Here is a 57,671-nt window from a genome sequence, read left to right as displayed (position 1 = left end):
GAATGCGCGGTGTGTCGGACGACGCCCCGCCAATCCGAAAAATGCCAAAACCTACATTACCCGACGACGGTTCAATAACAGCAACTCGTACAACGAACTCACCCGAATCGCGATATGTGTGCGCGCCCAGCGGCCCACGACTCCAACGGCTGTCAAGATTGCCGCGCTGTACCTGCTCGGGCGCCGTGAATTGATAACTGTCGCCATAATCCCAAAACACACACTTGTCATGATAACTTGGATCATAGGCCGCATCATCGCTCAGCGTATTTGTGTCGAAACCGGAAAGCGTCAGATCGAACTGGAAAGCCTCGGGCGCTGCCTGCAGGTTACTGCGGCGAGCGTTGATCTCCACGGAAACGCCCGGCGTTGGCTCCAAGTCCCAAACTGAATCACCTTCTGACATTCGGCCCCATGATGTTGTCATCACGCCATCAATGGACACGACACTGCCCATCGGAAATCCTTTAAAGCATACGGATGGCATTGGAATACTCCTATCTGTTTTTGGATTGTGCAAGAAAGCTAAAGGGTTCGGTCCCGCTTAGGGCACCGTGATCTCGTTTGAGCGACTTGCGGTATCGAGCCCCCCCTGCGAAGCCGTTACGGCAACGCTGAAGTTTGTGCCCTGCTCACCCGACTGGATGACATAGACGGGGGCGTCTGGGTCACTTGCATCCACCCCGGCTGAATACCGGATCACCGGCACTCCCAGGTCAGGGTCGTAGGCAAACAATGCTGGCGTGATGTTTAAAACATCACCCGGCACAGCAGCAGCGGGAACCTCCAGCTGCGGCGGTACAAGCGCGACAGGGCCTGCCTCTAGCTCCGCCGGAGAGACCCTGTAGGTCCCGGCGTAAGCTTCGCTGGCTTGCTCTACTTGAAAGGTGCGACCGTCATTGCCGTCGATGCGCAACGTGCCGTCGGCTTCAAGCACAATTTCGAACAAATCCGGAGCGGGTGGTGCGGCAGGGATGTTCACACTGTTCGAAACACTGTTCGTAGCAAGGGCACCTTGAACCGCCGTCGCGGTGATCACGACGGCTGCGCCCTGATCGCCAGCTTGTATGACGTAGAATGGGCTGATTGGGTCGCTTGCATCCACCCCGGCTGAATACCGGATCACCGGTTCTCCCAGGTCTGGGTCATAGGCAAACAACGCTGGCGTGATGGCCAAGGCATCACCCGGCAAAGCACTGTCAGGCACCACTAGCTGCGGTGGCACCAGCGCAACGGGGCCAGCCTCAAGCTCACTGGGCAACACCCTGTAGCTCCCCACATAGGCATCGCTCGCCTGCTCCACCTCAAAGGCACGACCGTCATTGCCGTCAATGCGCAACGTACCATCGGCTTCAAGCACAACCTCGAACCGATCCGGCGGGGGCGGCGCAGCGGGAATGCTCACACCATTCGACACACTGTCCGCGGCAAAGGTCCCTTGAACCGCCGTCGCAGTGATCGTGACAGCTTCGCCCTGATCCCCAGTTTGCACAACATAGACCGGGTTGGCCGGGTCACTTGCATCCACTCCAGCCGAGTATCGGATCACCGGCTCTCCCAGCTCCGGGTCGTAAGCAAACAGTGCAGGCGTGATGGCCAATGCTTCGCCTGGCGCCGCAGTCGCAGGCACCGCAAGCTGCGGCGGCACCAACACAACCGGGCCTGCTACAAGTGCTGCCGGAGAAACGCTGTAGCGCCCTGCATAGTCGCTCGCCTGCTCCACCTCAAAGGCACGACCGTCATTGCCGTCAATACGCAACGTGCCATCGGCTTCAAGCACAACCTCGAACGGGGACGGTGGGGGGCCAGTGACAGGTGGGCGCGACGACCGTTGGCGTCTGTGCCACGCTCACGCAATTGAATGGGGCGGCCATAATCCTCGGGCTGCAAGACGTAGGTTGTATCCACAGCACCGCTGATGCCCTTCCCGTCTCGTCGCCACCGGTAGGTGAGGTTGGGAGGAGCAATTCTATCATCGTGAGCCCAAAGCCCAGGTGCCACCATATAAAGCGCACCCGCTTCCTCGTCATAGGCAATTTGCGGACGCATAAGACGCGTGGGGCGGGTATCCAACACGTTGGATTGAGTTGTGTACTGACCAGCGTATTGCGCGGGCGCATCCACCTGTATGGTCATCCGATCCATGTTGACCGGCAATGGAACCATGTTGTCGATCTCGGACCTGATGGCCAAATCCTGTACCATCTGGCCATTGGCGGTGGCACGCAGACCGGATGTATTTGCCCCGGCACTCATCCGAACACTGCCTTCAACGGGTGGGAAATCGCACGTTCAAGCGCGTTCCAATCAAATGTCAAAATGTCAGGCATGGGCAAAGATTCCTCATGAGCTTAAAACATCGCGCCACCGGCCTGAGACCAATCCAACAGGGGCCACAGGCACGGCGAAATTCGCGTCAAACCAGAGAATTGCTCCAACACTTTTCAAGCCAGTAAATGCAGCGTTCGCTGCCTGCGAACGCCGCGTGTGGCCTGATAACCGACGCCATTTTATCGCCGTGGTTTGTGCTTAATTTTCAAAGAGAAACGTGGCATATAATGCGATCATTAGACTCGCGACTGCCAGAGGCAGACATGAAATTGCAAACCAATGGATAACAAATCGTGATACCTCCGGTCGCAGCCTTGCTTGGCTGGCCTTTGGTCGTTTGGGCAGCCACGCGCGGACGAGGACCTGCATTTGTCCTGATTTTCTGCGTGCTCGGCGGCTATCTGTTTTTACCGGAACAGGGCGGGATCGACCTTCCAGCTGCCGGTGCATTGGACAAACTTACAATACCGGTTTTGTGCGCTTTGCTGTTTTGCGCCTTGAGTAAATCCCGTCAGCCACAGGACATCACTGTACTGACCGGCTGGTTTCCAAAACAAATGCTGGTGATCAGTCTGATCAGTGTCTTTATCATCGGATCCATTCTCACGGTTCTAACGAATCCCGACGCCTTCTTTTCCAATGGGCAGTTTCGGCCAGGTCTGCGTATTTACGATGCCGGGGCCATCATTCTAGGGGCGATTTACACAATCCTGCCCTTGTTGCTCGCACGCAAGTTCCTCGCTCACCCGAGAATGCATCGAATGCTGCTCTTGGGATTTTGCATTGCAGGCCTGATTTACACACCACTGATCCTGTTCGAGCTTCGCATGTCGCCACAGCTCAACAACATGGTCTACGGCTTCTTTCCGCATTCCTGGCTGCAACACCTGCGTGGCGACGGATATCGCCCGGTGGTTTTCATGCATCACGGGCTTTACCTCAGCATCTTTCTTGTTGTCGCGGTGATCGCCACGTTCGGGCTCGCCCGTCTCAACACGGGAGCGGCGCGCGCCAAGTTTCTGGCGGCCGGATGTATGCTCTTTGTGATCCTGGTTTTCAGCAAGTCTCTCGGGGCTCTGGTCATTGCAGTTCTACTTGTTCCGCTCGTGCTTTTCTTACCGATGCGGCTACAACTACTAGCCGCGGCACTGATCGGGTTGATCGCGCTCAGCTATCCCATTGCACGCGGCGCCCATATCGTTCCGGTGGATTGGCTGCTGGCTCAGGCCACCGCCATTGATCCGGAACGGGCCGCATCGCTTGGGTTCCGTTTCCACTTCGAGGAATTGCTGCTGCAACGGGTCGAAGAACGGCGGCTCTTTGGTTGGGGTGGTTATGGACGCTGGATGTTGACCGACCAGGATACCGTAGCAGACGGTGAGTGGATCATCGTCATGGGTGAAAGTGGCTGGATCGGGTATCTTTCTAAATTTGGCCTGCTGGGCCTACCTGCTCTTTTAATCTGGTTCCGCGCACGGCGTGATGGCATCGGGATGGAAAGTGCCTTCATAGCACTGGCGTTGACCGCCGGGATGATCGATCTCATTCCCAATTCTGGCATGACGCCCGACAAATGGCTGTTGGCTGGCGCGCTTTGGGGACGTCTGGAAATGGGGCGTATCAGCGATACAGAGGAACAAACAAGCGAGGCTCCGCCCTTGCGTTTTGGGATGCGGCGCCCGGCAACGCAAGCTGACCCGGGACAACCTGCAGGCCCCGCCAGCATCTACACCCGTCAGCGCAAACGGGTGGAGCGGCGCACATGACCCAAACGATCGCCGCCATCATCATTGGGCGCAATGAAGGCGAACGGCTGGTCCGAGGTTTGGCTTCGGTGCAAGGGGTCGAGCGCGTGATCTATGTCGACAGCGGCTCGACGGACGGATCTCAAGAGGCTGCCAGCACGGTTGGCTCCGAAGTGGTCTCACTCGACATGTCGCGCCCCTTCACAGCCGCGCGTGCACGCAACGCCGGACTAGACCGTGTACGCAACAGTGGATCGCGACCGACCTTCGTTCAATTCATGGACGGCGATTGCGAGTTGCAGCCAGGATGGCTCGCATCCGCCACCGCTGCACTCAATGAGGATCCAAGCCTTGGCGTGGTTTTCGGCCGCCGCCGCGAACGCTTTCCCGACGCGACGATGTACAACCGGTTCTGCGACTGGGAATGGGATGTACCCGTGGGACAGGTGCGGTCTTGCGGCGGCGATGCGCTGATGCGCATGGATGCCCTCGATGCCGTTGAGGGCTACAATCCTGGCCTCATAGCCGGTGAAGAGCCGGAAATGTGCGTCCGTCTTCGGGCCGCTGGTTGGACAATACAACGCATTGATCACGAAATGACGTTACATGATGCGGCAATGACGCGGTTTGGCCAGTTCTGGTCACGCGCACGACGGGCTGGCCATGCTTGGGCCGAGGGCGCAGCCTTGCACGGTGCGCGCCCCGAGCGGCATTGCGTCCCGGAAACGCGTAAGGCTTTGATCTGGGGATTTGGTATACCGCTGTCGATCTTTGCTCTGGCCCTCGTGATCGGTCCAACTGGCCTGTTGTTTTTTTGCGTCTATCCCGCGCGCGCCATCCGCTTCGGGCTGCGCGAAGGCGGGACAACCGAGGCATGGGAGCGCGCCTTTCTGCTAAGCTCAGGGAAATTTCCCGAAGCATTGGGCGTGCTGGAATACCACACCCGACGCTTGATCCGCCGCCCCCGAGGCTTGATCGAGTACAAATGAGGCTCAATGGCGGTCGGCCAATAGTCACTGATCCAACATTGCGATTGAACCCAACAACGCCTTAGCCCCCTCATTACGATGATCAGAACTGCATGATTTCCAAACGAGGCGTCAAGAAAATGACAGCCATGTCTCCGCCGGCGTCGAGGCGGATCCAAACGCACCTTCGTCTCGCAAAAGGTCAGAGCCGAATTACAGACTGGGCAGAACGCGAACCTACCCCGGCCAAAGCGCCGCACGTTCCTTTTCTATCTCGGCCACTGCACGTGTTTTGCCGATCATCAAAGCGCGCATCTGATAGCGTCGGATGAAAGCACGCAATTCTTGATCGCCGTGGCGCTCCGCCCCGCGCAGCAACGCAGCCAGATAACCTTGGATAATTGCAAGTCCCCCAAGAACATAGGGCTTTTGGCGCATCTTGTTCACGGCTGACGCGGTTAGAAACAGGGGGCCCGTACCCATGTAATACTGCCCGAACCCATGTCGGCGTCGACCGGTAAAAATGCCTGCCTGGCTCGAGCCCATGGGGCGCAGGTGGTTAAAACGCAATTCGGGCACATCCCAACTGACCGCTTTCCAGCCCATCATCCGCGCCTTGTGGCAGTCGATCCCGTCCCACATCACCTCACGCACAAAACCGCCAAGGGCCTCGAATGCAGAAACGCGATAAAACTTGGTCATCCCGAGGGACATGTCATCCGATATGTTCTCGGACACCATGTTACCCTTTTCATCCTCGAAATAGGCCTTGCCGGAACAGGAGGCGATACGCGGATCTGCTTCCATTCGCTCCATGAGACCTTCGAAATACCCTTGGGGTAAATCCAGATCCAAATCCAGCTTGCAAAGGTAAGAGAAGTCGGGCGGATTGATCGTGTCGTAGCCGTAGTAAAATGCTTCTATTACCCCTGGGCCGACAGCACGCTGGCCACGATCGGGCTTTGGCACCACTCGAATCCAATCATGACGCGCAGCATAATCTGCGAGAATCTGCGGCGTCGCATCAGAAGATCCGTCGTCCACAATCACCCACAAGGTTGGCCTGACAGTCTGCGCCACCACGCTGTCCAGCGTGCGGCACATGTACTCCGCCTCATTTCGACATGGGGAAATCAACACGTAAGCGCGAGGATCAACCATGGTTCATCGGTCCCAAAATCATTTAATCTATGGCTGCGTTCTTGCCCGTTCATACCTGTCCCTGCAAGGGTTGCTGACTGGCAACGGGGGCTCTTTTTCGCCAGTGTGTCCTGCGAAATGTCTCAACAATGATAGCGCACTAAGATATAGGTGGGTCCGATAACGTCCATTTTTTAACAGAATAGCTTTTCCAGGGAACTCAGGACCGATGACCGCTTACTATAACATCGACCCCGACACACTTTTGATCGACAACGATACGGCAAAGGCCGCCGGCGCCGCCAAGGCAGAGATTTATCAGGCTGCAGAACCCTATCACCACGCCTGCATCGACAACTTCTTGCCGGAAGCACTTCTTGAGAACGTCCTCAACGAGCTCGAAACTCTCCCGGCACCAGAAGAAGGGTATAGCCGCGCACAGGAGAACCTGAAGTTCTCATATATTCCTGAGCGCCTGCCAGCTTACACAAAGAACCTGTTCTATGCGTTCAACTCGCGCCCATTCATCCTTTTTCTGGAACAGATGACTGGTATCAAGGGGCTTATCCCAGACCCGTATTTCATGGGTGCAGGTATTCACAAAACACTCAATGGTGGGCATCTGGACATCCATGCCGATTTCAACCTCCACGGACCGATGCAGGTAGAGCGGCGACTGAATGTGCTGATCTACCTCAACAGGGACTGGAAAGAGGAATACGGCGGCTCGTTCGAAGTTTGGGACAAGGAAATGACCCGCAAAATGAATAGCTTTGTGCCGAAATTCAATCGGATGGTCTGTTTCTCGACCGGGTCCGACACATTCCACGGCAATCCCGAACCCGTGAACCACCCCAAGGGCGAAGCGCGCCAATCCATTGCGTTGTATTACTACACCGCCACATGGGATGCGACACGCAAGGAGCACACCACGCTCTTCAAGCCTCGCCCCGGCTCCAAAGACAAAGCTGACAGGCTTGTTGCGCGCCGAGCACTGATGCAGGATATCCTGCCACCTATCGTGTATCGCAAACTGGCCGGACCGCTGAGCCGCATTGGATTCTAATTCCCTTCCTTGCCCGCAGACAGAAGACCTTGGGCTTTGAATAAACTGTTTAAGGTGACCCTATAGTTGGGACAAAACCTCTGCTGAGCAGGCACGGTCGCCCCCAATTGGCAGTTGGGTATATGATGGGTCTTGATTGGATTTGAACGCGCATGCATTCCTCGGATACCATTTCGTCTAGGCACCCAAGCACCGGGTTCATGCATTGGGGCACTTTCTGGCTGTTGGTCACAATCCTGGGGGCGATGGCCTTCTTTTGGGACGGAACGCGCGCGCTGCTGGCGGCGTGGCAACTGCCTGAATACAGCCACGGGCCACTGATCCCGATACTGTCTGGCCTGCTTTTCTTGCGCCAACTAAAGTCGATTCCAGAAAACTCGGGTGCGGTGCGTATCCGTTGGCCCGGCGTGGTGGTCATCCTCGCTGCCGTAGCCCTCGGCAGCTTGGGCAAGCTGGCCAATATCGATGACATTGTAGCTTACGCTCTGATTCTATGGGTTGGTGGTGTCCTTCTGATCAGCTTTGGCTGGACAACGGGCAAACATTTCTGGCCCCCTGTTGTGCACTTGGTCTACATGCTCCCACTGCCGGGCGTGCTCTATTACAAGATGACCACTTGGTTGCAGTTCATCTCTTCTGAGCTGGGGGTTTGGTTTTTAAAGCTGTTGTCCGTGCCCGTGTTTCTCGATGGCAATATTATCGATCTTGGCATTATGAAGCTACACGTGGCCGAGGCCTGTTCAGGCTTGAACTACCTGTTCCCAATCCTCAGCTTCTCCTACATCTTCGCCGTGCTTTACCGCGGATCGATGTGGCACAAGGCAGTGCTCCTGATTTCTGCGGCACCGATTACAGTGCTGATGAATTCGGTGCGCATAGCCTTGGCCGGCGTGGTCGTGAACGTTTACGGGCCAGATTGGTTGGACGGATTTACCCACTTCTTCGAAGGGTGGGTTATTTTTGCAATCTGTATTGTCCTGCTCTTCCTGCTCGCCAAGATGATGCTAATGTTCCAAAGGCAAAAAATGAGCCTGCCTCAGGCATTGGATCTGGACACAGACGGACTGCTGACCCAAGCAATGCGATTGCGGTTGGTGCAACCATCTGCGGCGCTGATTGCCTCCTCTTTGGCAGTATTGATGACAATAGCTGTCTTCCAGGTGCTTCCCCAACGCGGCGATTACACTGTGTCTCGTGACAGCTTTGTCTTGTTCCCCCGCAGCCTGGGGAAGTGGCAGCAAGTTGGTCCACAGCAGTTTCTCACACCGGACGTTGAGGCGGTTTTGCGTGCAGACGACTATCTGCAGGTTGATCTGGCTCACAAAGGGTCTTCCGGTCCCAGTATTGGTCTTTTCATGGCCTGGTACAACGATCAGTCCAAAGGTGGCGTACACAGCCCCGAGATTTGTCTACCCGGCGGCGGCTGGGAAATTGCTTGGCTGGAGCGCACCGATATTGCCGCCGAACTCAATAGTCCCACCCCTTTTGAGCTAAACAAGGCAATCATCCAGAAGGGCGAAATCAGAATGATGGCCTACTACTGGTTCGAACAAAAGGGGCGGCGCATCGCTTGGGATTTCGAAGCAAAATACTTGTTGATGGTGGATGGGATTCGTACCGGCCGCACGGACGGAGCCTTGGTCAGGCTGACAACTCCAATCAATCCTGGTGAAAGCGACGCAACCGCTGCTGCACGATTGAACGACTTGGTTGCCGATCTCACCCCGGCCCTACCGCGGTTCCTGCCGGTTGAATAGTCCCTGCGCACGTGTCTCACAGACCTTATGCGCACCATTCCATGGCATAACGACCGGCACCTGATCCCCGGTTGATCCAACCGGTGCATTCTTGCAGGATTCAAGTTGCCGTGAAGTTTTTTGAGGCCTCACAATGCTTAGATCTATTGTTGATTATGTTACGACACCTTCGAATTTCCTGATCCTGCTCATTGTTTTGGGTCTGTGCCTGATCGTCATGCGCTGGCGACGGTTGGGTTTGTTCAGCGGCGCGCTTGGTACGATCGGGCTTTTGATATTTGGTTACAGTTCCGCCGGGGAAGTGCTGATGGCGCCCCTAGTGACGCGTTTTCCGCCTGTTTCACTCGAAACGGTCCCTGCCCCCGATGGCATCGTGGTTGTAGGCAGCGGCATCAACGAAGTTCATGCCCAGCATACCGGCGCTTTGTTGGAATTGAAGGAAGACGGGGACGCTGTCCCGATCGTGGGATTGCTTGCACAACGCTACCCGCAGGCGCGTATCGTTGTCACCTCGGGCAGTCCTCTCCCTCCCCCATTGGGACCCGCCTACGGCATCCAACGTATTCTTCAAGAATTCGGTGTCGCCAAAGATAGGATCATCATCGACGCCACATCGACCAACACGGTTGAAAGGGTGCGCAATGCCATAGCCTTGATCGGCGAAGATAGGAAGAAAACGTGGTGGGTCATAACATCTGCCCACCGTATGCCCAGGGTAATCGGCGTCTTTCGAAAGATGGGCATGGAGCCTGTACCTTACCCCGTTGACTTCCGTTGGATCCCGCCATTTGACCCGCTCTATACTTACCATTTGACGGATGGGCTGCGGATGACAGACTTGGCGTCTAAGGAATGGAGAGGCCTCGCTCTCTACTGGTATCAAGGGCACACCGATACCTTTTTTCCATCACCCTGAGCATCATCTATCTTTTGCGACAAAAGTAACTTCTGCCTACCGAAGTGGTTCGCCGAAATCATCTCAGCACCGTATTCCTGTTCTAGTGCCTTTTGTTGTCGTTGGCTGTGACGCAGACACATGCAGCCAGTCCCTCCAACCGTCCAACGAAACTGCGTCTGATATACGGTTTTACTGCTTCGGACTTTTCAACCATAACGCTTAGACAAACGCAGGGGCATATGACTTCTCCGGCACGTACTTTCTCGAACACGAGTGCCAACGCAGCTGCTGCAGTTGATTTGCTCAACCTGTCGTTGACCGCTATCCAAACACGTTCTGAAATGACGATCATTGGTCGCAATATGTCTGCAGCGCGAAAAAAATCCCACCAGTCTGGGATTAGACTGCCCAGATTCCGCCCTCACGACAGAGTTTCTGGGCAAGCCTGCAGGACAGCTCACTAATCAAGGATCAGAGCACTTATCTTGGTCTCCGCCCCAGCATCTAGCTTTCTTGTGTGGCTTTACACCGATGTCCGCGGACTGGCAGCCTTTCTGATGTCATTGTCATTTTCAAAGCACTACTGATTAGGGTCAGGCTCCATTGATTTTGGCATTGTGGCATGATCCACCGGTCAAAAAACAGGCGGTGATATGGACGCCTTTGTCTGGCTGATCGATGGGCAGATGACGCATTTGGAGCTCTATTTCCCAAAGCGCAGGTATAAGCGACGCAATCGTATCGAGATCATGTTTGGCCGATTGAAAGACTGGCGACGGGTTGCAACTCGATACAACCGCTGTCCCAAGGCCTTCCTCTCCAAAATCGCCCTCGCAGCTGCCATCATCCGTTGGATGTGAGGCCCGAATTTAAGAACCATTCAGGCGGTAACGCCGACCAGGGAGAGATTCTAGCTCCAGGTCAGTGCCGAATCCATCGGCATCACGTTCCTGCCATTCTGTATCCCACAATGCTAATAATTTTCACGACGGACTATCTGACAACAAACTCAGCGTGAAGTGCTCCAGCCGCTTTTATGCTCTTTAGGATATCGATCATGTCTCGAGGAGCAACGCCAAGTGCGTTTAGGCCCGCTATCACCTCTGACAAGGATGTGCCCCCCGGAACTTCGGCAAGGCCGGGGCCATCTTCTTCTTGTAGATCCACGGTCGTCCGGGGGACGACGACAGTTTCGCCTTCTGCAAACGGGTTGGGCTGTACGGCCAGTGGCTGTTCCTGAACGCGCAATGTCAGGTTGCCTTGCGACACCGCAACACGGGAGATACGCACCTCGTCACCCATCACGATCGTTCCTGAGCGCTGGTCGACCACGACCCGAGCTCTGCGCTCCGGTTCAACCGCTATGTTTTCAATTCGCCCCAGTGCGTGCGCAACCGACCTCGCGCGGGTCTGACGAACGTCCAAGGCAACAGTGCCCGAATCCAGCATGGTTGCAACAGGTCGACTGAAGACGGCATTGATAGCATCCTCGATCCTCGCTGCTGTTGTGAAGTCAGGGTTGCGGAGGGCGAGCCGCATGTCTGTTAAGTTGCTGAGTTCAAATTCAATTTCCCGCTCAATGCGCGCTCCGGATGGAATGGTGCCTGATGTTGGCACACCTTGCGTAACACGCGCACCGTCTCCTTCGGCAACGGCGCCTCCCGCAATGATTGTGCCCTGGGCAACGGCGTAAATCTCGCCATCCGCGGCGTTCATCGGGGTCATGACCAACGTTCCACCCAGCAGGCTTTTTGCGTCGCCAATCGCCGATACTGTAATGTCGATCTGGCTGCCGCTGCGCGCAAATGGTGGCAAAGTTCCAGTCACGATGACCGCCGCAACATTCTTGGGGCGAAACTGCTCGCCAGTGACATTGACTCCCAGACGCTCAAGGATGTTCGTCATAATATCTTCGGTAAACGGCGCGTTTCTAAGGCCGTCTCCGGTTCCGTCCAGCCCAACAACAAGGCCGTATCCCACAAGATCATTGCCACGCACCCCATCGAAATCGACCAAATCCTTGATCCGAACAGGGCTTGCTGCTGCAACGCCTCCAACGAGCAATGCGATTATGCAGATGAGGGGCCTTATCATCTGATGAAGTTGACCAGTGACAGGTCGGATGTACGAGCGGTGATCGTGTACAAGCTTTGAAGCTGGAATTGGACTGCCTCCAATTGGGTTGCGGTTTCGTAGGGGTCGGCTTCCAGAAGTGCGCCTTTTGCGAGCTGTAGAGACGTATCGCGGGCTGCATTCCGAGCCGTGACCGTATCAATGCGTGCTTCGGCAGCCCCAACGCCGCTTTGGGTCGCTGTCAGTGCCTCTTTCGCCTCCAAAAGGCTTATGCCAGCTCTTACCAGCAGGTCACGCTGGTTTCCGGCTGATAGCCCCAAGCCGCTATCAGCCGCCACAGCTGCCAAAGCGACCCCCTTGAACAGGTCGCGAAACACTTGGTTATCCGCTTTCAAATCAACCGAAATTTGTTCATCTTCTGCCAATTGAAATGGCGCGATTGAGGCGTCGGAGCCGGTATATGCCGAGGCGCGAAAACCGGCTGGATCATCAAACCATTGGTCAACAGCTGTTTCGATGTCGGACACGGTTGTGTTGCCTGCAATAGCGGTCCGTAGATCGGCAAGGATCACGTCAGCACTGTTCAGCGCCGACTGGTCCGTTGCCGCGCCCGCAAAGATCGATCGTCCTGCGCTGGATGTGTTAAGAACCGACACGAGACTTCTCAACTCGTTTTCTGCATCAGTCGACATTTGCGCCAATACCGGTCCATTGGCGCTGGCTCCGACTGCAAGAAGCGCGGTGCTGAGCTGGCCAACCCCGAAATCCACGCGATCAAGCGCGCTTTGCACTGACGACGCAAATTGTGCGGCTTCTGTTCCCGCCACCTTGTAAGCCGCAAGACCGCGCAAATCGCTTTCTATATCCGACAAGTAGGCAACATTTCCAGCAAGGACCGACTTGGTGTCGCTGACTTGGCCACTTGCCAGTTCCTCAGTCAAGCGGGCCATATCCGCCTTGATGGATGCACCACGTCGTTGTAACAGAAATGTCTGCGCGAGGTCGCCCAATCCGTAGCTGTTCATTGTCAAATCCTCAGAATCATGTCGAACATTTCATCGACCGTTGAGATGACCCGTGCGTTTGCGGCATAGGCTTGCTCCAGGATCATCAGGTTTTGAATCTCCACATCTGTGTCGACGCCTGCCGCCAGCTCAACCTGCTGCAACTCGGCAAATTGAGCAGAGGCGAATGACATCTGTCGATCTGCTCTGAGCCGTTCAGTCCCGATTTGGGATGACATGCTGACCACGATGTCCTTCAAACTGAGCGGAGCCGACCCAAACTGAGTGGACGCTTGCGGTCGTGTCGTCTCCAGAACATCGGTTAGTGCGATCAAGAGTGTCGCATCACCGGCCTCGCCTGGTGTGGCTGCACCCAAACCGTCGCGCATGCGCCAGGTTTCGCCGCCCTGGTCGGGATCGACCAGCGCATTGAGAGAAAGGCGACTGGCCAAACCAATTGCGGCTGCAGGATCCATCGGGTTGTTCGCGTCAGTGAACAGCCCCGCATCACCGACCCCGAGCGTGGGATCAACGGTGCTGTCTTCGAAGCGTTCGATCAGATCGCGGGCAACTGCATCGATCTGCAACTGGGCTTTCGGGGCAATTTCGTCCCTTATTTCGAATTGTGCGCCCAACGTTCCACCATGCAAACGACCATTTGCTGAAGACGTGTTTACTGAGATCCCGTTGAGTGTCAGGCCCGACAGCGTTCCATCGTCTATGGACTCGTATGGTGTGACAAGGTTGGCTGGTTCAAAACCAACTTCAACGGCCTGACCTTCGAGCAGTATCGCTCCGCCGACAGAATATAGTGACACTGCGCCTCGGTCTCGCGGGATTGTCCGAACCGGGACCATTTCGCTTATCTCATCAATGAATTGCTGGCGCTGATCCTCTAGGGCTGGCAGATCGATGTCATTTACATTGCTTGCCACAATGCGGGCATTCAGCGTCTCAACGCCTTTGAGGGCGTCATTTAGTCGTTTGACCTGTGTGTTGATGCTGTGATCGGCTTGGGTGCGTGCATCTTGAATGCCTTGCGCCACCGAATTGATCGATTGGGCGAGGTCCTTGGCCGCGAAAGCCGCCGCCGTGAGACGTTCTGCGGCATCTGGCCTGCTACTCGCCGTGATCAAGCTTTGTTCGAAATCAGAAATGCGCGCAGCGAGCGACGCCGGATTGTCCGGTGTTCCAACCAAGTCTTCGATCCGCGTCAGTGCCGCCGCCGTCTCACTGCGATAGCCAGTCTCCGCTTCGGCGAGCCGTCGGTCGTTGATGATTTGCTGATCGACATGCCGCGTGATGCCGTTGATCCGCACGCCAACAGCACCGCCACCGCTGTCAGATGAAACCGAGAGCGTTCGACGCACATATCCCGCAGTGTTTGCGTTCGCAATGTTCCCCGATACGACTTCCGAGCCGCGGCTTACCGCCCGGATGCCCGACATGGCCGAGGAAAGTGCACTGGTCAGTGACATGTTGCCAACTCCCGCCTTCGTTCACTTAGGTTGTCGAAATTACCGTTTGATATTGGTGGTTTCCTGCAACATTTCGTCCACAGTCTGGATGACCTTGGCATTTGACGAATACGCCCGCTGTGTCTGGATCATGGCGGTCAACTCGCCAGCAACATCAACGGCGGATTCCTCGCGCGCATAAGAGACGATATCCCCGGTCGGCCCGTCACCTGCATCCCATAGGAAAAAGCTCCCGCTGTCGGGGGAGGGCAGATATGTCTGCTGATCCAGGGCCACCATGCCGTTCGGATTGGGAAGGTCGACCAGCGGGATTTGAAAGATTGTCCTGCTGATTCCGGTGTCAAAGAAGGCTGTCACAAAGCCGTTCGCATCTACTTCCACACTTGTCATATTACCCACCGGGGACCCGTCTTTTGAGATCGACAGCGGTGCAAAGCTGTCTGACAGCTGTGTGAGGCCATCACTTTCGCCCAATTGCCCAATATTGATTTCCAGGGGGCCACCCTCGGCATTGATGACGATATTGCCGGTGGCCGGATCATAGGCTCCGCCGCTTGTCGTTGTGACTGACGCCAATGTGCCGCCAGCAGTCCGGCTGTCATCAAACGTCAGAACGTATTCTCCGACCACTGCCCCGCCCAGGGCTGAGTCGGTCAATTGCATCGTCCATTCATTTGATGTGCCCGTGCCTGGAACCGTTGGTGTGAAACTCACGTTGATGGTTTCAGATGTGCCCAGGTTGTCGAAATACTCGATGGACAGGTACTGTGCTTCCCCCACCGAGCCTGCATCTGTATCGGTAGCAGGCAGATTTACCCCAAGCGACATCGCTGTTGTCGGTTCGCCCGAAAACTGGTTCACATTGATTTGCACAGGCTGAAGCCCATCCGATGTATCCCGTGGGAACGTTGGCACTGTCCCATCGGCGAGAGCCGGCCAGCCAAGCAGAACAAGCCCTGAATCAGACCGCAGATAGCCCTGCGCATCAGTGCGGAACGAGCCGGTTGTGGTCAGCAACATCTGGCTATTGCCGTTCGACACGTTCACATCGCTGCTTTGCGCGACAGGCAGCATACCCCGTCCGCGCACGGCAAGGTCTGTTGCATTCGACGTCGATACCAGAGACCCGCGCTGATCGATCAGCCGCGAAGTCGAGGCACGAACTCCCCCGGCGGAGTAGCTTCCACCGCTGGACGAAACGACAAGCGACTGAAAATCAGTCTGAACACGTTTGTACCCGTAGGTCGAAGAGTTCGCGATATTGTCTGAAATGGACGCAAGCCGCGTCGCGTTTGCCTGTAGCCCTGCAACACCTGCATTGAGCGAGGAAGAGATTGTCATGGACACGCCTTTCTGCTGTACCGACCGAATTTGGACAACAGATAGGCGGGCCGCCTTAACGCAGGGCTAACAGATAAAATCCAAGCTATTCCTGCCAATCACTCCCTCAGGAAAATCACCTCCAGCCGGTTGTTGCGAACGGCCATCGGGTTCTTGACGGCGGCCTCGCGGTCCGCGTGCCCGGTGACCCGCTCGATCCGCTCGCTTGGCACCCCTGTTTGTTTCAAAAGCCTACGCATGGCATCCGCCCGCGCCACGGACATCTTCCAGGTTGATCGTTCTGCAATGACAATAGGTTGCGCCTGCACATGCCCTTCAACTGAAATATCGTTTTCGACTGTCCGGGCGGCTTCCATGATCAGTCTGGACAGATCCCGCAACAAAGGCGTTGGGATATCGGTTCCTTCTTCGAACAGCGGGGTGTCCTCAAGCGCGAATATCTCGACCACCAGGCCCTCATCGGTCAGACGAGTCACGATGTGTCTGAGGTCATTGTCCATGACCTTCGTTTCGCCGCCTTTGCCCAGCAGTTGGGCCTCAAGTGACTCGAATGCTTCATCCTGTGCCGCTGTGAGGTCACCCTGATCACCTGATCCGGTGTCGCCACGTGCCTGCTTGGACTCAGTTGGACGCTTTGATGATGCGCCCGTACCGTTCTGAGGCAGCGTTACCTCGGAAAACACGCTGTCGCCGCCAAACGCACCATCCCCACCGCCGGAAATGCGGTTGATTGGAATCGTCGGCGAAAAGTAGTCCGCGATCCCCTTGCGTTGCTTTTCGGTTGTTGCATTCAGCAGCCACATCAACATGAAGAAGGCCATCATCGCGGTCACAAAGTCCGCATAGGCCACTTTCCAGGCGCCACCATGGTGACCACCGCCGCCTGACACCTTCTTTTTCTTGATGATGATTGGCCGCGCATTGGCTTGCGCGCTCATTTCCCACACCTCATTTTCACCCGATCCGAGGCGTATCACGCAGCATGTTACGGCTGGCTTAACACATAGAATTGTCGACAATTTGCGGCCCATGGTCTTGTGCCGGCGCTCAGGCAATGCGCAGATATGACATGACCTCTTCCTTGCATGATAGCCGGTATGCGTGGCTGCGGCTTGCGCTGACCCTTGCCATTGCGATGGTCGCCAATGTGGGCATGTGGGCCATCATCGTGATAATGCCTGCCGTTGAAGCAGAATTCGGCGTCAGCCGGGCGTCGGCAAGCCTTCCATATACCCTGACAATGATCGGATTTGCCGTGGGCAACTTTGTTGTCGGACGGGCTGTCGATACCTGGGGTGTGTCGCGTGTTCTTGTTGTCTGCGCCATCGCCATCGCGAGCGGGTACGGGTTGGCGACGCTCAGCGGGTCCATCCTAAGCCTTTCCATGGCGCAATTGCTGATCGGGTTCGGAACGTCTGTTGGCTTTGGTCCGTTGATTGCCGACATCTCGCACTGGTTCCTCAAACGGCGCGGCATTGCCGTGGCGATTGCGGCCAGCGGGAATTACCTGTCTGGCGCCATCTGGCCGATCCTGCTTGCGGACATTCTTGAGGATCAGGGATGGCGCGCGGCCTATGCGGTGCTGGCGATGTCCACGCTCGCCATGGTCATCCCGCTGGCCTTTGCATTGCGCCGCCAGGTTCCGGACAGCGCTCACCAATTGGCCGAAGCCGCGTCGAGTGCGAATGCAGTCTCATCCGGCCTGTCGCCGCGGGCATTAAGCTGGCTTCTCGGCCTTGCGGGTGTGGGGTGCTGCGTTGCGATGTCCATGCCGCAAGTGCACATTGTCAGCTATTGTGTTGACCTTGGATACGGCCCTGCCGTTGGGGCGGAAATGCTGGCGCTCATGCTGCTGGGCGGAGTTGGGTCACGCTTGGTCTCAGGTTTTCTGGCGGACCAGTTGGGGGGCGTTAAAACACTGCTTCTGGGGTCTTTCCTGCAATGCATTGCGTTGCTTCTGTACCTACCGTCGGATGCGCTGATCTCGCTCTATGTCGTCAGCTTGATCTTCGGGCTCAGTCAGGGCGGGATCGTGCCCAGTTACGCTGTGATCGTGCGGGAATACATGCCCGCACGAGAGGCCGGCACGCGGGTCGGGTTTGTCATGATGGCAACCATTCTTGGCATGGCGCTGGGCGGTTGGATGTCGGGCTGGGTCTATGATGTGACGGGCAGCTACCAGATGGCGTTTTGGAACGGGATCGCCTGGAACGGGTTGAACATTGCCATCATGCTCTGGTTGCTCAGCCGCAGCAGATCCCAAGGGATGTTGCGCACAGCATGACCTACGGTGCGATAGGGGCGCTTGCGCTGCCACAGCTGCGCTTCAGCTGCTAACCCGGTAAGGCGGACGTGTCGTCCGCCCGCGTCAGCCCTTGTCCGGCACCATGGGACCGCTGAGGTGATCCTCTCCCCGAATGCGGGCCAGTTCGATCTGTTTCTGGCGTTCGCGAAAGCGGGCTTTGTCCTCGTCGCTGGTCTCATCCACGCAGTGGTGGCAGCTGACGCCCGCCTCGTATTCCGGACGGGCTTGATCAGCGGGCAGAATGGGCCGACGGCAGGCGTGGCACAGCTGATGCGGCCCCACCTCAAGCCCGTGCCCTACGCTTACGCGCCCATCAAAGACAAAGCATTCGCCCTGCCACGTGCTGTCCTGCGCGGGCACCTCTTCGAGGTATTTCAGAATGCCACCCTTGAGGTGAAACACATCCTCGACACCCTGACCCAGCAGGTAGTTGGTCGATTTCTCGCACCGGATGCCACCCGTACAGAACATCGCCACCTTCTTGTTGTGAAAGCGATGCTTGTTTTCTTCCCACCACGCGGGGAATTCACCAAAGCTGCGGGTGTGCGGGTCAACGGCGCCATCAAAGGTGCCAACGGCCACCTCGTAGTCATTGCGGGTGTCGATGACCGCCACATCCTCGCGCCCGATCAGATCGTTCCAGTCGGCCGGATCGACATAGTGTCCAACGCGTGCGGCCGGATCGACATCGGGCTGGCCCATGGTCACGATCTCGCGCTTCAGGCGTACCTTCATTTTGCCGAAAGGTGGAGTTTCGCTGGCGCTTTCCTTCCACTCCAGATCGGCGCAACCAGGCAGGGCGCGGATGTGGGCCAGAACCGCTTCAATTCCCGCACGCGGTCCTGCAATGGTGCCATTGATCCCCTCTGGCGCCAGCAGCAACGTGCCCTTCACATCCTGTCCGCAACACAGCGCGGCCAGCGGCCCCTTGATCGCGGCAGGGTCATCGAAGCGGGTGAAGTGGTAAAGGGCGGCAATGATGTACATGGCCGCGAAATAGGCGATGGGTGTGCCCTTGCGCAAGGGGGCGGGCGGGTGTCACAACGTCGCCAGGCAACGCAAGGAGGCTGATCCATGACCCACGCCCTGATCGTGATTGACGTGCAGAACGACTTTTGCCCCGGTGGCGCGCTGGCCGTGCCCGGCGGGAATGACATCGTGGCGGGTATCAATGCGCTGATGGCCGACTATGACGCGGTTGTTCTGACACAGGATTGGCACCCGACTGGACATTCTTCCTTCGCATCATCCCATAATGGCAAAGCCCCGTACGAGATGATCGACATGCCTTACGGCCCGCAGGTCCTGTGGCCAGATCACTGTGTTCAAGGAACGGAGGGTGCCGCCTTTCACTCTGACCTGAACACGGGCCGTGCCGACATGATCGTGCGCAAGGGATACCGCCCGACCATCGACAGCTACTCGGCCTTCTTTGAAAACGACCACGAAACGCCCACGGGGCTGGAAGGATACCTGCGCACACGCGGGATCACCGACCTGACCATGGTGGGGCTGGCAACGGACTTCTGTGTGAACTTCTCGGCGGTGGATGCGGCTAAACTGGGGTTCAATGTGACCGTCCGGACGGACCTCTGCCGCGCCATTGATCTGGATGGATCACTGGCATCGGCACAATCCGGCATGACAGGGGCTGGCGTCACGCTGGCCTGACTTGCCCCCGTGCGCCGGAATGGGGCACAACAGGCCACCAAAGCCAAGGAAGCGCACCCATGGTCGACATCGCCACCCGTGTCTGGAACCACAAATGGAAGATCGACCCGATCGTGCGGTCGCTCATCGACACGGATTTCTACAAGCTGCTCATGTGCCAGTCAGTGTTTCGGAACAAGCCTGACACCCAAGTGACATTCTCCCTCATCAACCGATCAAAACACGTCCCCCTCGCCAAGCTGATCGACGAAGGCGAGCTGCGCGAGCAACTCGACCACATCCGGTCATTGTCCCTGCGCCGCGGGGAAAGCACGTGGATGCGCGGCAACACGTTCTACGGCAAACGCCAGATGTTCACACCCGAATTCATGGACTGGTTCGAAGCGCTGCGCCTGCCCGCCTACCACCTCGAACGGCGCGACGATCAGTACGAGTTGACCTTTGAAGGGTCCTGGCCCGAGGTCATGCTGTGGGAAATCCCCGCGCTTGCGGTTCTGATGGAGCTGCGCGGGCGGGCCGTCCTGAACGAAATGGGCAAGTTCGAGCTTGAGGTCCTCTATGCCCGCGCCATGACCAAGCTCTGGGAAAAGATCGAACGCTTGCGCGGCCATAACGGGTTGCGCGTGGCCGATTTCGGCACAAGACGGCGGCACTCCTTCCTATGGCAGGATTGGTGCGTGCAGGCCATGGGCGAGGGGCTGGGCGCGCAATTCGCAGGCACCTCGAACTGCCTGATCGCCAAGAACCGCGATCTGGAGGCCATCGGCACCAACGCGCACGAGCTGCCGATGGTCTATTCGGCACTGGCACAAACAGACGCAGAACTGGCGCAAGCCCCCTATGACGTTCTGAGCGACTGGCACGACGAACATGACGGCAACCTGCGCATCATCCTGCCCGACACCTATGGGACCGAGGGGTTTCTGGCCCACGCCCCCGACTGGCTCGCAGGCTGGACGGGCATCCGCATCGACAGCGGCGATCCCGCAACGGGGGCCGAAGTGGCGATCAAGTGGTGGCAGGACCGGGGCGAAGACCCCCGCGAAAAGCTGGTCATTTTCTCGGACGGGCTGGATGCAGACAAGATCATCGAATTGCACCAGCAATTCGCGGGCCGGGTCAAAGTGTCCTTCGGCTGGGGCACAATGCTGACGAACGATTTCAAGGGGCTGACGCGGGACGATCGCCTCGCGCCCTTTTCGCTGGTGTGCAAAGCGGTGTCGGCCAATGGCAGGCCGACGGTCAAGCTATCGGACAACCCCAACAAGGCGATGGGTCCAGAGGCCGAGATCGAACGGTACAAGAGAGTGTTCGGGGTAGGAGAGCAGCGGGCTGTAGAGGTTGTGGTTTAAGAGCGCCGCGAACGCGCCAATCCGAGAACTGTGACAAGCGCGCAATGACCATTTCACAACTCGCCACGACGATGGAAAACGGCCAGACTTGCGCGGCTGCGTCAGTGCTAATGAGTGTTACCGGCATTTCGCTCCGGTTGGGCATAGTCGTGCCCCCTGAAAAGGCATGAAGTCCAGTCGAGTACCAAATGGAAAAGCCTAACAGAACCGCTACGTTCGGCAGAAACTACTGAAACTCGCATTATTATAAAGAAATTTAGGATGGCGAAATTAATACTCGCCACAGATATTCTGAACCACTTCCCACAGCCTTAGCCTCTTTCAGAAAATTCCTTAATTTAGATACATGATATTGGAGAGTTGACCTACATAATAGCAGCAAATTAAACTGCTGCATGTGGAATAGCAGGGATGGGCTAAGCTTATTCAGCGCTACCTTTATCAGACAATACTATTCGTTATTTTTCAAACCGTTGAAACCGTCTCCAACATCCAACTTCGAGGCGAACTCAGTTGTACTATCTGCTTGGCGGTTAAATAATTTCACGCGGCCCTTGTTTTTCCTCCACCCACAGAACACTAATGCAATGGTTGAGATCATCGTTATGGAAGAGCAACCCATGTTATCTTTTGATTTTCAAAACGCCGAAATCTCAGGTGAAATTCGTGCCGATCACTTTGGGCTGAACCTCGTGTCACAGTTCGAATCGACCGAAGACAATTTCCACTGGCAGGTCTTTGACGAAGTTGCCGAAGCAACGAATGCTGGCACAATCCGGTGGCCAGGTGGCGAGAATGCAGAATTGAGAGTTATTTCGCCGGAAGAGCGTGAGCCGCTTACATCCTACATGGGCACTGGATCACAATCGGCGCAAACCTATCTGCAAGAAACAAATGTGCCCAACGAAACATCCTTCGCGGAAGCGGTGGAATTTGCAGCTTCGTCAGGACGCGACATTGCATTTATTGTCCCGACCAATCCGCTTGTTGATGAGGCCGGGCTTCTAAAGACGGGCCCAGCGCTGGAGGCTGCGCTTGCGGACCTCGAAGCCTACCTGACGATGGCAATCAGCATTGCAAACGGGGATGACGTACGCATTTCCTCCTTTGAAATTGGCAACGAATACTGGGGAACGCTCTTTGCAAACGCCCGACAATACGGAGAAGGAGCTGCCTCTGTCGCCAGTACGTTGGACACAGTGTTAAACAGCTTTGACCTGTTCGATGGATTTGGTGTCCCAGATGTATTGATCCAAATCCGGGGTGATGCAATCGACGGCTCCAGTGTTGGCGGTACAGCAGGATTGCTGGAGAGAAACGCGAATGCTTTGGACGCGTTCTCGAACGCTGGCGGGTTGGAGTTGATCGACGGCGTCGCAGGTCACTTCTACTTTCAACCTGGTCGCGCGTACGGCGATGTCTCCCACAGCTTCGGCACGATTGACGATAGAATCGAATTTTATGACGACTTGCGGTCGGTGTGGCAGAACGCTGCCGGGAGCCAGAACATCGAGCTGCATTTCACTGAGTGGAATGTCCTTTCTCAAACTTTGGCTGACGGAACGGATCTTGGAGGCAACGACAATCAGCAGGTGGCGTATGGCCTAAAGCAAATCACGCCTGCGTTGGAGATTTTCTCCTCGATGCTGTCGGTCGATGCAGATTCGGCACAACTCTGGTCTGCGCTCTATCGCTCTACCTCGCTCGCATTGAACCCTGGAGCAGCCCAACTCGAAAACGGTCTTGGCCTTACTGTTTTTGGACAGTTCTTTGGAAGTGAACTCACCGAGCTGCAAGGGCATCGATATGTCGAACTTGGAAGTGGCGGTGCGGGGCATGAAGAGAGCCATGACGCACACATGTTCGTTGTCGAAGAAAATGGCGGCACAAGCGCACGCTTTTTCTTGTCCTCTCTGCAGCAAGCCAACCAGACATTGGACTTGGACCTGTTTGCTCTAATGGCGATCCCGGACACGGTCGAGATGTCGATTATCGGGGTTGAAGATCAGGGCGTGGAGGATTTGATCAGAACGGATGTCGAACTTTACAATGTGCCCTATTTTCTCAATCCAACAGGCACGCTCACAAGAACCCAAACAAGCACCACAGTAGATTTTTCATTAGGCATTCTGTCCGATGTCGTGCTCGCCAGTTACGAAATTGCGAGGCTGGAGTTCGATATGTACGAAACCCGCATCGACGGCACGGCGACCTCTGAAAACTTGATTGCGGAAGCGGCCACGGACGACATGATTTTTGCCAACGGTGGCAATGACTGGGTTCGATCAGGAAATGGCCGAGACTTTGTCCACGGTGGTGACGGCGACGACGCAATCTACGGTGGAGAGGGCGCTGACATTCTGAACGGCGGTTCAGGAAACGACTATATCGTCGGAGGAGACGGAATCTTTGCCGACCGACTCTTGGGTGATTTGGGAGACGATACTCTCATTGGCGGCGACGGCGATGACACTTTGGAGGGTGGAGACGGCTTCGACAACATTGACGGAGGTGTTGGAGCTGATGAGTTGCGTGGTGGCGATGGGAATGATGAGCTGTTTGGTCAGAGCGGTTCGGACATGCTCTTTGGTGACAATGGCAATGACACTTTGAACGCGGGCGCTGGCAATGACACTCTGCTGGGCGGAACTGGGAATGACAACCTGACCGGCGGGCTAGGCTTTGACAGTATTTTGGGTGGCGCAGGTGATGACACATTGTCTGGTCAAGAGGGCTTTGATTCACTGTTCGGCGGTGCAAACAATGACTCATTGGTCGGTGGTGCCGGTAACGACCTTCTCGAAGGTGACGACGGCAACGATGCGCTGAACGGCGGCATCGGAGCAGACACGCTAAGCGGTGGCAGTGGTGCCGACACACTCGCTGGTCTGAATGGTTTTGATCTTCTGTTCGGAGGCACTGGCAACGATGACTTGTCCGGTAATGCAGGCAATGACACTCTGAACGGTGGTGAAGGGAACGACAGGCTTCGAGGCGGTCAGGGAGCTGATGTCTTTGTGTTTGAGAGTGGGAACGACATTGTTCGCGATTATTCTTTGATTGTTGATGCGCTCGAAATCGAAGCTGACTTACTAGATGAAGCGACACCTCAGGGCAGTGATCTGGCCAACTACTCTAGAGTTGTGAACGGAAACCTCGTGCTCGATTTTGGCGATGGTCACACCCTGACAATCAACAACGTGACGAACGTTGACCAACTGTTCGATGATGTCATCTTTATATAGTAAGACGTGCGCGTCGTACGCGGTGCGTGGAGCGTTTCCGTTTACGCCTACTGCAGGCTTCAACGGAATTTCCTGCATACTCAACAGTAAGATAGTTTTGGGGCCGCCGATTATGGCCCTCACCTAGGCCAATCGATATCGGATGCACTAGAGCCAACCCTCCCGCATAAATCAAAACTCGGCTTCTTTCCCAACGACCACATGGTCATGGATCATCACGCCAGCTGCTTCACAATCATCCAGTAGTTGCCGCGTTATGTCATTGCTTTGATAACTTGGAGCTGGATCACCCGACGGATGATTATGCACTAATATGATGGCGCTCGCGTTTATGGTCCGATGAAGTTCCAGGCTACAAAGTTGCCGAAGTCCAGCACGCTTTTGCCATCATACATAATTCCGCGTGCACGCGCAGTTACAAGGCGGCGCAAGTCACGACGAATAGCCGAGATGTTTGACCTAATTTGAGCTTTCGCACAGCTATGTCACTGGAGTTTGACCATTCAATACATCACCGTGTTGAGCGTGATGGAAACAGGTACACCATCTTCGACCTGTGCACTGCCGCGCGCAAGCAGCCAGCCGTCTTCGCGCTCCAAATGCGCAACGACCCGTAGGGTTGGCGAAGCGGAAGAGCTTACGGGCCTTGTCAGGGAAAATACGATCTGACGTGACTTACCGTTGCTTTCGACCCGTATTTGTTGGTCCCCAAGCCGCTTTTTGGCCTGATTGGCAGGGTCCTCCAGAAAGATCTCAATTTGGCCTTCTGGGATAACCTTGCCACCCTCATATGTCACGCCGCCCTGCATATCTCTAGATTGAGCTCCCACTGTTCCGGCAACCACGGCAACACCCGTTAACACTATTCCGACAGACAAGGTACGGCGATTGATCTGGGGTGTCATTGCGGCATCTCCCTTAGCTGGTAATTCGATTGCACAGAGCGTGCTGGAACCGGAAAGGGCGCATTGAAAGCGCCCTTTCCCCAGCGCGTCAGATGATAATGAAGTTGTCTGCCGACAGGTCCAGATTTCTACTCAGTTGCGCAAACTGGATTGCGTCACCATCACCCGAGCCATCACCGTCATAAGACAACGCACCGCTGTCGGTGTTATAGATGATACGGTCATCGCTGTCGCGGGCAACACCCATTGCACTGCTGTGGAACGCTCTGAATGACAGCGCGCCGTCGTCGCCCAATTCCTCGAAGATAAGACTGTCCAGAAGGATTAGATCCTCATTGGCTTCGAAGTCCCTGACCTGGTCGACATTGCCCTCCCCGAGCTCTGTGGAAAAGCGGAATGAATCCTCTCCCATTCCACCAGTGAGCATATCAGCCCCCAGCCCACCATCCAGCAGGTCGCTGCCTCGACCTCCGAGCAGTACATCGGCACCGGCCTCACCTGGTTCAGCAGGCGCTGGCGGGAAGTCGACCGAGACGTTGAGCGTGTATGTCGAGCCTTCTGGGACGGCTTCCGTCCAGCCACCTTCCGTGGACTCTGCCGTCCAACTGCCTTGCAGGATGTAGTAGGTGCCGGTTTCTTCGACGACGTAAACCGTGCTTGAGTCCCGGATAGAGGTGGAGCCGGGGTCGCCACCGCCATCGTCATTCTCGGTAACGATATCTCCATTGCTGTCCAGGAGCCGAATCCAACTGTCGTGCACGTTTGGATCGGCGATTCCATCGACGTCGATCGACAGGATTGTGCCGGCTGCAAGTTCGATGCTGTAGTATCCGCCCTGGCCATTCCCCGTGGCTTCGACGGTTGTGTGAAGCACGGTTGTCGAGTCGAAGATGTTTGGGTCTTCGACCAGCGAAAAGTTATCTGAAATGTCGAATGCGGTGGCTATTGAATTGTTCGTCGCATCCGGTCCAAGCGTGGTGTAGCCGGTGCCCATTCCGGGTGTCGGTAGCGCGTCGCCCTGATAGGCGAAATCGCCGAGCAAGGTGTCATCTCCATTACCACCACGCAACGTGTCATCTCCCCCCTGTCCAGTCAGAACGTTGGCGGCTGCGTCCCCCACAAGTCGATCATCGAAGCCTGACCCGGCCAGATTTTCGATTGAGACATAGGTATCTCCTTCGGATGTTTCATGGCGCAGATTGAGCATGACCCCGCTGGTCGCAGCGGAATAGTCTGCCGTATCACTGCCTGAACCGCCATCCAGCAAATCGCCGCCGCCGCCACCAGTCAACGTGTCGTCGCCTGCGCCAGCAGACAGCCCGTTCACCCGGTCGTCGCCAATTAGCCAGTCATCGTGAAATGAGCCCTGCACATTTTCAAAGCCGACGAGGATGTCGTGCTCGATCGCTGTACCGCGGCCTACGATCTGAACAGGTCCAGTAGCATCGCCGCCCATTGCCATGCCATTGACGAGGTCGACCGTTACGCCGCTTGAGCTGTTTCTGTAGACGACAGTGTCGATGCCTTCGCCACCGTCCAGATAGTCCTGACCGGCGCCGCCGATGATCACGTCATCGCCACCTTCGCCGTACAGAATGTCACCGTCTCTTCCGCCGTCCAACGTGTCGTTGCCATCACGGCCGTTGAAAACGTCTCCGCCGCCCTGACCAATGAAGTGGTTGGCCGCGGACGTCCCGATAAAGCGGTCGATGCGGTCATCGGATCCAATCAGGCCCTCAATGCTGTAGAACGTGTCGCCCGATGCGGTGCCGCCATTTGCAAAGTTGGTTTCAAGATTGACGATAAGCTGAAATGGGCTTTCGCGACTGTAATCAACGGTGTCGCTGCCCGCGCCCCCCCTGAAGACATCGACGCCGGCCTGGCCGCTCATCATGTCGTCACCATCACCACCATCTAGAAGGTCGTCGCCCTGCCCACCCAGAATGGTGTCGTTGCCATCGCCGCCATAGAGGGCGTCGTTGCCGTCATCGCTCTCGGTCTGGTCCTCGAGATCTTCAATGTCGATGGTGTTGTTGATGTCGCGGCTGGCAAGAGAATCTGTGCCACCAATTATGATGTCATCGCCGCCAAGCCCAAAGATGGTATTGTCGCCTGCCCCCCCGTCGATCATCTCATCGGTATCGTCACCGAATATGATGCTGGTCAGCGTGTTGTCGCCAGACGTGGGAGGTGTGTCACCATCATCCTCGTCCAGTTCGGCGATTGAGCCATCGACATAGATGATGTTTTCAACATTTGCGATATTTCCGATTTCCAGATCTCTGGACATCACAATGACGGTATCATTGCCGCCATCCAACTCTTCGCGCACCACGTCGTCGAGGGAATCCACGAAATAGACGTCGTCACCGCCGCCCCCGGCCATCCGGTCACCGCCACCGCGGCCATCCAACACGTTGTCGCCGTCATTCCCGATCAGAATGTCGTCATATTGGCTGCCGATCCCATTTTCGATGTAGTATTCGGTCTCGTCCTCATTGTGGCCCGCAAAGATGGATACGTTGTTGTTATGGCCGTTCACGCTGGAAAACTGCCCGGCGCGCATGTCCAGGATCGTGCCAGCGATCGAGCCGGAAAAGTCCATCGTATCGGTGCCGCCGGTGTCGTGGATGACAAAGCCGATATCGCGCTGCATCCCCGACGAGGTGAGTTCGTAGCCGTATTTCGTGCTGTTGAACCCATAGACATCATCGCCAGTGTTCAGATTGATTGTCTGATAAGTCCGCACGCCTTCTTCGTCGACGGTCGAGAAATAGTTGCGGATGACCGCTTCGATATCACCCATCAGCGGGGTCGCTGCGGACCAGCGCGTGTCTTCGCCCACATCGATCCCGTCGAAATAGGACATGACGCTGTATTGCTGCCGGTCATAAGTCCAGGTGGCGTTGTTGAGATAGTTGATCTGCACGCCGCCGGGGCCGCTGTAGTTGTAAAGGCCGGGGTGGTTCAGGCCGAACTCATGGCCAAATTCGTGAATGAAGGTGTCAAAGACATAGCCGCCAATATCGGTCAGATTGGGCTCGGTGTCGTGGAACCGCTGCCCAACGCTGATGTACCGGTTGCTAGAAAAGGCGCTGCCATCACTTTGCTCGCCAATCTCCGGGCTGACGATCTCCATCCAGTCCGTGTCTTCGTCGTATGGTGTGTCATAGACGATTTCGAATTCGAATGGCGTGACCGACGCCCACATCTCGAGCGCGCCAACGGCGGCTTCTTGATACTCGGGATGGTTGCTGAGCTCGGAAACGTTGATCCGGAGCGGTTCTGCGGCGATCTCTGGTGTCAGGCTGCGCGGCAGTGCGCCGAGGTAATCGAGATAGGCTTCGTAATCTTCACTTTTTCCAAAAGGGTTGTCTGGTGTCTGATCGTTGACCCACCATGGTTCACTGGCATCGTCGGTGTTGATTTGCACGTTGGTCGACGTTTGGCCTGACCCTTCATCGGCGGGCGAACCTGGCGCCTCGGACGTGTTGGCGGCGTTTGTGGATTCGGTAGAGTCGCCCGACTCGACAGGAGCCGCGGCGTTTTCGTCGAGTGCCGCAAGATCGGGCATCATCGCTGTAAGAGCGACCGCTTCACCCAAGTTCACCTGGAGCCCAGTCTTTTGAAGACCGATCTTTCCAAAAGAAGATTCTTGTTCGGGGCCGTACCCCAGTTCGCACATCATGCACATTTTCAGATTATCCTTTTGTAAAGACGCCCATGTCGTGAGTTCAGGTCGCCGGGGAGAACGAGTGACGCTCAGATGCTTTGTTGATCACGTCAAAATGGTTAGACTCCTTGCGTTTAGGGCAGCCGATCAAAGCAGCGTGTGGATTCAGAGAAGACCACTGACTTCGCGCCAGGCTGCGATAGTCCACTTTCCTCTCTTGTGACCGGTGACCCCCAACATCTCATTCCGAAAGGATCGCCGCGTTACAGTCCCTGGACGAAACGCAGCACTGTCAAAGCTGGGATGGTCTCGACCGAAATTTTGGTCATCGCAGTCTTGGTCTTTGTCAAAAGGATTGACCGGCGTCCGGTCGTTCCTCCGCCACTGGTCGCTCGTTTGGTTCAAAGATTGCAACTTCAGTGACTCCTTGAAGAACAACCGAAAGCTGTTACGGCCGTCCAGGTTCGACAAAGCCAGTTATCAACGGGCTTCGCGTGTGCTGACTTCGATGGCAAAGGGGCTGTCTGAAAAACGTGACACCTTCATCAAAAGTTGATGCGGCGTTTCTGGCGTAGAGAAAAATCTACCTACGCTTGTATTTTCGAGATTTGGGCATTGAGTTCAACTGGAAATCTGGATCGCCGCACTATCGGCGAAATTTGGCTTGGCAACTGGAGCGTATGAACAGAATTGCCGTCCCATCTTTAATGCCAAAACCCGGCTGGCCTTGTGAAGCGCACGAGCGGAGGCTCCTCGCGGTTATGCCGCAGGGCAGCAGATGTTTTTGTGCAGCGAATGTCTCTTATGACGGGTCGCGCTGCTGCATGAAGCACCCATGACGAATGGCTGAAACGGGCCGCGAGCTTCTGCCTTATCATCTCTAGTTAGGGATGATGCCGCGCTGTCTCCGAGGTCGGCTCAGAGCCCCAAAATGGACATTGGTCCTCGATGCCGTCGGCCCAGTGCAGCATCGAAAAAATAGATCAGGCGTAACAGATAGCGTTACTTTTTCGGATACTCACTCACGTCCTTTGGAAAGCCGGTGTTCACACCGGGGATCTTGAACGTCTTGGTGTCCCACGCGTTGGCCGCAAGCGCGCCACGCACCCAGAAACCGACCGCATTCGACAAAAGCTCGGTATCTTCGAGAAGTGAGTTTTTCAGCCGGATCATGAAGCCATCAATGTCGCTGGCGTCGGTAAAGGGATAGTCGCCCGGGCGGTCGTATTTCAGCGTCTGGCAGGTGATCGTGTCGGGTACAATCGCGCACATATCCGGCACATTGAGAAACGCCGCTGCAGCAACGCGGGTTCGATTGTAAATGCCCAGCCAAGCCGTCTGCGAGTAATATGTATAAAGTTCAGTATCGAGCTGATCGCCGGTAAAGGTATCGACCGGACAACCACCGATCAGAGCGAAACCAGCGCATGGTGCGTTGGCGTAGGGCGTAACCAGAATGTTTTCTTCCTTGATCGCGCCGTCGGAAAGGATGGGCAGGGCCGCCAGTTGGTTTGTTGGAATGGTCAGGCCGCCGCGGAATTGGTGCCAATCGGCATTTGAACCAGAACCCGGGCGTTCTTCCAGTCGATCTGCGGGTTGTCAGCGACCATCTTGCGGAACTGATCGACGCTGTTCATTGCCGCCAACATGAAGGTCCTGATCATGACGTTATTGAACGGAATTGCATAGGCCGCATCATTGCCGTCATAGAAAACGTCGGCGACCGTCTGGCTGGTGTAGCCATTGAATGCACCGCTCTGGGCCCGTGTCAGGAAGTCCTCCGACATCCACAGACCGTAATCCATCATGCGGTTGATGTCGTCCTTGTGGTCCCGCCCACTCACCGCGTCCATCGCATCGATCCAGTCGGGGTCTGCCGCAAGTGCGTCGCGGGCCACTGCGACCCTGTCGATCAGTGCCTGAAACAGCGTCTGGGTGGTGATCTTGGGATTTTCCGGATCGGTCCAGTCGCCGAGGGCAGCCAAGTAGGCTGCTGCAGGGCCCACATGGGACAACGCCGTCATTTGCACGAAACCGCTTTCGGCATCGCTGTGTGTCAGCACGTAATCCAGCGTCTTGCCCGCCGTGTCCGGCGATCCATCATAGACGAACACACCGAATCCGTTGACAGTCACCAACGGGCCCGTGGACGGGATCGGCGCTGCCCGTTCTGCGTCGCCCCCCTGACTGAGGGCCCACCCGATGTTCGGATTTTCCGCGCTGCCCTTGCTGCGTGGGAAGATGTTGAACAGGCACTTAAAGCTGGTATCGATGGATGGTGCCGCTTGGCACGGGTCACTGCACTGCGCACGCGCAATTGTCTGAGTCAACACCAAGAACACTGCCGTGACCAATCCAAACAGGGAGAATTTCCACATCGATATGCTCCTGAGCACCATGGTGTGGTTGTCAAAGTACACTCTCGACCCTGCTCGAACGAAACAAAAGTTGGTCCGACCTTCTTCGCCGCGCTTTATGCAGGTCCAAGCAGCGGATGAGGCTTCAGGACCGTTGGGTGATGAAGAGGCCGTGGCATCGACAGACCTCCGGCATGGGACGTTCACGCCAATCCCAGGCTGACAATCTGGACAGATTCTGCAGGACCTCCGATGACAGCTTCGAGCCCAAAGCACCAAGTGCTGCGGGCTGCTCGAATGGCTGCGTTGAAAACTTCGTGGGCTATTGGGCAGCCCCTCATCTCATTGTGCAGCAGTCCCGTAGGTCAGCGCTTCCCTTACAGCAGTCCTCCATCAAGAAGTTAATAAGGGCACCAATTGTCTTGAAGTTGATGCGGTAGTTCAGGTTCCGGGACCGCCGCTCTTTCTGCAAAATGCCCGACCCCGACAATGCATTGAGGTGGAAAGATGTCCTCGACGGGCTTGCCCCAATTTTGAGAGCGATGTTACCGGCGCTCATGCCGTCTGGTCCCGCCTCAACCAAAGCCCGGATAACATCCAGACGGTCCGAATTTGAGAGAACTCCAAACAGCGTCGCCGCATCTTCTGCGATCATATTTCAATACCTCTTGAAGTATCATTGTTGGTCTGTATATTATTTCAAGAATCATTGAAATAAAAGGTGCTGGGATGAAAACACTGTCAGGTCTCTTGCACGATCTTCAACTTCAAGACCCCTCGCATCCTCTGATTTTCGAAACCCAAGAGGGTGAAATTTCGCCCGGTTACCATGTCACCGAACTCAGACATTCCACCTCGAAAGGGATCGACTGCAGTGGAAACAAGGAGGCTTGGCAGGAAGCGAAATTGCAGCTTCTTGACGGGCGAGGTGAGACACACATGAGCGTTGGCAAGTTCAACGGAATTGTCTCCAAAAGTCTCTCAGCCATGCCAGAGTTGGCGCACGCTTCACTGAAAGTCGAGTTTGGACACGACAACACAGACCTGCGGCTTATGTCGCTGAGTAGCCCCGAGTGTCGTGGCAGCCGTGTCTTGATAAGGCTGGGCAATACGCGCGCCGTGTGCAAGCCGGCTGAAAAATTCGGACGTCAAGAAGGTGGCGCAGATCAGTGTTGCGACAGCAAGGGGACCTCAGCCAAAACATCCTCCTGTTGCTCTACAACGAAGCCGCGCGAGGACGCGAGTTCGTGTTGCGCATAGGGACTTGATTTAGCCGAAAGCTGACGTTCGCGACCAGCAGGGGAATGACCGCAAAGTCCCGGCTTCCGACCTCCAGGTGCTGATAGGCGCTGATAAACTTCGCTTCTGCAGCGGATGTCTGGAATGGGCCAGGCCTGAAGTTGGGCCCAGCCATAGTTGCTCAAAACGCACAAGTGAACCCAGTCGCCTGTTCTGACACCTCCCAAAGCCTCTCCATGACGGCCTTTTATGGGTGGGGGGATGCAGCGTCCCTTGGGGCCCGTGGGCCGCACCCCGCCTCGGCCGCCGACTTGGCTGCTCGGCGGCGAATGCGTATCTTGGAACCTGTGATGACGGGGCCGGCGCGCCAGGCCTGGCAGGGGGAGACCGAAATATGCGAATGAAGATCATCGGGGCGGTCCTTGCGCTGATCGGTCTGTCGGTAATCCTGAGCTGCGTCGGCCAATCAAATGCGCCGGGACCATCCGTCGAGGTCACGCGGGCCGAATTGGACGCCGCTCTGGCAACGACGCTGGCCCAGAGCCGAGAGGTCGATTTCCCGGAGAAGACCCGCTTCGAGGCACTGCGGTTCCGCCATGTCGCGGGCCTGGGCATCGAGGGGCAGGCGCGGTTCTTCGACCCGGCGACGGGGGGCTATCCGCCGCCCGACATTCGGTTCTTCGGGTCGGTACCGATGGGCTGGTGGCGCGTGGAGGGCGGGGCACTGATCATGAAGCTCGCGTCGGTCGATGGGATCGAGCCGATCCCCGGCGGGGCAGCCTCCACCAGTCAGGTGGCGGAACGGATCCGCGACAGCCTAGGCACTGGGGTCGGCGACCTGCTGTCGCGGATGTCCTTCCCCACCGGCCTGGACCCGAACCACCGCTGGATCATTGGCAGCGGCCAAAGCACGCCAGAGGCGCTGCGCTTCGAACTGTGGCCTCGGTGAGAGCAGGGCCATAGTGGCCCAATGGCCATTTTGAGGTTTGGGACGAGAACGGTCCTATGGATGTGGCTCCGTGGCTCACGATCCGGTCGGCGGAATGTAGGTGTTCAGGCGGCACGGCAAACCAGCGGTAAGGTAGGAGCCTTCGGAATGTCCAATTCTGGCCATCTGCATCGACTTGGGTTCCGGCCGGACACGATCTAGTTGATTTTCCAACCCTATATTATGTTGCTGATCTTTATTCAGTCAGAGCAATGCACCTCGGTTCAACGACCGCTTTGGATAACCTGGTTCGAGGTTGTCGAATGTCGGCTATAGCGCCTTCTCGATGATAATCGATCCTCATATGTTGCGCGGACTCCGAGCGCAAAACCAAACAAATCCAGCTAACGCTACATAACGAACCCTTGCCTTGATGATCGAGGGTGTCAAAAGCCCAAGATCGTTCGGCAAAAACAAGACAACCTGCGACGTCTTACAAGCGGTCATCGGTTACCAATCGCAACCCAAGATGCGCGGGCGGGGAGCCGGCGGCGCATCCGCCGCGTGCCGGGTCTCGGATGAGGTAGGACATGGCGGCAACGTGCTCGCCTCCGACGTAGAAGGCAGGGCAGCGGTCTGTGGTAACACTGTCGGCGTAGCAGTCACTGGTCCATTCCCAGACGCTTCCATCAAGGTCTGCGATGCCTTCGGGTGAGATTGAAAAGCTGCCTTGTGTCTTGAGTGCGCGCGGCGTTGTGCCGTCGGTCAGGTAAGTTGAGGCCCAGGTAAGGGAGGGATCAGTAAAGATCGGGTCTGGTTCTTCCGGCAGAACGGGAGCAGCCATAAGGCTCCATTCGTCAGCGGTTGGCAGGCGATAATCTTGGCCGGTACGGGCGTTGATCCAAGCAATGTATTCCTGAACGTCGACATAGCTCAGCCCGGTGGCCGGGGTTATGGCGGGGTCCATGCCAGAGCGCACGCGTAGCGTCAAAGAACATCCGTTGTCCGCTGTACAAGCGTTCCATTCTGCAACGGTGACTTCGTGTTGTTGCACCAAAATGGTTGCTCCATCCGGCAGCTCAACTGCGCTCTTTGCCATGACGGGCTGCAGTGAAGGGTCGAGGGCGCGCTGCATGAGCGCGACCCCGATAAAAGCGATGGCCGCCACGAAACCCAAGCCAACCAAACCAAAGGACATTTTGTTGTGGGTGATGACGGCAAACATCTCACAGGTCCTTTCTCCTGCCTTTTTCAGGTTGTAAATTCCCGTGGGGCCACGACTTGCTCCATCAAGTTGTTGTCCCATTCGCCTTGCACAACAAAGTGTGCGGTGGCACCCAGCATGACGCCTTCGATCAGGTTGTGGTTCAAGTAGGCATACACGCCTGGTTGTTCGAAAGTGTACATCGCGGCCACTGCACTGCCGCCACGCACAAACCAGGTTTCCATGTCTCGCAATGGCGCATCGGTGAACGAACTTTCCCAGACGTAGGTGCCATGGCCGCCGATCAGGTGGGGACGCGAGTCCCGATTGGCCTGATTGTGGATCATCAGGACGGTTTCACCAACATTTGCGGTCAGCGCATGTTCGCCCGTCAGGGCGCCAACAGCGCCGTTGAACACAGAATGCGTCGGGATCAAGCCGCGCATCGCTTCAAGGCTGTCGGCATAGTCGTCGCCTGCCGCCTCGTATTTGCGATACTCGCCATTTTCATCCATCGGCAAATAGTAGTCCTGCTCACCGATATACGCGATCTTGTCATATTGGAGCGGATTGCCATCCTTGTCCTTGAGGCCATCACGCGGCAGAACCATCACGGCGCCATTCATGCCATGGGTCACATGATAGGGGATCATCGCGCCGCCGGGGGCGCAGTGATAGGTGAAGCAGCCAGGCTTGGTCGCTTTCCAACGCAGCACAGTCTCTTCGCCGGGATAGACATGGGTCAGACCACCGCCTCCAAGCGCGCCTGTTGAGGCGTGAAAGTCGATGTTATGCTCCATCATGCTGTCGACCGGATTGCGGAGGGTCAGTTCGATCATATCGCCTTCATGGCAGATGATGAGCGGACCGGGGACCGACCCATTGTAGGTCAGCGCCCAAACCTCGGCCCCGGTGTCTTCATCAACGACCATCAAGCGTTCGGTGGTCTCCATTGTGATCTCGATGATCTTGGGGCCGCCTGTTGCCACCTGTTCATGTTCGGGCGCAAAGGGTGGAGCGACCAACTCTTGCTTGACGCGGGTATAGCCGGACAGGTCTGCAGGCTCTGCTGTGCTGTCTGCCGCTTGCTCACCCGCCGCTTTGTAAATCATGGACGAAGTCGCGTTGATCTTGTTGATCTTTGGCGCGTGTGTCGCTGCCATCGCACCTGCTCCCGTCACGGCAGCAGCTCCTGCGAGCATACTGCCGCGCAAGACGTTGCGACGGCTGGTCTTTATAAGGCCTGGATTGATGAATTTGGTCATGGTTCCCTCCATGGGGGCTGGATTTAGGCGCTAAGGCGGCCCGCCGGAGCGCCGTCTTTATTCAGAGGTTTGCAAGCTGCGCTTCGAAGCGTTCCTTGGCCTTGCGCGGCACGCGGCCTTCGAGGAAATCCTCGGGTGCGTCCACGTCACCAACAGCGATGGTCATCACCATGCCCATGGCGAAATGCGGCTTGCAGATCACGCCGTAGACACCTTCGACATCCAGCGTGACTTCGATCTCTTCGTTGATCTTGCCTTTGAAGGCTTCGGCCCCGTCGGGCAGCATGCCCTTGTTGACTTCGGCGTTGTGGCCCTTGTCCGCGGCAAGGAATTTGATTGTGTCACCCGGCTGCGCTTGAACGAAGGCAGGTTCGAAAACCATGCGCTCACCCTCCGAACCCTTGTTCAGCATCTGTACTTCGATTGTTTCGGCGAATGCTGCGCCACTCATCAGTGCGGCAAGTGCCAAACCGATTGTCAGTTTGCGGATCATCTTCATTTCCTTTCAGATCAGCCTTTGTGTTGATCTGAATATTATCGGATGCCGCGGACCGAACTTTGCGCTGGCACAAAGAACGATGCAGAAGACAACGACCCACACCTTTTCACTTGGGTGCATGGCATCCACTTGCCCATTGTGGCACGACTATCAAGATGGACGGTCAACCTCGCAAAACTCTGCCGCGGCTGGATGAAAGCCTGCTGACGCACCTTCCGCCGTTTTCAAAGCTGGACAAGCGGCAGATCCGTACAATTCTGGATCAAGCGTCATCGCAACGGTATGAAACCGGAATTGCGGTCTTTGAAGAGGGCGCACCGGCGCAACGCTTCTACATGCTTCTCGACGGGTATGTCCGCGTGGTGCGGATCACAGCCACCGGCGAACAGGTGACAACACTCCACATCCCTGCAGGTCAATTGATAGGAATTGCTAAGGCGATCGGGCGCGATACGTATCCGGCAACGGCGTTGACGGCCACGGAGTCACTGGCTCTGAGTTGGCCAACACGGCTGTGGGACACGTTCGTATCTGAATATGACGGATTTGCGACCGAGACCTACAGGATCCTCGGGCAACGCGTAGGCGAGATGAACAACCGCATCGTTGAAATGGCAACGCAACAGGTCGAACAGCGGGTGGCGAATGCGCTCCTTAGACTGATCCATCAAACCGGCCGCAAGGTACCCGAAGGGATCGAGATCGACTTTCCCATCACACGACAAGATCTGTCCGAGTTGACAGCCACCACGTTGCACACCGTGAGCCGCTTGCTCAGCAGATGGGAGAAAGAGGGCCTTGTGCAAAGCAAGCGCAAACGGATCATGGTGCGCGATTCTCATGCGCTGGTGGTACTCAGTCAGGCATAATGGCTACTTTCAACTCTGCCATGAATGCATCTTCTTCGAGATGATACTCGGCGCAGGCGTCAATCAATGTATGGAATGGGCTGACTAGACACCCGACACAGAGCATCCTGTACTTTGTAAAAACCGCGATTGTCTGAGGCCAGTGTGTCATGATGTCGGCCAGTGGCAAGTCCGGGTCGTCTATCCTCGACGTGCGCATACCGTCCTCCTTTCTTAAAACGACCGTAGAACTGAAACTTCGCGAAACGTTGCGCTGGCGCAAACTTCACGGGCTTCACACTGGCTAGACAAAAGGCATCCCAACTTGAGGAGGCCTTTCGCATGGCTGAATTTCTAACCAAATCGCGGGCGCGCAACATCTTCTACGGGGGCTCGATCTTCTTCGTCGTGGTGTTCGTGGGGATGACCGTCCACTCCCATAAATACGTCGTCGATGTCTCGACCGCCGGTATGGAGCTGAGCGAAGAGGTGATCCACGGCAAGCACGTCTGGGAGAGACACTCCTGCATCAACTGTCACAGCTTGCATGGCGAAGGTGCCTACTTTGCCCCTGAGGTGGGCAATGTGATGACCCGTTGGGGCGTCCAAGACAGTCCTGAAGATGCCTTCGAAACGCTCAAAGGTTGGATCGAAGGCCAGCCCAGCGGCATTGAAGGCCGCCGTCAGATGCCGCGCTACGAATTGTCGGATGAAGACATTCGCGGCCTCGCGGAATTCCTACGTTGGGCAGACCAGACAGACACGCAGGGCTGGCCGCCCAACGACGCCGGATAAGGAGGCGAAAACCATGAAATACGAAACACAAAAAGTCGCGTACTGGTACTTCCTCGCCGCGATGGCTCTGTTTGGCATCCAGGTGCTGGGCGGCCTGCTGGCGGGTTGGATCTATGTCTCGCCCAACTTCTTGTCCGAGTTGCTGCCCTTCAACGTGATCCGCATGATTCATACCAATGCGCTGATCGTGTGGCTGCTGCTGGGCTTTTTCGGTGCGGCTTACTTCCTGATCCCTGAGGAGTCAGAGCGTGAAATCTGGTCTCCAAAACTCGCTTACATCCAGCTGATCATCTTGCTGGTCGGAACACTTGGCGCTGTCGGCAGTTATCTTGTTGGTATCCATGGCGGGCGCGAGTTTCTCGAGCAGCCGCTTTGGGTCAAGTTCGGCATTCTCATCGCCGCATTGATCTTCCTGTTGAACATCTCGATGACAGTGCTTGCGGGCAAAAAGACCGCGATCACCAATGTGCTGCTCATGGGGCTGTGGCTGCTGTCGCTGCTTTGGATCTTTGCCTTTATCAATCCTGACAATCTGTCATTGGACAAGATGTACTGGTGGTTCGTCGTACACCTCTGGGTTGAGGCGACCTGGGAATTGGTCATGGCGGCAATCCTCGCATTCCTGCTGCTGAAGCTGACGGGTGTCGACCGCGAGGTGGTGGAAAAATGGCTATACGTCATCGTCGCCACTGCGCTCTTCTCCGGTATCCTTGGCACTGGGCACCACTTCTACTGGATCGGTTTGCCCGGGTACTGGCAGTGGGTCGGCTCCATCTTCTCGACTTTTGAGGTGATCCCCTTCTTTCTGATGATGAGCTTCGCGTTTGTGATGGTCTGGAAGGGGCGGAAGAACCACCCTAACAAGGCGGCTCTCCTGTGGTCGCTTGGGTCGTCCACCGTCGCCTTCTTCGGCGCGGGCGTCTGGGGTTTCCTGCACACTCTGCACGGCGTTAACTTCTACAGCCACGGCACGCAGATCACCGCAGCGCACGGGCACCTCGCCTTCTACGGGGCCTATGTCGCGCTGAACCTCGCGGTTTTCACCTACGCGATGCCAATGCTGCGGGGACGGGAGCCCTACAACCAGGTGCTCAATATGGGCAGCTTCTGGCTGATGACCGGAGGCATGGCTTTCATGACCTTCGTGCTGACCTTCGCAGGCACGATCCAGACGCACATGCAGCGGGTGATCGGCGATTACTACATGACCGTCCAGGACGATCTCGCGATCTTCTACCTGATGCGGTTCGGTGCCGGTGCAGCTGTCGTGCTGGGTGCACTGCTCTTCATCTACTCGATGCTTGTGGTGCGGAAGGACGAGATCATCACGCCAGGCCCCGCCAACCCTGTTCCGGGAGATTGAGCCATGAACATCGCAACCACACCAACCCTGCCGTTCTACCAGCCCACGGGCCGCGAATGCGACCTGTTCGAGACGGCCTATGACAATGGTTTGCCCCTTCTTCTGAAGGGGCCGACCGGCTGCGGCAAAACCCGATTTGTAGAACACATGACCGCGAAACTGAGTAGGCCGCTCTATACCGTCGCCTGCCATGATGATCTGTCAGCGGCGGACCTGATCGGTCGGTATTTGCTCAAGGGCGGGGAAACCGTTTGGGTTGACGGCCCGCTAACCCGCGCGGTGCGCGAGGGCGGCATTTGCTACCTTGATGAGGTGGTGGAGGCGCGCAAGGACGTCACCGTGGTGCTGCACCCGCTGACGGACACACGACGGACCTTGATGATCGACCGTACAGGCGAGGAGCTTGTGGCACCGGCGGGGTTCATGCTCGTGGCCAGCTACAATCCGGGCTATCAGAACGTCCTAAAACGATTGAAGCCCTCGACAAGGCAACGGTTTTTGTCGATTAGCTTCGACTTCCCAAAGGCTGAAACGGAAATCGCCGTGGTTGCCAGCGAAAGCCGGCTCGAACCGGGGCGCGTTGCACCGCTCGTTCGGTTGGCGGGGCACATCCGAAATCTGTCGGGCATGGATCTGGAAGAAGGTGTCTCGACCCGCTTGCTGATCTATGCGGCCACCTTGATGGCGGGCGGTATGGGGGTGGATCAGGCGCTTGAAGCCGCAGTGATTGAGCCACTCAGCGATGAGCCCGACGTGCAGCAATCGCTGCGTGACCTTGTCAGTACGATCTACGGATAACGCTATGCGTCTTCTTGACCTCATGGAGCCAGAAGAGACGGTCGGCAACCTGTGGCACGATATGGCAAAGGGGATCGGCGCGGATGTTACCTTTCCCGAGGCGGCAGTCACGCTCGCCTCGGTCCGGCCGAGCCTGTCAGTGCTGTTCCGGGCGCTTGGCGGCGCGCCCGGGGTAGAGCTGCGCGAGGCGCCCGCGACACTGATGCAACACCGCCGCCCGTTGCGTCGCAAGCTGGGCGCGGATCGGGACCGCGAATGGAAGCCCAGCTTTGACGGCGAGCGGTTGAATTTGCCGCCCGTGATCGCCGTATTTCCTGACGCGGACCTCAACCGCGCCGCCTATTTCTGGCTGACCGCTCTGGCCGCACACAGCGATCCGACAAACTTGATATTGCCTGTTGATGGCCCGGCGCATGATTGCGCACAGATCACAGCCAACACAGCTGCGGCTGGTGCCGCTTTTGCTGCCTGTCCGGGTCTGCGTGAGGCGTACCGCGGCATGTCGACAATCTGTCTCGCGCTGCGTCCGAAGGTGATCCGCCCCGCGCAAGAGGAGGCGATTGAGACCGCCATTTGCCATCACCTCTGTGCAAGCGCCCAAGCCCTTGAGGTCGACCTGGCTTTGCGTGGATATCAGACCTTTGCACCGGTTCCGATCTGGCTGCATTTTACGCATCCTGGTGCTGGTGTTCCCGCAAGCGAAGACAGCGCAGATCCCGTGGCACCGCCACCGACTGCCGCACACACCAGCCGCAAGTTGGGCGCGCGCAAGGAGCATGAACAAAACAACCGCAGCGACAGTTTTATCATGCACCGGTTCGAGTCGATCCTGTCATGGGTCGAGTCGATGAACATCAACCGCAGCGTGGATGACGACAATGACGAAAACGCGCAAAAGGCAGCCGATGATCAGGACGAGATTGTCCTGACCAAACACGACCGCAAGACCGCGACCCGTCTGCGCCTGCATCTCGATCTGTCGCCTGCTGATGCGGATCACGAGGCGCTGTCTGGCATTCATACCTATCCCGAATGGAGCCACCGCTCTCGCAGTTACATGGCCGATCACTGCCGTGTCCTGGATGCACCGGCGCAACCCAATGGCACGGCCTTTATGCCCAACGCGCGCCGGGTGCGTGATGTGCGCCGCCAGTTCGAGGCGATGCGCCCGCGTCGCATCCTGCAACCACGCCAGGTGGACGGCTCGGAACTGGATCTTGACGCGTTGTTGACCGCACAAACCGATCTGCACGCCACCGGGCGCGGATCGGATCGCATCTGGCAATCCGCGCGACAAGTTGAGCGCGACTTGTCCGTCGCCTTCCTCATCGACAATTCTAGATCCACCGAGGCCGCCATTGGCGACACCAGCGTGATCGAAGTCGCGCGCCATACGATGGCCGCGCTGGCCACCGGCATCGACGCGGCGGGCGACCGACTGGGAATCTGGGGTTTTTCATCGCTGCGCCGTGATCGTGTTTTCCTGACCCGCTGCAAGGGGTTCGACGACGCCATGTCGCCCGAGATCACCGCCAATATCGGCGCGTTGAAACCCGGCCACTACACGCGCCTTGGCGCCGCGATCCGTCATGTGTCCGCACAATTGGCTGAAGAGGTCTCTGCACGCAAGCTGCTGATCGTTTTGACCGATGGCAAGCCCAACGATCTGGACCATTACGAAGGCCAACACGGGATTGAGGACAGCCATATGGCCGTGCGCGAGGTCCGCAACGCGGGCATGAGCCTGTACGGCATCATCATCGACGAGGACGGGCAGGACTGGTTCACCCGCATCTTCGAGCGCGGGGGGTTCACGCTGTTGCCGGATGCAAATCGCCTGCCCCGAGCCTTACCCGATATCTATCGCACCCTGACACAGGAGATCTGACATGCGCCACCTCATCGGCTTCACCACCCTGTTCTGCAGCTTGGCCACCACCGGCATTGCCAAAGAATTCGATCGCCCGATCCCGCAGGCGCAGTCGGCAACCGCCGAATTCTGGTACGCTTTGGCCTGCGTGACCTTGTTGGCGGCCATGGTCGCGGTTCAATGGCTCGTTTCGCGCAGATGACCCGGCAAGGCTGGTCCACGCTGCGTATCGCATTGGCTCTCTATCCGTTCGGAGCGGGGGCCGCCGGGGTCAACGTGTTCTTTGCGTCGTTGATCCTCAGTTGGATCGGCGGGCCAGTGGCCTCAACCGGTTGGTCCATTATGCTTGGATGCGTCGTCGGCGGTCCTGCAACCTGGTACTTTGCGCGACATATCCGCCACCTGATGGACGTGGCTGACAACACGGAGGCAACATGAAGATCGACATCACCGACGGTCAACCTGTGATCGACGCCCGTGACCTTGGCAAGCTGTTGGAAATCGCGCCGGCGGACGTGCAGGAAAAGATGCGCGCGGGTGAGATTACAAGCAAGTACGAGATCGGGCAGGATGAAGATGCAGGCCGGTTTCGCCTAACGTTCTACTGCGGCGGCAGGCGGGTTCGGTTGACCTGTGCCGACGATGGCACAGTCCTCAGCACGATCCGTACGAATACGGAGACCAATTGATGGTACAATCGTCATCAGAACAAATGCGTGCATGGCGAGGGCCAGCGTTGTTCAGTTTCGGTTTCCGGCCCTTCTTTCTTTTCGGAGCGGTTTGGGTCGCCGTCTCCATGGTGCTGTGGCTCTTTTCTTTGTCCGGGATGATTGACGTGCCGACACGCTTCGACCCGGTCAGCTGGCATGCGCACGAATTTCTCTTCGGTTATCTTGGTGCAATTCTGGCTGGCTTTCTGCTGACGGCCGTACCAAATTGGACGGGTCGCTTGCCGATGGTCGGCAGGCCACTGGCGGCGCTTTTTGCGCTCTGGGGTGCAGGGCGGATCGCGATCCTTTTTTCCGCTGCTCTGCCGGCGGCGGTCGCGCCTGTCGTCGATCTGGCTTTCCCGGTGGTGCTGGGTGCGTTGATCTTGCGAGAGATCATTGCAGGCAAAAACTGGCGCAACCTGATCGTCTTAGCCCTGCTGGCCGTGTTTACGATGGCCAATGCGCTCTTCCACCTAGAGGCGCTGGAGGGTGTCTATGCGGCGCAAGGGACGGGCCTGCGACTGGGCGTAGCGACGGCCGTGATGATGATCGGCGTTATCGGGGGGCGGATCATACCGTCCTTCACCCGCAACTGGCTGGCCCATCGGGAAGACCCTGTGCGACCCGCACCACCAATGCAGAGGTTTGACAAACTGGTTTTGCTGTCCAGCTTGCCCATCTTGGCCTTGTGGGTTGTGCACCCATCTGAGTTTCATACAGGCATTGCACTGTTGATCATGAGCGGGCTGCATCTGACACGTCAAATCCGTTGGCAGCCGCATCACACGCTGGGTGAGCCATTGGTATGGGTTCTTCACCTGTCATATGCGTTCATCCCGTTGGGGGCCTTTGCCCTTGGGATGGATCAAATCCTTGGCAATCCCAGCACGGCGGGCGCGCAGCATCTGTGGATGACCGGGGCGATTGGATCCATGACGCTTGCCGTGATGACCCGCGCTACACTGGGTCACACAGGGCAGAGCCTGACCGCGTCACGTGCGACGGTCGTGATCTATCTATGCGTGTTCGGCGCTGCCCTGACACGCTTTCTGACGTCGTTGGTAGTTGAGTTAAACTATGCATCGGGTGTCTTGTGGCTGGCTGCGTTTGTGGGCTTTGCCATCGTCTATGGCCCGTCACTGTTGCGCCGGACACCGGAGAAGGCACGATGAGCTGGGCCGTATATGCGGTTGTTTTCGCACTGTTTTTCGCGACGCATTCCGTTCCGGTGCGGCCTGCCATCAAATCGCGGATCATTGCGCGTATCGGACTGCGTGGCTTCGGCATCGCCTATTCAATTCTGTCCCTTGCGGTGTTGTCTTTGCTGATCTGGTCCGCGGGGCAAGCGCCCTACATCCAGCTTTGGCCACAGATGGGTTGGCAACGCCATGTGGTGCATCTGGGCATGTTGGCCGTGTGCCTGATCCTGGCGTTCACTATCGGGCGACCCAATCCATTCTCCTTCGGTGGCGCGCGGCACAACGGTTTCGATCCCGCACGGCCCGGCATCGTTCGCATCACCCGCCATCCCATCTTGCTGGCGCTGGCGCTTTGGGCCGTACTCCATATGCTACCGAATGGCGATTTCGCACATGTGCTCTTGTTTGGTGTGTCGGGGAGTTTTGCTGTTGCAGGACGCGCGCTAATCAATGGGCGCAAACGGCGCGAGATGGGGGCAAATCAGTGGGATGCTCTGAACACTGCGGTCGTGACGGCTCCAATTTGCCAAGCACCTGTGTCTTGGGCAGGCATGGTGCTGCGGGTTGCAGCAGGTTTGGCTGCGTTTGTGACGCTACTGAGCTTGCATCCTGTAGTGATTGGCGTTTCGACATTCTGACCACGTAGAGCCACACTTGGTGGTCGTGCGGCTCTATCCAGTAATCGTGATCAAGATGCCCGACTAGCGGATAACTCAGACAAACGGCAGCTTAATCAGCGGATTGTGGTCCCGGTCAGCACCAAAATTTGCCCCTGCAGCGAATGGCGGCAATGTGGGTTGCGACTGCAGAACAACAATAAGGTGTCGAAATGCCGGTATGGGCCACGAGCAACGCTTATCGAAAGAGCGCATGGCAAGATGCCGCGCCGCCTCTGATGTCTGCAGTGAGCCCACCCTGTGAATTCGAATTTCTCGCTGTGTGCGCTCGCAGCACGAATACTGGCGCACATGCGGGTTTTCTGTTGCTGCTACGATACTGAGAAACCGGCCATTCATTCCCTGCGCAGCGGAACCAGATAAACCGATTTACGTCACGCGGACATTGCTGCTGTTCCAGGGCATGCCAAGTTAGCGCAGCGCTTTGAGCCGGGGTTTGGTGCCACGCTCGCTTGAGCCCCAAACAGCCTGAAGCGTCCGCGATTGGTTCACCGAATTATTCGTCCGAACATTGGCCATTGCCCAAGCAAGTAGAGTTGTGGTGTCAGCGCGGTGCTGAAGTTGGGCTGGGCGGGAGGACTGGAAGGCACGTCAGGCCAAGAGTCCAGCCTCCCGCAGTCACCCCAAAACACAAAGCTTGGAAAAAAGAGCGGACCATCGGCCAGAAAAGACCGCTACGTCGCACCTTGTATGCGTTCATTTCTGCTGAACCTCCGCCGTTCCCACCGATTGTCCCTGCGGCGTACACAGGCGTCCTTCCAATTCCATCACAAGGTTGCTCTCACGGCATCACGCAGTTCCGGATAAAGTATCCAGTTTCCGGGATCTGTTTCGTCGTGCGGCTCGCCCCGGAACGCAAGAAGCGAACTGCTTTCCAAAGCGACGGGCGTTACTCTCGAATCCGTCTCAAGGGCAAAATAGTCGGAGAACAAACGACCTGCATTCGCGAGTGATCTGTTCGCCGATGTCTGCGACTTGTACCCCGCCGCTTTCGCCAGTTGCTCATCTGTCAGCCCGTCTGCATCTGCTATCGACAATGCCGTCAGCATCGCGCGCTGCGGGCTTGTCAGCGCAGCGTGTCCGAGAGCTTCAGCGTATTCCTCGATGCTCGGTACCGAGATACCTGTGCGCGGGTCTTTTCTACGGGCTTCAATCCTGCGGTTCTCCCTTGCGTCGATGACATCGTGCAAGGCGATGATCGCGGCTTCTTCGGTCGCACCGCTTGCCTCGGCGATCACGCCGCGCGCCTCGGTTGGCGGTTTTGCAAAAGCGCGAGCGACGAATTTGCCTGCGAGAAGGCCGGACTTGATTTGATATCTGCCGTGCTCGCCCACGTGGATTGGAGGCCGCGCTTCTGTTTTGCCGACTTTGGCTTTTTTCGGCTTCGTCATACCATTGAAAAGATTTTCACCCCTGTTTGATCGGTGCCCCAAGCTTGAATCTGTCATTGGATATCCCCTTTCGGACGGTGATTTTCGATGCGGCGACGTCACTTTGTGGCGATGCCGTTAAGACGCAGGCCTATGGCTTTTTGGCGTAGCGCCAAGCCGCCTGAATTGCGAAGTGGTGAATTGAGTGCGCTGTGAACGCACCAGCTTTCCAAGCACGTCCATCAGGCTGAAAACGTCCGGATCGGAAACAAGCGGTCGACCAGTCGACGATTTAGTCGCGAGACGGGCGTGCGTACGATCGGACAAGACGGCGCTCAGGCTAGAGGCTTCGATTGCGTCAGCGAGGTCGCCTTATACAGGGATGGGCGCTCCGAAAGAGCGCCCCGGGCAATGCTCAGGCGAGCGCGATGTTAGTCGCACTTTCGCGGCCGTCTTTGCCGGGCTCGATATCGTACGTCACCTTTTGGTCGTCGTTCAAGCTCGTCATTCCCGCGCGCTCGAGTGCGGAAATGTGCAGGAACACATCCTTTCCACCCGATTCCGGCGCTATAAAGCCGAAGCCTTTAGTGGTGTTGAACCATTTCACTGTACCATTGGCCATATGAGTTTTCCCTTATGATCGCTGCCCACGACATGCGGCAGCCCGGCTTCTCACGACAATGTCGAGCGCTGTGAGCCGATAAAGGAAAACAGAAAGTCGAATGGAGGTCAGTAGCACTTTAAACGTGGTGCCTACCCGGGAGAGTTACAAGGTGCGTCTTGTCTGACAACAAATGTTTCCTTTGCCAAAGGGGCATTGATCTTCTATGGCTAGCAAGCTGCCGGGCACCCTGGTAGCGCGCAAAGGAAAGCCCGCATGTCGTTCAACGACCTGGCAAAGAAAGAGGCCGCCCAGAAAAAGGCCTTGCAAGAAAAAGAACCGAAATCACTGACCAAAACGAGCGAAAGCCCCGCATCGGGGACCAAGCCGGTCGATCCGTCACAGGACTGACAGGCGCGTCGCAGAACCTCTGAGCAGAACCTCTGATACGCCCAGTCAGAATTAAGCTCGCCGCAACAGGATTCCTCCTTCAAGGATCTCGTTGATCAGATCCGCTGCTGCCGCGTGCACGTGCCGTTCCGGTTCGGGGTCCTGTGCGTTTTCGAGGGTTTCCGCAGCATCGCGTAGAATACCTACGATCTCGCGTTCAGGAAGCACGTCGCGATCCAGCAGGGAGAGCAGCAAGGCCTCGCAAATCGAAAGGGCCGCCAAGCCCGCCGGGTCTGGTTGTTCTGACATTGCAGTATTCCTCGTTTCGTTCATGGCATCGCGTAGGGGCGAGGTCGTGATACTCCTGAACACTGTCACGGAGGTCTTTGTCGTCCGTACTGATCGAAAGCAGTCTCGATGAAGAGTTGTTTTTGGCGCATTCACCGGTTCGAGAGGGCCCAGCAATGGCAATTGAGACCAGCCCGCTCACCCGGAAACTCTCCGCCTTTGTCGAGCTTTCGACGTCAGAACTTGGCGTGCTGGAGCGGTTGCACGCGCGACGGAAATCCTTCTCCGCGGGACAAGACCTTGTGCATCAAGGCCAATCGGAACAGGCGGCCTATATTCTCGCGGCGGGCTGGGTGGTGTCCTACAAGATCCAGCCTGATGGATCGCGCCAGATCGTTGACTTCCAGATACCGGGGGATTTTCTGGGGCTGCGCAGCGTTCTCTTGCACACGTCCGATCATGGTATTGAACCGATTGTCGAGATCGAGGCGGCGGAAGTTTTGGTTAACGATCTTCTGGAGGCCTTTGCGAAGACGCCACGCCTTGCCACTGCCATCTTGTGGGCAGTCTCGCGCGACGAGGCAATGGTTGTGGAACATCTGGTTGGGTTGGGACGACGCAACGCAGATGCGCGCATGGCGCATTTCCTGCTGGAACTTGGAGTAAGGCTGTCGCTCGTTGGGATAGGTAGCAGGGAAGGTTACGCGTGCCCGCTGACGCAGTATCATCTGGCCGACGCTCTGGGATTGAGCGCCATCCATGTCAACCGTGTCTTGCGGAAACTCCGGGAAGACAAGCTTGTTACTTTTCGGGACGGCGTCGTGGTGTTTGATAATTACGAGGGTCTGGTGGCTTTGGCCGATTTCGATCCTGCGTATCTCGACCACGCGCGGCCTCTCTTGCCCTGAGACGGCCGCCCAAGGTCCGGATTCGGGCGACACAGGATCATTTTGCGTGCTTTTGGCTTCACATCAAGGCGCGACTTGCTTGCTTGAGTTCCTCGTGTGCTTCTTCGTCGTTTTCCGCTTCACGCACCTTTTCGGCAGCCTTGTAATCCTTGAGTGCCGCCGCCTTCTTGGGACCTTCGGGCGCCTTGTTCCAAGCGGTTTTGACCGATGCCATGTGTTTCACGGTCTGGTTTTCCTGGCTTTGATTTTCGTCGTTCATGGAAGTGCCCTTTCCTAGAAAATCCGAGGACAAGAGGCGCAAAAGCCACGTAGTACGAGGGAAGCACTTCATGCTTCCCGCGCCTCTAAGACCCTCGGCAAAATCGCAACCCTGACATGTGGTGATCAGGTCCCGCCCAGCGGGTTCCAGGTGCCTGCGTACTGACGCAAGTTAGCCCATCTGCGCCAGACTGTAGATCCGCGCGATCACCGCGACGCCAACAAGCACTGACAGAATCCAAAACAACCTAACCCGTGGAAAGCTGAAGCTGCCCGTTTGGCATTCGTTGACAAAAGGAAATGGCGCTTGCTTGGGTAGCAATGACACGAGCTTGGTCGCCCTGCTTTGACTTGCCAGAGCAAGCGCCGGTACGTCGGTGATTGCTTCAAAATGTGCGTTCAATCGAGCTGCCGCATCTTCCTTGGCAAGATGTGCAAGCTCTTTCGCTTCGGTCCAGGGTTCAAGTCCAAGACGCGCAAGCGCCGACAGAACCGTCACGGCTGCACCGGTTCTGTCTTCACCCACTTCTGCTTGCAGGAAGGCGTCGTAGTCGGAGCCATCCGGTCGGAGGACATCAGGGGCAGACATACGTTTCCTTTCGGTGAAAAGTCGCCAGAGAGGCTCACAGAACGGAACCCATTTTTGTAGCCATTCTGCCATCAGTTATTTCGGCGCGGGCTAATCTCGATCAGCATCGTGTTTGCAAGGATTGGTTAGTTTCCGCTCAATCGCTTTGGCTTCACGAGGGAGCCATGTTGACCTGTGCCAACGCGATGCGACTTGCGTGGTGGTGGCAGGTCTGTGGGAAGAGCTCCAAACCGACTGGGTGCTGCTCGACGCTGAACTCATGCCCTGGTCCGCCAAGGCGCAGGAACTGCTCAAAAGGCAATACCTGCCAACAGTGGCAGCAGCAAACTCGTCTGCTTCAGCGCTGCTGGTGGCAATTTCGAAGGCTGGGGAAATCGAGGGGCTGGAAGCCCTCCACAATCGCACTGAAACTCAGTTTCCCAACGCACAGAACTCATGGAGCAAACAATCGATGGGTACTGCTGGGCAGCGGACGATACTGAAGACTATCGTATAGCGCCCTTCCACATCCTCGTGAGCGAAGGCAAAGTCCATGCGGATCAGTCTCATATCTGGTATATGAAAACCTTGGGCAAGCTGGCCGATGCCGATCCGGCAAACGACAGGTTGGAGACGGATCGATCTGAATAGTGCAGCTGATCGCGAGGCGGTTATCAGTTGGTGGATGAAACACACTGACGACGGAGGAGAGGGGCTAGTCTTCAAACCCGACGCATTTACCCTGCGCGGTGACAAAGGCTTGATCCAGCCGGCAATGAAGGTGCGCGGGCGCGATTATCTACGAATTATCTGTAGTCCCGACTATGACCAGCCTAAGAACATCGAGCGCCTTCGCCAACGCGGGCTGCGGCGCAAATTCTCGCTTGCCGAACAGGAATTCAAACTTGGTTTCGAAGGGCTGCATCGGTTCGTGGAAGCTCTGCCTCTCTCTCTCTAAGGTGCGTGAATGTGCATTGGCGTTGTTTGCGCTGGAAAGTGAGCCAGTTGACCCAAGATTGTAGATTGAATGTTGCGTTGCATTGCGCAAAATGAGTTCTGCTCAGCCCATCGCCACGGCTTTGAAAAGGCATATGAAGTAAGCTCATTGACGTTGAGCTGCCATTTCTCCGCGTTGACCCTGTATTTTGCACTTCATAATAGCAAACTTGCTTTGAGTTTAAGGTGAAACCCGCGGAAAGACGGCAAAAGGCTTGCTAGAAGCAATTTGGGACAAGCTTCACACATTAGCGTCGCATTGCCAGCATCAGAGTGCAGAGCGTGCACTTCGGCAACGCTCTGCAACCCAACTTATATGAATGTCACATCGTCAAATAGCAGATTTACGTTGGTCACGTTGTTGAGCGTCAGCGTGTTGCCCTCGCCGAAGTCCAGCACAAGGTTGCCCTCCACAACAGATGCGTAGTTGGCGAGGTCACTGCCCACCGGCGTCTCTTCGTCCAGAAGGTCCGCCTCGATCTGCAGACGGTCGACGATCAGCGAGTAGTCACGGATCACATCGTTGCCATCTGTGAACACGAAGACATCCGCACCTTGACCACCACGCATCAGGTCGTCCCCAAGTCCGCCGTCAAGCGTATCATTGCCCGCGTTGCCTTCCAGGTTGTCGTTTCCGGCATCCCCGTTCAACACGTCAAAACCGTTTAGACCACGAAGCAGGTCATCGCCCTCTCCGCCGTTCAACTCGTCAAAGGCCAAACCGCCGTTGAGCGTATCATTACCCGTGCCGCCAAACAGGGTGTCGTTGCCGTTGCCGCCATTCAGACTGTCATCGCCGTCGCCCCCGTCCAGTACATCGCGCCCATTCAGGCCCAGAACGGTGTCGTTGCCGTCACCGCCATTCAGACTGTCAAAGCCAAGACCACCGTTCAAAGTGTCATTGCCTGCACCGCCATCAAGGGTGTCATTGCCGAAGCCGGCGTTCAGACTGTCGTCGCCAAAACCGCCATTGATGACGTCGAAGCCGTTCAGACCCAGAAGCGTATCATTTCCGGTCCCACCATCCAGACTGTCCGCGCCAATACCCCCATTCACGCTGTCGTCGCCTCCGCCGCCGATCACTGTATCGTTGCCAGCGCCGCCGGACAGCGTGTCGTCTCCCAGGCCTGCATCGACAAGGTCGTTACCACCCAGGGATAGGATCGAGTCGCCCGCAAATGAACCGGTAATGTCATCGGACGTCGATGTGGTGTCGCCTACAATCTCGATGTCGCCAAATTCGACAATCAGGCTGGTTGCGGTGGTCGAGAACTCGAGGTCGACGGCCTCATCAGAAGCTGCAATCAATTCGGGCAGATCGACTTCGGTGATATCCGCGGCAGAAAATTCAATGAACTGGACCGTGAAGCCAATGTCTGCGGTCAAGCTGGTGCCGGTGATAAGTTCGGCGCTTAGGCCAGCCAGAGCTTCGAGTGAGGTACCGAGAACAAATACGCGGCCCTGAAGGTCGACTGTTCCCGTCACTGTATACGTATCGTGGACGAGGCTTCCCCCCGACAGGTCGAAGTCAAAATCGAAGCCGCCGGTCGCAACGGTCAGATCTCCGTTGATGGTGATGTCTTCGATCCCGGTGGAGCTGCGCAGGATGTTGTCCTGAACGAGGTCCGCCTCGAACATGCCACCACTTGTGATATCCAGGATGCCGTTGTTGTTGACAACACCGCCGCGCAAAAGGCCGCCATTGCTTATCGTCACGATGGCATTGCCCCGTGCAAGCGGTGCATCTTCGGAGAAATCGGCGGTTGCGCCAAAGTCCAAGATACTGCCAGCGCCATCGACGGTCACACGACCCGTTGCGCCGTCATTCTCGGCAACAATCAGCAGCCCTTCTGCATCATTTGTCACCACCGCGCCGTCCAGAACATTGATCGTACCATCTGAACCTGCATCACGACCCGCACGCATGAAGCCGGTTTCACCGCCCTCAATGTTCACGTTGTCGGCCCCATCGATGGTTAGGGTGGTGCCTGCACCGGTTACCGTCACGACACCGTTTGAGCCTTCATTGCGTCCGGCCTGAAATCCGGGGAAGTCGCCGCCGTCGCCGGTAATCGTAACGTCCGCTCCGTCACGCACTGTGAATGTCCCGACTGTATCTCGACCGACTGTCAGAAATGCACCGAACTCGGGATTTACCACTTGTTCGCCGAACAAGTTGAGCTGCGTTCCCTCACCTTCGACAATAGTGTGACCCTCGCCTTGTCGACCCGAGATAAAGAACAACGTATCTACCACGGCACCATCAGAAATTGTGAACGTCGACGTTCCGCCGTTTCGGCCTACAAAAATTGCATCTTGTTCAGCCACCAATCGGGTCCCGGCACCTGTGACAAGCGCCGCTGCCATGCCTCCATCGTTTGACGTTGAACTGCTCCCTGACAACTGCAAGCCACCGCCGAATTCGTCTCCGGCAAACAACTGAAATTGCGCTCCGTCCCGCAGAATGAACGAACCGTCTGCCCCTCCTTCACCGATACGCATGAAGCCGTTGGAACCAGTGCGATCTGCGCTGCCTACTGTCACGGAAGTGCCCGCACCTTCAACGATCAGCGTCCCATCCGCGGTTGCATCGGTCCGGCCGTTCAGATCACCGACGCCAACAAACTCTCGTATTTGCAACTGCGCGCCGTCGCGGATCGTAACTGTGCCTGAGGCCGAAGTCACCGACATGTCTTGGTCGGTAATGCGCCCCACTTCAAGGTTGCCCTCCGCTCCGTTGGACAAATCTACTCGAGTGTTTGTGCCTTCGATGGTCAGGTCGGCTGTTCCGCCTTGTCCCACCGATATCCTGCGCGCATCAACATCTGCGCCATCCGAGATGGTTACACTTGCCGTGCCCGTATTTTGACCAACATCGATGCTGCCATTTTCAACAACAAGTGTCGTGCCGGCGCCGGTTATCAATCCCGTCGCGTCGCCACCGGGTCGATCTGATGCGCCGGAGAACTGGATGCCGGCACCAAATTCGTTCTCATCGCCGCGTAACAAGGTGAATGAAGCTCCGTCGCGAAGCACGAAGCTGCCTGTTGCCCCTTCTTCCGCAACCCGCATGAAGCCGTTTAAGCCGGTGCGATCCGCACTCCCTACCGTGACGGAAGTGCCTGCTCCTTCCACGATCAGCGTTCCCTCCGCGGTAGCGCCGGCTCTACCGTCCAGATCACCGACACCAACGAAGTCTCGGACTCGCACCTGGGCGCCATCGCGGATGATAATTGTTCCCGTGGCTGAGGTCACCGAAGGATCCTGGTCGGTTATGTGGCCGACTTCAAGGTTGCCCTCTGTCCCGTTGGACAAATCTACCTCGGTGTCCGCACCTTCGATAGTCAAGTCGGCGGTGCCACCTCGTGCCACTGCAATCCGTCGCGCATCAACATCAGCACCATCCGAAATGGTCACGCTGGCCGTACCGGTGTTTTGGCCGATATCTAACGTGCCATTTTCGACAACAAGTGTGGTACCGGCACCGGTTATTAAGCCAGTTGCACTACCGCCGGGGCGATCTGATCCGCCGGAGAACTGGATGTTTGCGCCAAACTCGTCCTCGTCGCCGCGGAACATGGTGAATGCAGCTCCGTCGCGGAGCACAAAGTAACCTGTTCCGCCCTCTTCCGCGACGCGCATGAACGCGTTTTGACCCGTTCGTGCCTCGGTGCCAATGTTGAAGACTGTTCCAGCCCCTTCAACAATCAGCGCGCCCTCGGCTGTAGCGCCCGCAACACCATCGGTATCCGCGATACCCACGAATTGGCGGATGTTCACCTCGGCTCCATCTCGCACAATCACAAGCCCCTCGGCCGAGCGATTGGTCGTAGTATCCGTCAACCCGTCATCGGGGGGGGATATCGTGCCAATTTCCAACGATCCACGATCACCACCTGCCGAATTGAGGACTGATACTTCGGTGTCGGTGCCTTCTATCACCAGTGTGGCGTCCACGCTTTGACCACCCGCGGTCGGTGATCCGTCCAGATCGAAAGGCCCAAAGTTCACACCAATCTGTAACCCGCGGCCCGAAGTTGCATCCGGGTTATCAATGACAACCTGCGCGCCATCACTGATGAAGGCCGTGGCGGACGTGCTTGCGCCAAGCTCAGTTGCCATGCGGAACCGTGTTGAGTTGCCAGCCTGACCGGTCATCGTCAGCGTGGTCGCTGGCCCCGAAATCGACAGGATGCTGTCGGTGCCGGACGTTGTTCCAAAATCGTCGCCTACTGTAACTGTTGCGTTGCGAGCGATAAAGCTTGTGTCGTCGCGTTGAAAATTGCCGATGTCGTTGAGCACGGTCAGCGACCCTAACCCTTGCGCCGTCGAGTCCGCATCACCTATCGCTGTCTGGAACGATACGTTCTGGAAGAAAATACCATTTGCACTTGCTGGTCCAGGATCCGCTGGCAGTCCAAAATCAACTGCATCACCGGCAAACAAGGCGTCGAGTTGTTCCTGAGTTAGTGGCATTTTTAATTCCCCAAAATCTAATATGCTTTTGCACTGAAATCATGTGCTATCGAAACTGGCGATATCGTAGGAAAACAAAACTTCAAAAAAAAGTTTTTTTGACTAGCCTGAAAAATATTCACGTTCAGGTTGGAGGTGAGATCGAGATCATCAATAATTGAGACAGAGCAACTGGGTTGTAGGAAACGGATATATATTAAAAATTTTATTTAAATTCAACAACTTAAATTGGAATATTTCTGCGGCACGACGTTGGTTCCTCTTAAGGTGGAAGGGACGCGTTGATGCGCGCCAATTACCTGTTCCCATCGAAGATAAGCCTGTGCGATTCTCAGTCGCGAGCGTAACAGAGGCGCAGCAAGGGAGCTGGACAGGCGGCAAAGAGTTCACACCCCATTGCTTGAGTGCGGGTGTCGGTTGACGCAAACAATGGCCGCCATTCTGGCTTTGCCTCTTTGCGTGCGAGCTTGGCATACAATTCATAGTAAACGGTTCCCAGCCCGCTGCCCACGCCATGCATGTATACGAAAAACCCCGACGACGCGGAATTGAGTGGCGGGCGTCAGGTCAAACGCAAACTCTGCACAACCAATCCTGATGCACATCCTATTGAAGCTGCGCTTGCGCGTTCCCAAAAATAAAATTGTCCGGCGCGTTGCGCGGCCTAGCAAGCCAACACTCTGGAAAGGGTACTGAGCAAAACGCAACCCCGATCAAAAAATACTCGTGTAACCCGCACATCGCATTCGGCAACTCCAATTGGACCGGATCACACTCGACCACAGCACTTATTAGGACACTCACCGTTGATGAACGCGGCGCATTATTGTGCTGAATACGCCGCCGCGTACCGTTACTCTCCAAGGTCTAAAAGAATGTTACATCATCAAAAAGCAAGTTGACGTTGGTTACATTGTTCAAGGTCAGGGTGTTGCCGTCGCCGAAATCCAGCACCAAATTCCCGTCCAAAACTGACGCGTAGTTGGCCAGATCAGAGCCCACGGGCATAACCTCATCCAGAAGATCCGCATCAATTTGCAAGCTGTCCACTATCAGTGAGTAATCTCGGATGACATCGTCACCGTCCGCGAACACAAAGACATCAGCCCCCTGACCACCGCGCAAGAGATCGTCACCTAGGCCACCATCAAGCGTGTCATTGCCTGCATTGCCCTCAAGATCATCGTTGCCCGCATCGCCATTGAGCACGTCAAAGCCGTTCAGCCCGCGGATCAGATCGTTGCCATCCCCGCCATTCAAAGTATCGAAGGCGAGCCCGCCGCTGAGCGTGTCGTTTCCCGCACCGCCCTCCAAAAGATCATTGCCGTTCCCACCGTTTAGATTGTCATTACCTAAACCACCGCTCAGGGTGTCACGACCGTTAAGACCGAGCAGGAGGTCATTCCCGCTTCCACCTTCTAAACTGTCAAAGCCGAGCCCGCCATTTAGGGTGTCATCGCCCGCGCCGCCATCAAGCGTGTCGTTGCCAAAACCGGAGTTCAGACTGTCATTGCCATCGCCGCCGTTGATTACGTCAAAGCCGTTCAAACCCAACAGAGTGTCATTGCCCGTTCCACCATTGAGTTCGTCGGCCCCAATGCCTCCATTTAAAACGTCGTTGCCCGCTCCACCGTTGACAGTGTCGTTCCCGGCGCCGCCCGCGATTGTGTCGCCGGTCAATGTGCCATCAAGTACAGCCGAAGCGCCGGCACCGCCTATGCTCACCCCGACTATGCCTAGATCTGCTACCAAGTCTTCGAAAGTCAAAACGGTATCGAAAAGATCGATTTCCTCGATGCCCGAGATTGTATCGATCCCATCGGCAGTGATTTGAATTCGCTCGTTGTCGAGCGCTTCCAAAGTCAAGTCCGCCTCATTGGCATCGATTTCCAACCGATCGAACCCACCGCCACCTTCGATACTGTCATCACCGGCATCCGGATCTAACGTGTCATTGCCCGCGCCGCCGATCAGTGTATCGTTTCCGTCGCCGCCGATCAGCGTGTCGTTGCCATCGTCGCCGAACAGCAAATCGTTTCCATCCAGCCCGCTCAGGCTGTCATCTCCTGCGAACCCGTTGATTACTTCGGAAATCTCTGTTCCGAGCAACGTGTTGTTGTCATCGTTTCCATTTATTGTCGGGCGATCTTGAATTGTGCCGGTGCCGGCTCGATCCTCGCCAGCAAGAAAGATCGGCAGGTCGTCAAAAACCAGTGAAAAGGTTTCCGGGACTTCATCGATGCGATCCCCGAGGATGTCGACGGCGACGGAGGCGACGGTTTGGCCCGGGGCGAAGGTGACGGAGCCTGAGGTGGCCACATAGTCTTCGCCAGCCAGTGCGGTGCCGTCGGCGGTGCTGTAGTTCAGCGTGATGCTCTGGTCGAAGGGTTGGGAGAGGCGGATCTCGAACACGGCCTGCTGGCCGCCGGCATCGGTCTCGAAGACCAGCGGGTCGGAGACAAAGAGCGCCAGGTTCTGGCCGCCATCGCTGTCGAGGATCACACCTGTTGCGGTCAGCACCGGTTCACCGCCCGACAGGATGGCGTTGACCGGATCGCTGAGTTCCAGGGTGAAGTTCTCGTCGAACTCGTCCAGGTCGTTGCCGTTGATGCTGTAGGCGATCTCGGCCTGGGTGCTGCCCGCCGGGATGGTCAGGGTAAAGGTGTCTTCGGCCGAGGTGCCGCTCACATCGCCGCGCCCCACCAGGGCCGTGCCGTCCTGCACCGCCCGGTACTGCACCGTGATGTCCGACAATGACGGCTCCGACAGGTTGACGCGGAACACGATGGTGTCCGTGATCTCGCGCATCTCGCCTGCCGAGACCGAGATCTCCGGCAGCACATCCGAGCCGTCGTCATTGAGGATCTCGGCCACGCCGGTGGCGTCGTCGACCCCGTTGGCGATGGGGGCGGTGGGGGTTACCACGAGGGAGAAGGTCTCGAGGATCTCGTTGATTGTATCCCCGAGGATGTCGACGGCGACAGAAGTGACGGTTTGGCCTGGGGCGAAGGTGACGGAGCCTGAGGTGGCCACATAGTCTTCGCCAGCCAGTGCGGTGCCGTCGGCGGTGCTGTAGTTCAGCGTGATGCTCTGGTCGAAGGGTTGGGAGAGG

The 57,671-nt window shown here is 56.8% G+C and carries 52 protein-coding genes and 2 pseudogenes (1 of these 54 running past the window's edge); 26 read left to right on the top strand and 28 right to left on the bottom strand.

What is annotated here, in order from left to right:
* The 3 genes from AC53L6_RS05015 to AC53L6_RS05005 form a co-directional block, all read right to left on the bottom strand.
* Positions 1-457: the 5' portion of a hypothetical protein gene (locus AC53L6_RS05015; protein ID WP_496907034.1), read on the bottom strand. 1,586 nt of this gene lie to the left of the window's left edge; only the first 457 of its 2,043 coding nucleotides appear in the window; the start codon lies at positions 455-457; its stop codon lies off the left edge, out of view.
* 87 nt (positions 458-544) lie between these two features.
* Entirely contained in the window at positions 545-1,780 is a 1,236-nt protein-coding gene (locus AC53L6_RS05010) for a hypothetical protein (RefSeq protein WP_496907033.1), read from the bottom strand.
* Positions 1,666-2,256 (bottom strand): hypothetical protein, encoded by a 591-nt coding sequence (locus AC53L6_RS05005; protein ID WP_496907032.1) that lies wholly within the window; start codon positions 2,254-2,256, stop codon positions 1,666-1,668. The genes AC53L6_RS05010 and AC53L6_RS05005 overlap by 115 nt, the downstream gene beginning before the upstream one ends.
* Before the next feature lie 368 nt (positions 2,257-2,624).
* Between AC53L6_RS05005 and AC53L6_RS05000 the strand changes: the two genes are divergently transcribed.
* Both AC53L6_RS05000 and AC53L6_RS04995 read left to right on the top strand, forming a co-directional pair.
* On the top strand, positions 2,625-4,097 hold the full coding sequence (locus tag AC53L6_RS05000; protein ID WP_496907031.1) for an O-antigen ligase family protein: 1,473 nt from the start codon (positions 2,625-2,627) through the stop codon (positions 4,095-4,097).
* Positions 4,094-5,065 (top strand): glycosyltransferase family 2 protein, encoded by a 972-nt coding sequence (locus AC53L6_RS04995; RefSeq protein WP_496907030.1) that lies wholly within the window; start codon positions 4,094-4,096, stop codon positions 5,063-5,065. Before AC53L6_RS05000 ends, AC53L6_RS04995 begins: the two co-directional genes overlap by 4 nt.
* 216 nt (positions 5,066-5,281) lie before the next feature.
* On the opposite strand, the gene AC53L6_RS04990 is transcribed toward AC53L6_RS04995, so the two are convergent.
* Complete coding sequence (locus tag AC53L6_RS04990; RefSeq protein ID WP_472726629.1) at positions 5,282-6,205, bottom strand: glycosyltransferase family 2 protein; 924 nt, start codon at positions 6,203-6,205, stop codon at positions 5,282-5,284.
* 208 nt (positions 6,206-6,413) lie between these two features.
* On the opposite strand from AC53L6_RS04990, the gene AC53L6_RS04985 reads away from it, so the two are divergent.
* From AC53L6_RS04985 to AC53L6_RS04975, 3 genes are all read left to right on the top strand, one after another.
* Entirely contained in the window at positions 6,414-7,250 is an 837-nt protein-coding gene (locus AC53L6_RS04985) for a 2OG-Fe(II) oxygenase (RefSeq protein ID WP_496907029.1), read from the top strand.
* A 152-nt stretch (positions 7,251-7,402) separates the two neighbouring features.
* Positions 7,403-9,007, top strand: a complete 1,605-nt coding sequence (gene xrtD, locus AC53L6_RS04980; protein ID WP_496907028.1) for a VPLPA-CTERM-specific exosortase XrtD — start codon at positions 7,403-7,405, stop codon at positions 9,005-9,007.
* 133 nt (positions 9,008-9,140) lie between these two features.
* The gene (locus tag AC53L6_RS04975; protein WP_496907027.1) at positions 9,141-9,923 is read left to right on the top strand and encodes a YdcF family protein; all 783 of its coding nucleotides are present in this window, start codon (positions 9,141-9,143) and stop codon (positions 9,921-9,923) included.
* 82 nt (positions 9,924-10,005) lie between these two features.
* On the opposite strand, the gene repC is transcribed toward AC53L6_RS04975, so the two are convergent.
* Positions 10,006-10,305: a replication initiation protein RepC gene (gene repC / locus AC53L6_RS04970; protein WP_496907539.1), complete on the bottom strand. Its 300-nt coding sequence runs from the start codon at positions 10,303-10,305 to the stop codon at positions 10,006-10,008.
* A gap of 307 nt (positions 10,306-10,612) precedes the next feature.
* Here repC and AC53L6_RS04965 point away from each other — a divergent pair.
* Positions 10,613-10,765 (top strand): annotated as a pseudogene (locus AC53L6_RS04965) (transposase); the annotation flags it as partial.
* Between the two features lie 133 nt (positions 10,766-10,898).
* On the opposite strand, the gene AC53L6_RS04960 reads toward AC53L6_RS04965, so the two are convergent.
* The 5 genes from AC53L6_RS04960 to AC53L6_RS04940 form a co-directional block, all read right to left on the bottom strand.
* The gene (locus AC53L6_RS04960) at positions 10,899-11,999 is read right to left on the bottom strand and encodes a flagellar basal body P-ring protein FlgI (RefSeq protein ID WP_299204334.1); all 1,101 of its coding nucleotides are present in this window, start codon (positions 11,997-11,999) and stop codon (positions 10,899-10,901) included.
* Positions 11,996-13,003, bottom strand: coding sequence for a flagellin (locus AC53L6_RS04955; protein ID WP_299705031.1), 1,008 nt, complete (start codon positions 13,001-13,003; stop codon positions 11,996-11,998). Before AC53L6_RS04955 ends, AC53L6_RS04960 begins: the two co-directional genes overlap by 4 nt.
* Positions 13,004-13,005: 2 nt before the next feature.
* The gene (flgK, locus tag AC53L6_RS04950) at positions 13,006-14,460 is read right to left on the bottom strand and encodes a flagellar hook-associated protein FlgK (protein ID WP_472726623.1); all 1,455 of its coding nucleotides are present in this window, start codon (positions 14,458-14,460) and stop codon (positions 13,006-13,008) included.
* 39 nt (positions 14,461-14,499) lie between these two features.
* Positions 14,500-15,801 (bottom strand): flagellar hook protein FlgE, encoded by a 1,302-nt coding sequence (locus AC53L6_RS04945; protein WP_299204343.1) that lies wholly within the window; start codon positions 15,799-15,801, stop codon positions 14,500-14,502.
* A gap of 98 nt (positions 15,802-15,899) precedes the next feature.
* Positions 15,900-16,739, bottom strand: a complete 840-nt coding sequence (locus AC53L6_RS04940) for a flagellar motor protein MotB (RefSeq protein WP_496907026.1) — start codon at positions 16,737-16,739, stop codon at positions 15,900-15,902.
* A gap of 116 nt (positions 16,740-16,855) precedes the next feature.
* Between AC53L6_RS04940 and AC53L6_RS04935 the strand changes: the two genes are divergently transcribed.
* On the top strand, positions 16,856-18,085 hold the full coding sequence (locus AC53L6_RS04935) for an MFS transporter (protein WP_496907025.1): 1,230 nt from the start codon (positions 16,856-16,858) through the stop codon (positions 18,083-18,085).
* A gap of 84 nt (positions 18,086-18,169) precedes the next feature.
* Here AC53L6_RS04935 and trhO read toward each other — a convergent pair whose 3' ends face one another.
* On the bottom strand, positions 18,170-19,093 hold the full coding sequence (gene trhO / locus AC53L6_RS04930; RefSeq protein ID WP_496907538.1) for an oxygen-dependent tRNA uridine(34) hydroxylase TrhO: 924 nt from the start codon (positions 19,091-19,093) through the stop codon (positions 18,170-18,172).
* 87 nt (positions 19,094-19,180) lie between these two features.
* Here trhO and pncA point away from each other — a divergent pair, with 87 nt between their 5' ends.
* The 3 genes from pncA (at position 19,181) to AC53L6_RS04915 (ending at position 24,374) form a co-directional block, all read left to right on the top strand.
* Complete coding sequence (gene pncA, locus AC53L6_RS04925) at positions 19,181-19,777, top strand: bifunctional nicotinamidase/pyrazinamidase (RefSeq protein WP_496907024.1); 597 nt, start codon at positions 19,181-19,183, stop codon at positions 19,775-19,777.
* Positions 19,778-19,836: 59 nt separating this feature from the next.
* Complete coding sequence (gene pncB, locus AC53L6_RS04920; protein ID WP_299204352.1) at positions 19,837-21,129, top strand: nicotinate phosphoribosyltransferase; 1,293 nt, start codon at positions 19,837-19,839, stop codon at positions 21,127-21,129.
* Between the two features lie 620 nt (positions 21,130-21,749).
* A complete protein-coding gene (locus tag AC53L6_RS04915) occupies positions 21,750-24,374 on the top strand; it encodes a calcium-binding protein (protein WP_496907023.1) in 2,625 nt (874 codons plus the stop codon).
* A 171-nt stretch (positions 24,375-24,545) separates the two neighbouring features.
* Here the strand turns inward: AC53L6_RS04915 and AC53L6_RS04910 are convergent, their stop codons facing one another.
* From AC53L6_RS04910 to AC53L6_RS04885, 6 genes are all read right to left on the bottom strand, one after another.
* Complete coding sequence (locus AC53L6_RS04910) at positions 24,546-24,692, bottom strand: JAB domain-containing protein (RefSeq protein WP_496907537.1); 147 nt, start codon at positions 24,690-24,692, stop codon at positions 24,546-24,548.
* 185 nt (positions 24,693-24,877) lie between these two features.
* Positions 24,878-25,279 carry a hypothetical protein gene (locus AC53L6_RS04905; RefSeq protein WP_299204357.1) on the bottom strand — a complete coding sequence of 134 codons (402 nt, stop codon included), beginning with the start codon at positions 25,277-25,279 and terminating at the stop codon, positions 24,878-24,880.
* A gap of 88 nt (positions 25,280-25,367) precedes the next feature.
* A complete protein-coding gene (locus tag AC53L6_RS04900; protein WP_496907022.1) occupies positions 25,368-28,889 on the bottom strand; it encodes a M10 family metallopeptidase C-terminal domain-containing protein in 3,522 nt (1,173 codons plus the stop codon).
* A 1,065-nt stretch (positions 28,890-29,954) separates the two neighbouring features.
* Positions 29,955-30,224 (bottom strand): hypothetical protein, encoded by a 270-nt coding sequence (locus tag AC53L6_RS04895; protein ID WP_496907021.1) that lies wholly within the window; start codon positions 30,222-30,224, stop codon positions 29,955-29,957.
* A 251-nt stretch (positions 30,225-30,475) separates the two neighbouring features.
* Positions 30,476-31,330, bottom strand: a complete 855-nt coding sequence (locus tag AC53L6_RS04890) for a DUF5624 domain-containing protein (protein ID WP_496907020.1) — start codon at positions 31,328-31,330, stop codon at positions 30,476-30,478.
* Positions 31,331-31,646: 316 nt separating this feature from the next.
* The gene (locus AC53L6_RS04885) at positions 31,647-31,964 is read right to left on the bottom strand and encodes an ArsR/SmtB family transcription factor (RefSeq protein ID WP_496907019.1); all 318 of its coding nucleotides are present in this window, start codon (positions 31,962-31,964) and stop codon (positions 31,647-31,649) included.
* Positions 31,965-32,038: 74 nt separating this feature from the next.
* Here AC53L6_RS04885 and AC53L6_RS04880 point away from each other — a divergent pair, with 74 nt between their 5' ends.
* Both AC53L6_RS04880 and AC53L6_RS04875 read left to right on the top strand, forming a co-directional pair.
* Positions 32,039-32,569, top strand: coding sequence for a DUF6428 family protein (locus AC53L6_RS04880; protein ID WP_366141813.1), 531 nt, complete (start codon positions 32,039-32,041; stop codon positions 32,567-32,569).
* A 379-nt stretch (positions 32,570-32,948) separates the two neighbouring features.
* The gene (locus AC53L6_RS04875; protein WP_496907018.1) at positions 32,949-33,497 is read left to right on the top strand and encodes a hypothetical protein; all 549 of its coding nucleotides are present in this window, start codon (positions 32,949-32,951) and stop codon (positions 33,495-33,497) included.
* Between the two features lie 472 nt (positions 33,498-33,969).
* Here AC53L6_RS04875 and AC53L6_RS04870 read toward each other — a convergent pair whose 3' ends face one another.
* The 3 genes from AC53L6_RS04870 to AC53L6_RS04860 form a co-directional block, all read right to left on the bottom strand.
* On the bottom strand, positions 33,970-34,701 hold the full coding sequence (locus AC53L6_RS04870; RefSeq protein ID WP_496907017.1) for a formylglycine-generating enzyme family protein: 732 nt from the start codon (positions 34,699-34,701) through the stop codon (positions 33,970-33,972).
* Positions 34,702-34,727: 26 nt separating this feature from the next.
* Entirely contained in the window at positions 34,728-35,945 is a 1,218-nt protein-coding gene (nirK, locus tag AC53L6_RS04865; protein WP_496907016.1) for a copper-containing nitrite reductase, read from the bottom strand.
* 61 nt (positions 35,946-36,006) lie between these two features.
* On the bottom strand, positions 36,007-36,438 hold the full coding sequence (locus AC53L6_RS04860) for a pseudoazurin (protein ID WP_299212177.1): 432 nt from the start codon (positions 36,436-36,438) through the stop codon (positions 36,007-36,009).
* 161 nt (positions 36,439-36,599) lie between these two features.
* On the opposite strand from AC53L6_RS04860, the gene AC53L6_RS04855 reads away from it, so the two are divergent.
* Entirely contained in the window at positions 36,600-37,313 is a 714-nt protein-coding gene (locus AC53L6_RS04855; RefSeq protein WP_496907015.1) for a Crp/Fnr family transcriptional regulator, read from the top strand.
* On the opposite strand, the gene AC53L6_RS04850 is transcribed toward AC53L6_RS04855, so the two are convergent.
* A complete protein-coding gene (locus AC53L6_RS04850) occupies positions 37,300-37,512 on the bottom strand; it encodes a DUF1858 domain-containing protein (protein WP_299705053.1) in 213 nt (70 codons plus the stop codon). The two genes, AC53L6_RS04855 and AC53L6_RS04850, sit on opposite strands and share 14 nt — an antisense overlap.
* A gap of 122 nt (positions 37,513-37,634) precedes the next feature.
* On the opposite strand from AC53L6_RS04850, the gene AC53L6_RS04845 reads away from it, so the two are divergent.
* From AC53L6_RS04845 to AC53L6_RS04805, 9 genes are read left to right on the top strand one after another with little or no spacing between them, the layout of a single operon-like run.
* Positions 37,635-38,087 carry a c-type cytochrome gene (locus AC53L6_RS04845; protein WP_299746811.1) on the top strand — a complete coding sequence of 151 codons (453 nt, stop codon included), beginning with the start codon at positions 37,635-37,637 and terminating at the stop codon, positions 38,085-38,087.
* Positions 38,088-38,100: 13 nt separating this feature from the next.
* On the top strand, positions 38,101-39,450 hold the full coding sequence (locus tag AC53L6_RS04840; RefSeq protein ID WP_496907014.1) for a cbb3-type cytochrome c oxidase subunit I: 1,350 nt from the start codon (positions 38,101-38,103) through the stop codon (positions 39,448-39,450).
* Between the two features lie 3 nt (positions 39,451-39,453).
* Positions 39,454-40,248 carry a CbbQ/NirQ/NorQ/GpvN family protein gene (locus AC53L6_RS04835; protein WP_299601202.1) on the top strand — a complete coding sequence of 265 codons (795 nt, stop codon included), beginning with the start codon at positions 39,454-39,456 and terminating at the stop codon, positions 40,246-40,248.
* A 4-nt stretch (positions 40,249-40,252) separates the two neighbouring features.
* Complete coding sequence (locus tag AC53L6_RS04830; RefSeq protein WP_496907013.1) at positions 40,253-42,136, top strand: nitric oxide reductase activation protein NorD; 1,884 nt, start codon at positions 40,253-40,255, stop codon at positions 42,134-42,136.
* A 1-nt stretch (position 42,137) separates the two neighbouring features.
* Positions 42,138-42,320: a protein NnrT gene (locus tag AC53L6_RS04825; RefSeq protein WP_299601196.1), complete on the top strand. Its 183-nt coding sequence runs from the start codon at positions 42,138-42,140 to the stop codon at positions 42,318-42,320.
* Positions 42,299-42,556, top strand: a complete 258-nt coding sequence (locus AC53L6_RS04820) for an NnrT protein (RefSeq protein ID WP_496907012.1) — start codon at positions 42,299-42,301, stop codon at positions 42,554-42,556. Before AC53L6_RS04825 ends, AC53L6_RS04820 begins: the two co-directional genes overlap by 22 nt.
* Positions 42,553-42,807 (top strand): DUF6522 family protein, encoded by a 255-nt coding sequence (locus AC53L6_RS04815; protein WP_299601193.1) that lies wholly within the window; start codon positions 42,553-42,555, stop codon positions 42,805-42,807. The genes AC53L6_RS04820 and AC53L6_RS04815 overlap by 4 nt, the downstream gene beginning before the upstream one ends.
* The gene (locus AC53L6_RS04810; RefSeq protein ID WP_496907011.1) at positions 42,807-44,000 is read left to right on the top strand and encodes an NnrS family protein; all 1,194 of its coding nucleotides are present in this window, start codon (positions 42,807-42,809) and stop codon (positions 43,998-44,000) included. Before AC53L6_RS04815 ends, AC53L6_RS04810 begins: the two co-directional genes overlap by 1 nt.
* The gene (locus AC53L6_RS04805; RefSeq protein WP_496907010.1) at positions 43,997-44,665 is read left to right on the top strand and encodes an NnrU family protein; all 669 of its coding nucleotides are present in this window, start codon (positions 43,997-43,999) and stop codon (positions 44,663-44,665) included. Before AC53L6_RS04810 ends, AC53L6_RS04805 begins: the two co-directional genes overlap by 4 nt.
* A gap of 806 nt (positions 44,666-45,471) precedes the next feature.
* Here the strand turns inward: AC53L6_RS04805 and AC53L6_RS04800 are convergent.
* Positions 45,472-46,095, bottom strand: a complete 624-nt coding sequence (locus tag AC53L6_RS04800) for a hypothetical protein (protein ID WP_496907009.1) — start codon at positions 46,093-46,095, stop codon at positions 45,472-45,474.
* Positions 46,096-46,489: 394 nt separating this feature from the next.
* On the bottom strand, positions 46,490-46,696 hold the full coding sequence (locus AC53L6_RS04795) for a cold-shock protein (RefSeq protein ID WP_299705074.1): 207 nt from the start codon (positions 46,694-46,696) through the stop codon (positions 46,490-46,492).
* Between the two features lie 255 nt (positions 46,697-46,951).
* Here AC53L6_RS04795 and AC53L6_RS04790 point away from each other — a divergent pair, with 255 nt between their 5' ends.
* On the top strand, positions 46,952-47,086 hold the full coding sequence (locus AC53L6_RS04790; RefSeq protein WP_496907008.1) for a hypothetical protein: 135 nt from the start codon (positions 46,952-46,954) through the stop codon (positions 47,084-47,086).
* Positions 47,087-47,137: 51 nt separating this feature from the next.
* Here AC53L6_RS04790 and AC53L6_RS04785 read toward each other — a convergent pair whose 3' ends face one another.
* Positions 47,138-47,374 (bottom strand): hypothetical protein, encoded by a 237-nt coding sequence (locus tag AC53L6_RS04785; RefSeq protein ID WP_496907007.1) that lies wholly within the window; start codon positions 47,372-47,374, stop codon positions 47,138-47,140.
* A 155-nt stretch (positions 47,375-47,529) separates the two neighbouring features.
* Between AC53L6_RS04785 and AC53L6_RS04780 the strand changes: the two genes are divergently transcribed.
* Positions 47,530-48,261 carry a Crp/Fnr family transcriptional regulator gene (locus AC53L6_RS04780; RefSeq protein WP_496907006.1) on the top strand — a complete coding sequence of 244 codons (732 nt, stop codon included), beginning with the start codon at positions 47,530-47,532 and terminating at the stop codon, positions 48,259-48,261.
* 58 nt (positions 48,262-48,319) lie between these two features.
* Here AC53L6_RS04780 and AC53L6_RS04775 read toward each other — a convergent pair whose 3' ends face one another.
* Both AC53L6_RS04775 and AC53L6_RS04770 read right to left on the bottom strand, forming a co-directional pair.
* Positions 48,320-48,520, bottom strand: coding sequence for a hypothetical protein (locus AC53L6_RS04775; RefSeq protein ID WP_299746785.1), 201 nt, complete (start codon positions 48,518-48,520; stop codon positions 48,320-48,322).
* Positions 48,521-48,691: 171 nt separating this feature from the next.
* A complete protein-coding gene (locus AC53L6_RS04770) occupies positions 48,692-49,108 on the bottom strand; it encodes a hypothetical protein (RefSeq protein ID WP_496907005.1) in 417 nt (138 codons plus the stop codon).
* Between the two features lie 112 nt (positions 49,109-49,220).
* On the opposite strand from AC53L6_RS04770, the gene AC53L6_RS04765 reads away from it, so the two are divergent.
* On the top strand, positions 49,221-49,604 hold the full coding sequence (locus tag AC53L6_RS04765) for a hypothetical protein (protein ID WP_496907004.1): 384 nt from the start codon (positions 49,221-49,223) through the stop codon (positions 49,602-49,604).
* A pseudogene (locus AC53L6_RS04760) lies at positions 49,544-50,045 on the top strand (hypothetical protein). Before AC53L6_RS04765 ends, AC53L6_RS04760 begins: the two are co-directional and overlap by 61 nt.
* Positions 50,046-50,395: 350 nt before the next feature.
* Here AC53L6_RS04760 and AC53L6_RS04755 read toward each other — a convergent pair.
* Together AC53L6_RS04755 and AC53L6_RS04750 are read right to left on the bottom strand one after the other, a co-directional pair.
* Entirely contained in the window at positions 50,396-54,559 is a 4,164-nt protein-coding gene (locus AC53L6_RS04755) for a beta strand repeat-containing protein (RefSeq protein ID WP_496907003.1), read from the bottom strand.
* Positions 54,560-55,426: 867 nt separating this feature from the next.
* Positions 55,427-57,671, bottom strand: a 2,245-nt coding sequence (locus AC53L6_RS04750; RefSeq protein WP_496907002.1) for a Calx-beta domain-containing protein, incomplete at its 5' end; no start/stop codon positions are given.

Source organism: Tateyamaria sp. LSS28, assembly GCF_059611725.1.
This window is presented reverse-complemented; position numbering and strand designations above follow the sequence as displayed.

Bases quoted from the DNA above. Each gene is read 5' to 3' on its own strand.
- AC53L6_RS04780 (WP_496907006.1), top strand. From the start codon at position 47,530: ATGGCAATTGAGACCAGCCCGCTCACCCGGAAACTCTCCGCCTTTGTC.
- AC53L6_RS04905 (WP_299204357.1), bottom strand. From the start codon at position 25,279: ATGACACCCCAGATCAATCGCCGTACCTTGTCTGTCGGAATAGTGTTA.
- AC53L6_RS04940 (WP_496907026.1), bottom strand. From the start codon at position 16,739: ATGAGCGCGCAAGCCAATGCGCGGCCAATCATCATCAAGAAAAAGAAG.
- pncB (WP_299204352.1), top strand. From the start codon at position 19,837: ATGGTCGACATCGCCACCCGTGTCTGGAACCACAAATGGAAGATCGAC.
- AC53L6_RS04945 (WP_299204343.1), bottom strand. From the start codon at position 15,801: ATGACAATCTCTTCCTCGCTCAATGCAGGTGTTGCAGGGCTACAGGCA.
- AC53L6_RS04960 (WP_299204334.1), bottom strand. From the start codon at position 11,999: ATGATAAGGCCCCTCATCTGCATAATCGCATTGCTCGTTGGAGGCGTT.
- xrtD (WP_496907028.1), top strand. From the start codon at position 7,403: ATGCATTCCTCGGATACCATTTCGTCTAGGCACCCAAGCACCGGGTTC.
- AC53L6_RS04820 (WP_496907012.1), top strand. From the start codon at position 42,299: ATGGCTCGTTTCGCGCAGATGACCCGGCAAGGCTGGTCCACGCTGCGT.
- pncA (WP_496907024.1), top strand. From the start codon at position 19,181: ATGACCCACGCCCTGATCGTGATTGACGTGCAGAACGACTTTTGCCCC.
- AC53L6_RS04915 (WP_496907023.1), top strand. From the start codon at position 21,750: ATGTTATCTTTTGATTTTCAAAACGCCGAAATCTCAGGTGAAATTCGT.
- AC53L6_RS04880 (WP_366141813.1), top strand. From the start codon at position 32,039: ATGAAAACACTGTCAGGTCTCTTGCACGATCTTCAACTTCAAGACCCC.
- AC53L6_RS04995 (WP_496907030.1), top strand. From the start codon at position 4,094: ATGACCCAAACGATCGCCGCCATCATCATTGGGCGCAATGAAGGCGAA.
- AC53L6_RS04890 (WP_496907020.1), bottom strand. From the start codon at position 31,330: ATGTGGAAATTCTCCCTGTTTGGATTGGTCACGGCAGTGTTCTTGGTG.
- AC53L6_RS05005 (WP_496907032.1), bottom strand. From the start codon at position 2,256: ATGAGTGCCGGGGCAAATACATCCGGTCTGCGTGCCACCGCCAATGGC.
- AC53L6_RS04790 (WP_496907008.1), top strand. From the start codon at position 46,952: ATGTCGTTCAACGACCTGGCAAAGAAAGAGGCCGCCCAGAAAAAGGCC.
- nirK (WP_496907016.1), bottom strand. From the start codon at position 35,945: ATGACCAAATTCATCAATCCAGGCCTTATAAAGACCAGCCGTCGCAAC.
- AC53L6_RS04805 (WP_496907010.1), top strand. From the start codon at position 43,997: ATGAGCTGGGCCGTATATGCGGTTGTTTTCGCACTGTTTTTCGCGACG.
- AC53L6_RS04850 (WP_299705053.1), bottom strand. From the start codon at position 37,512: ATGCGCACGTCGAGGATAGACGACCCGGACTTGCCACTGGCCGACATC.
- AC53L6_RS04955 (WP_299705031.1), bottom strand. From the start codon at position 13,003: ATGAACAGCTACGGATTGGGCGACCTCGCGCAGACATTTCTGTTACAA.
- AC53L6_RS04875 (WP_496907018.1), top strand. From the start codon at position 32,949: ATGAAGATCATCGGGGCGGTCCTTGCGCTGATCGGTCTGTCGGTAATC.
- trhO (WP_496907538.1), bottom strand. From the start codon at position 19,093: ATGTACATCATTGCCGCCCTTTACCACTTCACCCGCTTCGATGACCCT.
- AC53L6_RS04860 (WP_299212177.1), bottom strand. From the start codon at position 36,438: ATGATCCGCAAACTGACAATCGGTTTGGCACTTGCCGCACTGATGAGT.
- AC53L6_RS04985 (WP_496907029.1), top strand. From the start codon at position 6,414: ATGACCGCTTACTATAACATCGACCCCGACACACTTTTGATCGACAAC.
- AC53L6_RS04810 (WP_496907011.1), top strand. From the start codon at position 42,807: ATGGTACAATCGTCATCAGAACAAATGCGTGCATGGCGAGGGCCAGCG.
- AC53L6_RS04855 (WP_496907015.1), top strand. From the start codon at position 36,600: ATGGACGGTCAACCTCGCAAAACTCTGCCGCGGCTGGATGAAAGCCTG.
- AC53L6_RS04755 (WP_496907003.1), bottom strand. From the start codon at position 54,559: ATGCCACTAACTCAGGAACAACTCGACGCCTTGTTTGCCGGTGATGCA.
- AC53L6_RS04845 (WP_299746811.1), top strand. From the start codon at position 37,635: ATGGCTGAATTTCTAACCAAATCGCGGGCGCGCAACATCTTCTACGGG.
- AC53L6_RS04825 (WP_299601196.1), top strand. From the start codon at position 42,138: ATGCGCCACCTCATCGGCTTCACCACCCTGTTCTGCAGCTTGGCCACC.
- AC53L6_RS04785 (WP_496907007.1), bottom strand. From the start codon at position 47,374: ATGTCAGAACAACCAGACCCGGCGGGCTTGGCGGCCCTTTCGATTTGC.
- flgK (WP_472726623.1), bottom strand. From the start codon at position 14,460: ATGTCACTGACCAGTGCACTTTCCTCGGCCATGTCGGGCATCCGGGCG.
- AC53L6_RS04840 (WP_496907014.1), top strand. From the start codon at position 38,101: ATGAAATACGAAACACAAAAAGTCGCGTACTGGTACTTCCTCGCCGCG.
- AC53L6_RS04815 (WP_299601193.1), top strand. From the start codon at position 42,553: ATGAAGATCGACATCACCGACGGTCAACCTGTGATCGACGCCCGTGAC.
- AC53L6_RS04895 (WP_496907021.1), bottom strand. From the start codon at position 30,224: ATGTGCGCGATTGTACCCGACACGATCACCTGCCAGACGCTGAAATAC.
- AC53L6_RS04830 (WP_496907013.1), top strand. From the start codon at position 40,253: ATGCGTCTTCTTGACCTCATGGAGCCAGAAGAGACGGTCGGCAACCTG.
- AC53L6_RS04795 (WP_299705074.1), bottom strand. From the start codon at position 46,696: ATGGCCAATGGTACAGTGAAATGGTTCAACACCACTAAAGGCTTCGGC.
- AC53L6_RS04775 (WP_299746785.1), bottom strand. From the start codon at position 48,520: ATGAACGACGAAAATCAAAGCCAGGAAAACCAGACCGTGAAACACATG.
- AC53L6_RS04935 (WP_496907025.1), top strand. From the start codon at position 16,856: ATGCGCAGATATGACATGACCTCTTCCTTGCATGATAGCCGGTATGCG.
- AC53L6_RS04885 (WP_496907019.1), bottom strand. From the start codon at position 31,964: ATGATCGCAGAAGATGCGGCGACGCTGTTTGGAGTTCTCTCAAATTCG.
- AC53L6_RS04800 (WP_496907009.1), bottom strand. From the start codon at position 46,095: ATGACGAAGCCGAAAAAAGCCAAAGTCGGCAAAACAGAAGCGCGGCCT.
- AC53L6_RS04835 (WP_299601202.1), top strand. From the start codon at position 39,454: ATGAACATCGCAACCACACCAACCCTGCCGTTCTACCAGCCCACGGGC.
- AC53L6_RS04975 (WP_496907027.1), top strand. From the start codon at position 9,141: ATGCTTAGATCTATTGTTGATTATGTTACGACACCTTCGAATTTCCTG.
- AC53L6_RS04870 (WP_496907017.1), bottom strand. From the start codon at position 34,701: ATGTTTGCCGTCATCACCCACAACAAAATGTCCTTTGGTTTGGTTGGC.
- AC53L6_RS04770 (WP_496907005.1), bottom strand. From the start codon at position 49,108: ATGTCTGCCCCTGATGTCCTCCGACCGGATGGCTCCGACTACGACGCC.
- AC53L6_RS04990 (WP_472726629.1), bottom strand. From the start codon at position 6,205: ATGGTTGATCCTCGCGCTTACGTGTTGATTTCCCCATGTCGAAATGAG.